Origin of the sequence: Streptosporangium sp. NPDC023615 (genome assembly GCF_040640155.1) — a bacterium.
GTDB lineage: Bacteria > Actinomycetota > Actinomycetes > Streptosporangiales > Streptosporangiaceae > Streptosporangium.
In genome coordinates, this window is the sequence record NZ_JBFABE010000044.1 from 1 (window position 1) to 57054 (window position 57054).

The following is a 57054-nucleotide window of genomic DNA, read 5'->3' on the forward strand; positions in this document are numbered from 1 at the left end:
CGCCGTCGCATCAGGAGTCGCCGCGATCTGCCGCCGGAGCAACCCGTCCACCGACACGTCGGCGGCGACCTCCGGCGCCCTTCCCACACCGGCCGGGGCGTTCCGCACGGGAAGGGCCGTTTCGGCGAGTTCGTGGAGGGTGGTGTCCGGCCCCGCACCGAGCGCCCGCTCAAGGAACAGGGCGAAGGCGGCCGCGTGCCGTTCCACGTCCGCCACGGAGGTGATCGACTCGTGTCCGGCCAGTTCCAGGCGCAGCCCGGACACCGGATCGCGGTAGACCGACAGATCCAGTTTCCCGATCTGTCCCGGGTTGACGGTCTCCACCGTCCCGGTGACCTGATCGAATCGTGCGACGTACTCGAAGAGCTTGATGTTGATGGAGGGCAGCAGGAAGTAGGACAAGTCGCTTCCCGGCCAGCTCCGGGCGATGTGGTGGTCCTCCACGGCGGAATGCGCCTTCGCCTGCTGCATCTGCCGTCCGACGGCCTTCATCAGCTCCGCGAGCGTGCGGCTCGGACCGATCGAGGCCACCACCGGCAGCACCCGCGACATCGCGTTGGGCGTCCGCAGCAGGCCGGGGGTGTCCCGCATCATGAACGGCACTCGCACCGCGATGTCGGACCGTTGCTCGGCGAACGACGTGTAGAGCCCCCACAGGGCGATCAGGGTGTCGGTCCAGTTCGCGCGGACGCTCCGCGAGAACACCCGCAGACGGTCGAACACGCCGTCGGCCGTCGGTAGCCGGACAGGCCGGTAGGAGAAGGAGAAGAGTTCGGCCGCGACGGTCGAGGAGCGCTCCTGGGCGACGTCCACGTCCAGCAGCCGGCGCCAGTACTCCACCGCGCCGGCCTCCGGCCCCACCGGGTCGTGCGGCGGCGGCAGGGCGTCCGCCAGCCTGCCGAACCAGGCCTCGGGAACGGGTTCGTCCTGGACGGCCGCCGAGTAGATCTCCGCGACGCGGCGGATGAACAGCGTGACGCTGTACCCGTCGAGCAGGATGTTGTCCGCCGTGAAGACCCATGCCCAGGTGCCGTCCGTACGCCGCAGCAACACCGAGGCCGTGGACAGCTCCACGGACAGCTCCACGGCGGTCGCGGCGGGATCGTCGAGCGAGGCGCGAACCAGGTCACGGATCGCCGCGTCGTCGTGCGGCTCGTCCACCACGGTCGTCTCGAGGCGCCTCGTCGTGTCGACGTACTGGGACGGGATGCCCTGCTCCTCGTGGAACCGGACGCGCAGGGCGTCGGTCTCCGTGAAGGCACGGCTGACCGCGGCGGTGAAGGCGGCCGTGTCCACCGGGCCGGGCAGCCAGGTGATCTCGGCCGCCCGGAACGCCGCCGGCGCGGAGAACAACCTCTGGGCGGCCCAGATGCCCCGTTGGCTGGCGGACAGGGCTACCCGCTCGTCGGCGTCCACCGGAAGGGTCCGTCCTCTCAGTTCTGTCGAACTCGTTGCAGCCGCTTGCTGACCTTGCCGACCGCCGTCTGCGGGAACTCGGCGACGACCTCCAGCGCGTCCGGCAGCTTGTACGAGGCGAGGCCTTGGTCGCGGAGGTACTTCCGGATGGAGGGCAGTTTCAGCGTGGCCGGGTCGGCCTCCGCCCGCGGGATCACGAACGCCTTGACGCGCTCGCCCAGGATGGCGTCGGGGATCCCGATGACGGACGCGTCGTGTACTCCCTCGTGCCCGAGGATGAGGTTCTCCACCTCTTCGGGGGCGACCTTCTCGCCACCCCGGTTGATCTGGTCCTTCGACCGTCCCACCACGGCCAGGTAGCCGTTCTCGCCGAGCTCGATGATGTCGCCCGTGCGGTAGAAGCCGTCGGGGGTGAAGCTGCGGGCGTTCTCCTCGGGGTTGCGGAAGTAGCCACGGATGGTGGAGGGGCCGCGGGTCAGCAGATGCCCCGGCACGCCGGGCGGCACCGGCCGGCCGCCGTCGTCCACGACGAGCAGTTCGTCGCCCGGTGAGATGGGGCGGCCCTGGCACCGCACGCTCGTCTCCTCGTCGACGTCGAACCGGTTGTAGTTGACCAGCCCCTCGGCCATGCCGAAGCCCTGTTGCAGGATGACGCCGAGCTCGGGCCGCACGCGCCGGGCCGCCTCGATGCTGAGTCTCGCCCCGCCGACGTGCAGGCTCTCCAGGCTCGACAGGTCGTAGCGGTCCTTGAGCGAGGAGTTCAGCCAGGCCAGCAGGAGCGGCGGGACGATCGACGACTGGGTGACGCGGTGCCGCTGGATGAGCGGGAACACGGTGTCGGGGCTGCCGTCGTGGGCCAGCACCACGGTTCCGCCGACGCTGAGAACGCTCAGGAAGCCCGGGGAGCGCACCGACATGCTGTGGCAGATCGGCACCGCGGTCAGCTGCACGGAGGCCTCGGTGATGCCGCAGAGCGGGATGCTCGCCCTTACGGAATGGAGGTAGGTCTCGCTGGTGTGCGGGATCATCTTGGGCCGCCCCGTCGTGCCGCCGGACAGTTGCAGCAGGGCGACGTCGCCCGGCAGGGAACGCCGCTCGTGGGGCAGCGGGTCGTGCGCCAGCAGGCGGTCGAGGTCGGCGCCGCCGCCGTCGGCGTCGAGCACCACGGTGTGCTCCAGGCTGGGCCACGTCGCCTTCAGCTCCGCCGCCAACGCGGCCAGGTCGGCGCCGTCGTGCCGTGCGACGGTGACGTAGACGCGGGCGTCGGTCACCGAGACGAAGTGCTCGATCTCGGTACGCCGGTGCGCGGCCGGCGCGAAGACGGGGATGGCGCCGATCTCCCAGAACGCGTAGACGAACGCGATGAACTCGGGAATGTTCGGCAGGTGCACGACGGCCCGGTCTCCGCGGCCGACGCCGAGGTGGCGCAGGCCCGCGGCGATCCGGAGGATCCGGTCGCCGAGCTCCGCGTAGGTGAGGCTGGTCTCACCCGCGACGATCGCCGTCTTCCCGGGGACTCGCGCGACGGTGGCGAACAACGGCTCCGGAAGCGTCTGGTCGATCCAGTACCCCGCCTCGCGATAGCGGGCGGCGGTCTCGGCGGGGTAGGGCACGAAACCGTCGAGGGGGAGCGGATCGAGATCGGCCATCAAAGCCCCCGCGACGAGACCTGGTCGACCGCGCCGGGTACCGGTTCCGCGGGGTCGTGTCCCAGCGCGACGATCCGGTTGCCGGCGTCGACGTGCACGACGCGCGGCTCGTGGGTGATCAGCTCGGTCTCGTCGGCGAGCAGGTAGGACATGATGATCACCAGGTCGCCGGGCTTCACCAGGTGCGCCGCGGCGCCGTTGATGCAGATCTGTCCCCCGCCGGCGGTCCCGGTGATGACGTAGGTCTCGATGCGGGCGCCGTTCGTGATGTCGACGACCTGGACCTTCTCGCCTTCGACGAGGCCCGCGGCCCGGACCAGATCTTCGTCGATCGTGATCGAGCCCACGTAGTGCAGATCGGCCTGCGTGACGGTGGCACGGTGGATCTTTCCACCGAGGACGGTACGGAACATGGTGTTCTCCCTGGGTCGAGAAGTCGGTCAGTTGCCGGTGCGGACCGCGTCCCGGGACGCGCCCTCCTGCTCGGCGATGAAGTCTCGAAGGGACTTGGGACGAAGGTCGGTCCAGGTCCTGTCGATCCAGGCGAGGACCTCCTGGCGGGGAGCACCGTCGGGGGCGCCGAAGACGATCGTCCAGCCACCGGGCACCGGTTTGAAGGTCGGCCAGAGGGAGTACTGCTCCTCGTGATTCACAAGGGCGTAGAAACTGCCGCTGTCATCGTCGAAGGGGTTTTGAGGCATGGTTCCTCCCTGTGGACTTCTGTGCGGAGTTCGATGGCAGCGACGAGCGAGCGACAAGACCGAGGCGTTGTCACTTGTCTTATTTAGGTAAGCCTTGCCTATCTTGTGATCGCATCCACCTCATCGTCAAGCCCCGATCTTCCCCGTGTCCGGTCGGTCACGGAGACGTGAAGTCGGCCCCGGAGCTGCTCGTGTGCCCCTGTCCGGCACGCGTCTCAGGGCAGGGGTGAGACGAAGCTCACCCTCCCTCCACCACGATGTGCCCCCGGGCCGCCGTGCGCCGGGCTCCGCGAACCGTCCGGCCGGCGCCGCGCGGACCCGCGCTCTGCCGCGCACCGGTCCTGCCCGGCCTCGAACGAGAGGTAGGAAAATCCTAAAATCAGAACAGCGTCAGACAATGGCCGTCCAGATCGAATCGCCGCGCGTTCCCGGGTTTTGACACCCGGTTCCCCCTGGGTACTGTCCGGTGTTGGAACACCGATTTCAACAGGGGGAATGATGTCTGTTTCAACCGAGCACCGCCCGCATGCCGAGCACGACCACCGGCACGGCGAGGGGTGTGGTCACGTGGCCGTCCCGCACGACGGCCACATCGACTACGTTCACGACGGTCATCGCCACGCCTCGCACGAGGGGCACTGGGACGACCACTGACGGCGGGACGTGCGATCGCGGCGTCCGGGAAATCGAGAACGACAAAGCCGGATTTAATCAACGGGCACGAAAGTGTCATGGAAATCCGGCCGACGCCTCCGTTCAGGAAATGCGCGGGGAGAACGAAACGGCCGTTCTCCCGGTGGCGGCGGGCCGATGAACTCGCCGCGGGCCCGCGGCGGCCGGCTTACGGCGAGGTGCCCGTGCCGTCCCCGGCGCCGGGGGCGTCCGGCAGGTAGCGCCGCAGGGTCGCCGCCTCCCTGGACAGCACCGCGGGGTCGTCGTCCGGGACGAATTCCAGGGACGCGTCGATCTCCCGCCCGGTCGCCGCGACCACGGCCAGGGCCCGGCGCCACAGCGCCTCCCGGTGCTCCAGCGGCCACCGTTCCCGGGGCGTCGGCCACCAGCTGAACACGTGCACCCCGTCCACCCGGTCCAGCACGGCCTCCAGCCCCGCCAGGGCCTCGTCGTCCGGCATCCCGTTCGGCGGCTGCCAGTAGGTCCGAAGGCCCGGGACGTCGTCCAGCATCGACCGGGCCGAGACGATGTCGTCGGTGAGGGTGTCGGCGTGGAACTCGGTGGCGACCGTGATGCCCGTGGCGCCCGTGACGCCGTCCGTCGTCGCCTCCGCCGCGCTGTCGACGCACCGCCTCAGGCCGTCCACGATCCGGCGGCGTCCGGCCGCCCCCACGGCCGCCGAGGCGGCGTTCCCGGCCCAGACCCTGATGCGCGGGGCGCCGAGCGCGCGCGCCGCGTCGAGGACCTGCCGCCACACCCGCCGGTCCTCCTCCGCGTCGGCGATGACGCCCACCCGGTAGTACGAGCCCAGCGCCGAGACCTCCAGGCCCGCGGCCCTGGTCGCCTCCGCCACGCGGCGCGCCTCGGCCTCGTCCCCCAGCGGGACGTGCGCGTCCTGTCCCCACTCGACGCGGTCGAGCCCGGCGTCCGCGGCCAGCCCGACGATCCGGTCCGCGCTCAGCGACCGGTAGGTGACACTGCACATCCCCGGCCGCGGGAACGGCGCCCGTCTCGTCGCGTCCGGCCTGTCGCGCCCGTCCTCCCGCTTCCCTCGTCCGTCCTCGTCGCGTCCCGCGCCCGCTGTCATCCCGTCCCGTCCCGTCGTGTCCCGCTCCGCCCCGCTCCCGCTTCGCCGCGCCCCGTCCGGCCGCGCCCCGTCCGGCCGGGCGCCGTCCGCGCGGACACCGATCACCGTATCCCGGCCGGGCGGAGCGGACCCGGTGTTCCCGCACCCGCCCGCGGAGCGACCACGCCTCGAACGCCCGCGGAGCGACCACACCCCGAACGGTGGCCGCCGGAGAGCCCGCTCGGGGACGCCGGTCCCGTGCGGGACTCGTCACGCCATGTACGGAAGCTGCTCCGGTTGCACCTGTCCCAGCAGCGGTATGCCGCTGAGGAACCGGCCCACCTCGGCAACGGCGAACTCTCCGAGGCGCCGCATCTCACGCCCCTGGGCCCCCGCCAGGTGCGGGGTGACCAGGACGTTGGGCAGGGCGAGGAGGGGGTGGCCGGACGGCAGCGGCTCGGGGTCGGTGACGTCGAGGACGGCCGAGATCCGGCCGGTGACGCAGGCCCGCGTCAGCGCCTCGGTGTCGATCAGGGACCCTCGGGCGGTGTTGACGACGGTCGCCCCGTCGGGCAGCAGGTCCAGTCTGCGGCCGTCGAGCATGTGGCGGGTCTCGGGGAGGGCGGGGGCGTGCACGGTGACCAGGTGGCTGCGGCGGCACAGGTCGTCCATGCCGACCGCCTCGGCACCGAGACGGTGGGCGTCGTCGGCGGTCAGGTACGGGTCGTAGAGCAGGACCTCGACGTCGAACTCCCGCAGCCGCCGCAGCACCAGACGGCCCACCCGGGAGGCTCCGATCACGCCCACGGTGCAGCCGTGCAGGCCGGTGCCGTCGCCCGAGAGCCAGTCGGCGGGGCCGCCCTCGACGGCGGCGGCGTACCGCCTGGCGCGGCCGAACACCTGCTTGGCACCCAGGACGAGCATGGCCATGGTGTAGTCGGCGACGGGGACGGCGTTGGCCTCCGCGGCGGTGGACACCAGGAGCCCGCGCTCGAACACGACGGGATCGACGGAGGTCTTGACGGTGCCGGCGGCGTGCACGAGGGCACGCAGCCGGGGCGCCGCCTCCAGAACGGCGGCGTCGACGCGCGGACACCCCCAGCCGGTGAGCAGGATGTCCGTCCGCGCCAGGACCGCGGCGGCGGACGGTCCTTCGAACGAGGTGAACGTCGTCGCAGGATCGATGTCGACCAGATGCCGCAGTCGGGTGACGAGGTCGGCGGGGAAGACTCCGCCGAACGCCCAGGGGGCGATGGCGAAGACCGCGACGGGTCGCCGTGGCACGGAGGGGACTCCTGTCGGTAGGTCGGCGGGAGAACCGATGTAAACGGTTCCACAAACAGGGTCACCTTACGCGCCGGACGGATCGTCCACAACGGCCTCTCGGGAGGGCAAGCATCGCCTATACATGGATGTTCACCATCACAGGAGGAAGGTGACGGACTATTGACGCGCTTATGTAAACGTTTTATGTTGATGAACATTCTGTTTCCGCTCGGTACCGCAGGAAGGGCGTTGGACGTGAGCATGACGCGGATCCGCGGTGACTCCGGTGGCACCGGCCCGCCCGTCGAGAAGGCCCGGGCCTCGTCCTCCGTCGGCGGTTCCCCCGCCGGCCGCCTGCGGCGCGTCCGGACCGACCGGGTACTGCTGGTCATCGCGGTACCGGGCCTGGCGTACTTCCTGTTCTTCCACTACGGCGCGCTGTTCGGCAACGTCCTGGCCTTCCAGGACTACATCCCCTTCCTCGGCGTCCGGGGCAGCGAGTGGGTGGGCCTGGCGCACTTCGAGCGCATGTTCGGCGACCCGGCGTTCTGGAACGCGGTCGAGAACACGCTGATCATCGCCGCGCTGCAGCTGGTGTTCTTCTTCCCCGCGCCGCTCGCCCTGGCACTGCTGCTGAACAGCCTGGTCGGCGACACCGTCCGGCGGTTCGTGCAGAGCGTGATCTACCTGCCGCACTTCCTGTCCTGGGTGATCGTCATCGCGCTCTTCCAGCAGATGCTGGGCGGCGCGGGCGTGGTGAACGGCTGGCTGTCGGACCTGGGTGCGGGCGGCGTCTCGATCATCGGCAACCCCGACGCCTACGGGCCGCTGGTGATCGCGCAGCTCATCTGGAAGGAGTGCGGCTGGGCCACGATCATCTTCCTGGCGGCACTGTCACAGGTCGACGAGCAGCAGTACGAGGCGGCGGCGCTGGACGGCGCCGGCTGGGGGCGGCGGCTGTGGCACGTCACGCTGCCCGCGATCAGGCCCGTCATCGTGCTGCTGCTGGTGCTGCGGCTGGGCGAGTTCCTGTCGATCGGGTTCGAGCAGTTCTTCCTGCAGCGCCAGTCGGTGGGACCGGAGACCGGCGAGGTGCTGGAGACGTTCGTCTACTTCACCGGCTTCGCGGGCGGGGACTTCGGTTACGCCGCCGCGGTCGGGCTGTTCAAGGGACTGATCGGCGTGGTGCTCATCTACACCGCCAACAAGGTGGCGCACCGGCTGGGCGAGCAGGGGGTGTACAAGGCATGAGGAGCGTGACGGCCCCACCGGCCTGGAAGGGCCGCCCCGGCCCGGCCGTGCGCGCCGCCAAGGCCGTGGCGCTGACCGTGGTGGTCGCGCTGGTGGTCTTCCCGCTGTGGACGGTCCTGGCCACCAGCCTGGCCAGCCCGCGGAACGTCATCGAGAACGGCGGCTGGGTGATCTGGCCGCGGGAGTTCTCCCTGGACGCCTACGCCGACATCCTGCAGGGCGGGATCATCACCCGCGCGCTGCTGGTCAGCACGGGCGTCACCCTGGTGGGCACGGCGCTGAGCCTGTCGTGCACCATCGGCCTGGCCTACACCCTGAGCAGGCCGCGGGTCTACGGCGGCAAGCCGATGCTGCTGCTGGTGCTGTTCACGTTCCTGTTCCCGCCGGGGATGGTGCCGCTGTTCCTGGTGGTGCAGGGCGCCGGCCTGTTCGACCAGTACGCCGCCCTGGTCCTGCCCTTCCTGATCAACGTGTTCAACCTGGTCGTGATGCGCGGCTTCTTCCAGGCCATCCCGCAGGAGCTGCTCGACGCCGCGCGGATGGACGGCGCCGGCGAGCTGGCGATCCTGCGCAAGGTCGTCCTCCCGCTGTCCAAGGCCGTCATCGCGGTGATCGGCCTGTTCTACGCGGTCGCGTACTGGAACCGCTTCTTCGAGGCCATCATCTACTTCAACGACCAGACCAAGTGGCCGATCGGCACCGTCCTGCGGCAGTACGTCACCGGAGGGGCCTCCCTGTCCGAGAGCGCGGGCGAGCTGGCGGCCACCTCGCCGCAGTCGGTCCAGATGGCCGTCGTCATGCTCGCGACGCTGCCCATCGTGTGCGTGTACCCGTTCCTGCAGCGTTACTTCGCCAAGGGCGTCCTGACCGGCGCCCTGAAAGCCTGACAGCGTCCTGACCGGCGCCCCGAAGGCCCGACAGGCGCCCCTGAGCGGCGCCTTGGAACCCCCCACGAGAAACACTCCTTTCGGCGCCACGCCGGGAGAGGAACCCCCGCCATGGACAACCCCATCGACCGCCGTTCCCTGCTGCGCCTGGCCGGCACCGGCGCGCTCGGCCTGGCCGCCACGCCCCTGCTGTCCGCGTGCGCGGGCCGGAGCCCGTCGGGAGGCGGGAACGTCTCCAACGCGGGCAAGAGCCTGACCCCCTGGCCGGCCTACGTGCCGTTCACCGGACCGGCTCCGGACCTTCCCGGTGACGCCTCCGGCGTGCAGCCGCTCTACCTGTCCTACCCCGAGAAGCTCGTGCGGTCGGTGAACGACACCGTCGGCGACGGCTCCGAGGTCAAGGCCATGGTCGTGTCGTTCGGCGCCCCGCCGAAGCCGGTCGGGCAGAACGAGTACTGGCAGGCGCTCGACAAGGCGCTCAACGTCGGCCTGAACGTCACCGTCGTGCCCGACCCGGAGTACGCGCAGAAGATGGCCACGCTGATGGCCTCCGGCGACGACCTGCCGGACATCATCATGTTCAACAACCTGGCGCTTCCGCACGCGGCCGAGTTCGTCCAGGCCCGCTGCGCCGACCTGTCGGAGTTCGTCGGCGGGGACGCGGTCAGGCGGTTCCCCAACCTCGCCAACATCCCCACCTACGCCTGGCAGGGCATGGGCAGGGTCGGCGGCAGGATCTACGGGGTCCCGCTGGAGCGGCCGAAGCCGGCCAACAGCCTGTTCGTCAACCGCTCGGCCATGGAGGCGGCCGGCATCCCCAAGGACTGGACGACCGAGCAGTACCTGGACGCCATGAAGGAGCTGACCGGCGACCGCAGGTGGGGCGTGGGCTGGTTCAAGACGCTGTTCGGCGGCCTGGGCGCGATCACCTACCACGCCGGCTCGCTGGGCGCGCCGAACACCTGGTCGGCCTCGGGCGGCACGTTCTCGCACACCATCACCACCCCGCAGTTCGAGCAGGCCCTGGAGGTCATGCGCAAGCTGGTCGAGGCCGGGGCGCACTACCCCGACAGCCTCACGGTCAGCTCCACCGACATGCAGAGCTTCTTCCACAACGGCACGGTCGCCTCGATCAACGACGGCTTCGGGTCGGTGAACCTGGCCACCATGACGAAGATCGACGACCGGTTCGACCTCGACCTCGGGCGGCCGTACGGGGAGAACCCCACGCCCTGGCAGAGCCCGGGCACCTTCGGCTACGTCGCCTTCAAGAAGGCCTCCCCCGAGCGGATCAGGCTGCTGCTGCGCATCTGCGACTACCTCAGCGCGCCGTTCGGGACCAGCGAGTACGAGCTGGCCAACTACGGCGTCGAGGGCCGGCACTTCACCAAGGACGCCGACGGCGTCAAGACCACCGACCTGTACACCCAGGAGAACAACACCCTCCTGCCCGTCAAGTTCCTCGGCGCGGCCCCGTCCGTCCTCTACCTGCCGGGCCACTCCGACGTGGCCAGGTCCGTGTACGAGTGGCAGAAGGCGACGCTGCCCGACAGCGTCCGCAACCCCGCCACCGGCCTGCGCTCGTCCACCGAGGCGAGCAAGGGCGCCCAACTGGGCCAGATCCTCGGGGACGGGATCACGGCGATCACCTTCGGGCGCAAGCCGCTGTCGGCGTGGAAGGACGTCGTCACCCGGTGGCGGCAGGCGGGCGGCGACCGGGTCGCCGCGGAGCTGGCCAAGGAGCACGCGGCCAACCAGTAGACCGGAGGCGCACGACGAGCCGGCGGGCCGGGACGGGCGGCCCGCCGCTCCGCCGTGTTCTCCGGGCGCGGGGCGCCGGCCGTTCGCAGGCGGGGACGCCGGCCATGCGCACGGTCACCGTCTCCCCGCCGGGCAGCTCCAGGACGACCAGGTCGCCCCGCACGCTCACGCCCGGCGCGGGCGGCGGGTCCGGCGTCACCGCCAGGTGCACGAGGCCGACGTAGAGCGCGGTGCCGCCGGGGTGGGCGTCGGCGACGGCGTACGGCGTGGCCGAGTGCGCGCCGAAGGCGTTGGTGCCGCGCGAGGTCACCACGCCGGTTCCCGTGTAACCGTGCAGGGCGAGCACGGCGCTGCTCAGCCCGTCCGGGCGGCGGGCCCGCGCCGCCCCCTCCCCCCGGCTCGTCTCCGGGGGGACCGCCGCGGCCAGGGCGTGGCCGCCGTCCCTCACCCGGTGCCCGGCCGGGGCCGTGACCCGGTGGATCCTGATCTCCGCCGGGCCGTCGACGACCGAGGCCGTCACCACGCGGACCGGGCCGTCCTCGTAGGCGGAGGCGGCGAACCGGTCGGAGACGGCCAGGGGCTCGATACGCCGCCTGAGGGAGGGCGTCCCGTCGGGGGCGACGACGGCCAGGTGGTTGTCCACGCCGTGCGCCCCCGCCCCCACCTCGGGCCCGGTGTGGCTGGTGTAGGCGAGCTTGAGGTAGTACGGGTCGGGCGGCCCGGCCGGGTCCTGGACGCGGTCGCGGTCGCTGCCGTGGTTGACGAGCCGTACGACGCCGTCGGCGCGGGTGGCGTGCAGCAGCCAGCCGGGCGCGGGCATGGACACCGCCTGGTCGGCCAGCTCGACGGGCGCGGCCTCCTCGGCGTCCGTCCAGACCGGGTGCCCGGGCGGCAGCAGCAGGCCCAGGAACGCCTTGCTCGCCCAGTACGGCGACGCCGGCCCCGAGTAGTCCTGGGCGACGGGCGGGAACGGGCCGTACCAGCCCAGCGTGAGCAGGCCGCGCCCGTCGGGCGCGCCGCGCTCGGCGAAGTGGCGCAGGACGCCGCCGGCGATGCGGCGGGTGCGGCCGGGCGACAGGGGCGAGGCGCCGGTGAGCGCTCCCAGCCACAGCGGCGCGACGGTGGCGAACCGGTAGGTCAGCGAGCGCCCCTGGTGCACCGGCCCGCCGTCGGCGGCGAAGAAGTGCTGGTAGTCGTCGAGGAAGCGGCGCAGGCGCGCCGCGTAGAGTTCCCGGCGGGCGGTGTCGCCGGCCATCCTCGCCCACAGCGACGGGTACAGGTGCATCGCCCAGCCGCAGTAGTAGTCGAAGTTCTTGCCCCTGCCGTCGGAGTACCAGCCGTCGCCGGCGTACCACTCCTCGATCCGCTCCAGCCCGCCGGTGATCTCCGCCGGGTCGTGCGGCCCGCCCGCCTCGGCCAGGAACTGCCCGACGACCACCGTGAACATCACCCAGTTGTTGTCCGGGGTGCGCCGCCCGACGCACCCGGCCAGCCAGGCCACCACCCGTTCCCGCACGGCCGGCGACAGCCGGTCGAACAGCCAGGGCCGGGTCTCGTGCAGCGCCAGCGCCACCGAGGCCGCCTCGACGAGCTGCTGGGACATGTCGGCCGGCGCGGGCCAGGCGTGGGGGTGGGCCGGATCCGTCCCGGCCGCGAGGCCGCTCGCGTAGCGCTCCAGCAGCGTGGGCGGCACCGCGCCGCCCGCCCCGGCGATCCTGAAGGCGGCGAGCAGGAACGTGCGGGCGAATCCCTCCAGCCCGTCGCTCACCGGCCCCGACCGGCTCGCGCTGCCGGGCAGGTGGAACCGGGCGAAGTCCTCCGTGGCGTACGGCACCACGGAGGCCAGCAGGCGGTCGGCGGCGGCCTCCCAGTGCGCCCGGGTCCAGCCGGTGTGGCCGGAGAGTCGTTCGTCGGGCGATGGGAGGCCGTTCTGCGACATAAAACGGATACTACAGTCCTACGTGGCTTTTATCGGCTATGTACCGGAAAAAGCAGTAAACGGTTTAACATCGACGCCTACTGGCCCGCGTAGCGGATGCTCGGGCGGGGCGGCGCGGTCATGCCGTGGCCGAGGAAGTAGTCGGGGTGGTGGGACTGCATGTAGCCCTTGAGGGTCATGGCGTTGCGGTAGGCGGGGTTGTGCGCCAGCGTGTACAGCCTGGTGCTCGTGGGCCGGTCGGTGGTGAAGATGATCAGCTGGTTGTAGCTCGCGTTGGTGTAGACGACCTCTTCGCGCCAGTCGCCGAACAGGTCGCCGACCAGGGTGGGGTTCACGCCCTGGGCCGCGCTGACCGCGCCGTACTGCGAGATGTTCAGCAGCCGGGGGACCCGGTTGGTGGGGGTGGGGCCGGCCGGGTCCCACTTCTCGAACTTGCCGTCGTTGAGCAGTTCCATGGTGAGGTCGCCGTCCCACCACAGGCCCATCTGCGGCCAGGGCCGCAGCGAGGTGTTCGGTTCGGCGAGGCGGTTGGCGGGCGCGTTGTACAGGCCGGAGAAGGACCAGACCTCCATGCCGGGGTGGCGGGGGTCGATGTCGCCGGCCATGCCACGCCCCACGTCGGCGGTGCCGGACCCGGTGTGCCGCCAGATGACGGAGCCGTCTCGGGCGTCGTAGTAGTACTCGCGCAGGCCGTTGGGGTTGTCCTGCTGCACGCCGTAGCCCTGCAGGCCCGGACGGGAGGGGTCCATCTTGGTGATGTGGAAACGGTCGCCGTGGACGATGCCCGCGGGCCCCAGCGAGTAGCGCAGGGTGCCGTCCCCGTTGAGCACGAACCCGATCTCGGCGACCTCGTCCCTGCCGTCGCCGTCGACGTCGACGATGCGGGTGTTGTGCCCGTCGGGTGCGTTCTGGTTGCCGCGCAGCCACTTCCACCGCTGGGTCAGGGCCTGGCCGTCGAACCTCCAGGCGGCCATCATGAGGTTGAAGCCCCCGTTGCCGATCCGGTTCTTCATGAACGCCACCAGGCTGGGCGTGGTGCCGTCGAGGTGACCCACGCCCAGGCGGGCGTACATCGGGCCGTCGGACAGGTAGTCGGTCGGCACCGGGGCCGTGGCCCGGGCCGCTCCGGTCCGGCCGTCGAGGACGGCCATGAACTGGCGGTTGTCGTTGCCGTCGGTGAACCTCGTCCCGTTGCCGAAGGTCACGCCGTTGGCGATGCGCACCGCGACCTCGGCCCGGCCGTCGCCGTCGAGGTCGGCGACGGTGACGCCGTCGTTGTGGCCCACGTCGATCGTGGACGACCCGCCCTCGATGTTGTTCTGGTTCGTGCTGTTGGGCCCCATGTCGACCTGCCACAGGAAGCGCCCGTCGCTGCGGTAGGCCTCGATCTTCTGGGGGGAGGTCTGCCGGTCGAGCACGTAGTCGTACTCGCCGTCGCCGTCGAGGTCACCGGCCCAGACGAACTTCACCGGGCCGCCGGCCCGCAGCGGCAGGCGGACCACCGGCTCGACGGCGTGGTCGGCCGTCAGCGTGAACGCCGCGCTCGCCGCCTGCTCGGTGCCGCCGGCCACCGGCCGTACGTGGTAGCTGTTGGAGCGCGTCAGGTCGGCCGTGGAGTCGACGTGGTTGGTGCCGCCGGTCAGGACCGCGGAGTTGAGCTTGACGTAGGAGCCGCCGGCGGTGGAACGGTAGACGTTGAAGCCGATGCCGTCGGGGTCCAGTCCCAGCAGCCGCCAGCTGACCAGGACGTTCCTGCTGCCGGAGCGCACGGCCACCACGCCGCGGCCGAGGTTCTCCATGGTACGGACGGGGGCGGCCGCCGACCCGCCGGAGGAGGCGGTGGTCGCGGACGTGGGGCCGGCGACCAGGGCCGCGGCGGCCACCGCGAGCGCCGAGGCGATGGCGGCGGGCCGGCGGACGGCTCGCCGTCGACGCGTGACATGCATGAGGGTCTCCTTCATCGTGGGGGGCGGGGGTCAGGCGGGAAGCCGGTCCCCGATCAGGGCGAGGCACTGGACGGCCGCCAGGCCGTACTGGGCGGAGGCGTTGACCGAGGCGAAGGCGGCCTCGTCGACGGGCTTGAGCACCTTCGGGCCCTCCAGGCGCACCGACGCGAACTCCAGGGTCTTCGGGTATCCGGCGTGACCGGTGTAGAACTCCTGCCACGCCCGGGCCGCGAGACCCGCGTCGCCGAGCCTGGCGGCGGCGTAGGCGGTGAGGCGGGAGTGGGCCTGGCGCAGGTTCTGGTTGCCGAACGACTGGCCGGCCTCGGCCTGCTGCTCGGCGGCGGTGGCGTTGTACAGGCGGCAGTACTGCAGCCACGCCCTGGTGAACGCCTCGTCGCCGGTCAGGGAGATGACCTCGCTGCACAGTTCGACCAGGCCGAACACCGCGCCGAGCGAGCCGACGCTGACCGCGGGCTCGGTGGGTTTGAAGGTGCCGTCGTCGAGGTCGTACAGGCCGCTGCCGCGGATGAACCCGTTGGGCATCACGGCGATGCTCCGCATGCCGTTCAGCAGTTTCTCCCGGGCGATCGGCGCGCCGCCGCGCTCCCACTCGGTCAGCCAGGCGAGTGCCAGGCCGCTCCAGTCGGTGCCGGTGCTGACGCCGAGCGCGTGCGGGTCGGGCTCGTACGGACCGGTGCGGATCTTACGGACGGGGTCCAGGACGAGGAAGGTCCTGTCGACGTCCACGAGGTCGCGCAGCAGGTCGCCGATGCGCTCGTCGGCGGTGAGGAAGTACAGGAAGCGCCGGTAGCCGGCGTTGCTGATGCGGGCCTGCTTGGCGCTGTCGGCCCAGTGCTGGACGCCGTGCCGCGTGCCCAGGTCCCGCCACTTGCCCAGGTGGTAGACGTCGACCTCGCCGGTGTGGCGGGTCATCGCCTCGGCGAAGCGGAACGCCTCGGCCCTGCCGGTGCGCAGGTAGTGGTACCACAGCCACAGGTCGGTCGACAGCTCGGAGTTGTCCCACGCGTAGCCGCCGACGTCGTAGCGCCACACGTGCCGGTCGGGGTCGTAGCTGTGCATGATGTCGCCGTAGTCCCAGAAGCCGTACCAGGAGCGCTGGTCGACCTGCTTCCTGTGGTGGTCGAACAGGAAGTCCAGGCGGTCCTCGATGAGCTTCCTGGCCGGGGTCGAGCGGTCCACCGGCGACCAGTCGCCGAACACCCCGGCCGCGTGCAGGTGCGCCGGCGGCGCGACGATCAGGGGCGGCGTCCGCACGGCCTCGGCCAGCTCCGCCACCCGCTCCGCGGCCGGGGTGGCTCCCAGCGCCCAGAACATCAGCTCCGTGGTGCGCGCGATGCCGTACGGGGTGCCGAAGGCCGGCTCGTAGTCCTCGTAGGTGATCTCCAGCCCTTCGAGCTGCTCGGCGTAGGTGTCCTGGCCGAGGCCGTCGTGGTAGAAGCGCAGGTCCATCGGCCCGGCGTCGGGCGACCACAGCCACACGGTGACCTCGGCCCGCTCGCCGGCCGCGCCGCGGACGTCGAGCCGGGTGGGGTGCAGCTGCCAGAAGTTGCGCATGCCGAAGGCGAGGCCTCCGGTGGGGCCGCCGACGTAGCCGAGCCCGCCGGCCCGGCCGCCGGAGTCGACGGGTATCCAGCCGTGGCCGGTCCTGGTGCGCTTGCGGATCTGGAAGCCGTCGGCGCTGACCTGGCTCAGCGAGTAGTCGCCGAAGGCCGGGACCAGGTGCAGCCGGGAGGAGACCCGGGTGTCCCAGGTCGCCGTCGGCGGGGTGGTCTGCCCGGCGACCTGTGCCTGGCGGACCGCCGCGCCCGGGTCGCGGCGCAGGCCGGTGATGCCGCGCACCGCCTCCGACAGCACGCCGTCGCCGTTCCCGGCGAAGCGCACGTGCCGGTCGTGGAGCTCACCGCGCATCGGCACGTCGAAGCGGATGCCGAGGCCGCCGATGAAGTCCTTCCTCTCGTCTCCGTCGAACACGAAGCTGTGCACCGCGCGGATGCCGTCGCTGCCGGCGTAGAAGTACAGGCGCACGGTGAACGGCAGCCAGGAGCGCCCGCCGCGCCGGTGTGCCCCCTCGATCCTGACCACCGCGCGGACCGGGCCCGACTGCTCGACCGTCACCTTCTCGGTACGGCCCTCGAACCTCTCCCGCCTGACCGCGCCGGTCTCGTCGTCCCCGGACTCGTCCTGGCGCAGGCAGATCAGCCGGCCGTCGCGGGCGATCTCCACCTCGCCCCGCAGGAGGGAGCGCACCAGCCGGTCGCCCCTCTTCGGGATCAGGCACCGGATGACGCCGGTGCCCACCTCGACCTGGTCGCGGCCGTCCTTGACGGTCACGGCGGCCGCCGGCGCGGCGGGCCGGCCCCCGGACAGGACGTAGTGCTCGGCCGGGGCGACGTCGGAGCCGATGGCGTGCGCGGTCCACTTCAGCGACCCGTCGGGCCAGTAGGCGGTGGCCCACGTCTGGACGGGCACCTGCTGCCCGGCGGCGCTGCGCAGCGCGAACTCCTGGCCCTTGGGCACGGCGCCCTTCGGCCACGGCACGCCCCAGGTGGCCCCCCCGGCCAGCCGGCCGGGGACGCCGCCCTCCAGCCAGTGCAGCCGGACGCCGTCGTCGAGCACGCCGGGCGCCGCCGTCCGGCCGGTGGTGGCCGCGCGTGCCGGTCCCGGGGGCAGGCCGACCTGGCCGGCGGCGGCCGCCGCCGCGCCGAGGAGAAGTCTTCGTCGGGACATCATCGCCATGGGAGCTCCACTGGGGGGTTGGCGTTCACACCGATGAAACGAGGAGGTGTTTAAACGTTTACATCGCAGATGGCAGCATGCCCCGCAGGAGCTGTCAAGAGGCCCGCACCGCCCCGGAAGGCGATTTCCCAGCACGGGCCCCACGAACATCACCGGATTCTCCGTCCGGTGACGGCCCCGCGGTCACCCGAGGGTGGCGAGTTGACAGCGGCCCAGGCAGAGGGAAGCATCACGCGTAAGCGGTTTACCGCCGTGTTTCACTTCGGTTGGAGGTTGGATGGTCCGGCGTGCGGCATCCCGCGAGGACGGGCAGCGGCCCACGACGATCCGGGACGTGGCCGCGCACGCGGGCGTGTCCGTCGCCACGGTGTCGCGGATCCTGTCAGGCACCTACCCCAGCGCGCCCGCCACCCGCGGCAAGGTGATGCGGGCGGTGCGCGAGCTGGACTACGTGGCCAACGCCAACGCGCGGGGGCTGGCCGGGGCCAGCAGCCGCAGCGTCGCCATCATCGTCAACTCCGTGATCTCGCCGCACTACGCCTACGTCGCCCAGGGCGTGCAGACCCAGGCCGCCCTGGAGGGCAAGCTCTGCATCGTCGGCACCACCGGCGGCGACCCGGAGCGCGAGTTCGCCACGGTGCAGCTGATGCGCCAGGAGCAGGCCGAATGCGTGATCCTCGTCGGCAACGTGGTGAACGACGCCGCCTACCGCGAGCGGATGGGCGAGTACGCCCGCGCGCTGGCGCTCGCCGGATCGCAGCTCGTCCTGTGCGGGCGCCCCGCACTCGGCCCCGGCGTGCCCGCCCTCGTCGTCGAGTACGACAACACCGCCGGCGCGTACGCCGTCACCAGCCACCTGCTCTCGGCGGGTCACCGGCGCATCCTGTTCCTCGGCAGGCGCGACGGCTACACGACCCAGGACAGCCGCGTCGCCGGGTACCGCGGCGCCCTGGCCGACCACCGCGTGCCCCACGACCCCCGCCTGGAGGTCGAGGGCACGATGGAACGCCACGAGGGCTACCGCATGGTCCGCGAACGGCTCGACGCCGGGCCGGCCGACTTCACCGCGATCTTCGCCTGCAACGACCTCATCGCGGCGGGCGCGCGCCAGGCCCTGCGCGAGCGCGGGCTGCGCGTCCCCGACGACATCTCCATGGTCGGTTTCGACGATCTGCCCACGGCCGCCGACATCGAGCTCACCACGGTCCACGTGCCGCACGAGGAGCTCGGCCGCACCGCCGTCCGCCTCGCCCTCGAACGCCGGCAGGACGCCTCCGGCATGACCGGGCACCTCATGCTCGGCACCCACATCATCGTCCGCGACTCGGTCCGGCCCCTCAGGGGCGCCGGCGACCCGACCCCGTAGGGTCCTCTGCCCACGGCCGCGGCGGACGGCCCCCGGCCCCTCGGCCTCCGGCCCCTCGGCCTCCGGATCCCGGAGCCCGGCCGCCGTGAGAGGCCTCCCCCGTCCGGGCGGCCGTCGAAGCGCTCACCCCGGTGGTCTCCGGGGCCCGCCCGCCGTGGTCACGGGGCCGCCCGCCCGAAGACGCGCCAGCCGTAGGCCCCGATGACGTCACCGGCCTCGCTGCCCGCCTCGATCGGGCGGCCGAGGGACGAGGGCGGCGTGAAGGGCTCCTCGGAGTGGTTGACGAGGAACAGGTGCCCGTCGCGCACGACGGCCTCGACGTGCTCGGGCAGGCCGTCCACCACCGGGCGAACGCCCGCGCCGGCGAGGATCCGCGCGACGAGCGCCCCCATGCCCTCCTCGTCGGGAACGGTGGCCAGGTAGTAGGCCGTTCCCGCACCGCTCACCCGTGAGGTGAGGGCGGGACGGCCCCGGAGCCTGCCGTCACCGAAGCGGCCGAGGACCGTCGCGTCGGTCACGTCGAGCTCCTCGGCGAACAGGCGGCCCTTCAGCGAGGTTCCTTCGAGGGACACGGTCACCGTGGTGGCGTCGTGCGTGCCGTCGACGGGAAGGGCTCCGAAATCGGTGACCCTGAGGCCCAGCGTGTCCGCCAGCCGCGTGGTGAAGCCCCCGAGGGGGAACATGTCGTGCTCGTCGACCACGTCGCTGAAGGCCGACATCAGCAGCGTCCCGCCGCCGGCGACGTAGGCGGCGAGGTTGGCCGCCGAGGCGTCGGTCAGCAGGTAGAGCTGGGGCGCGATGACGACCGCGTACCCCGACAGGTCGTCCCCGGGGTGGCGGACGTCGACACCGACGTGCCGGCGGTGCGCCGCCGCGTGCCACTGCCGCACGACCTCGAGGTGGTCGAAGCGCACCGGGTGGTCGGAGTTCTCCACCGCCCACCGGTTCTGCCAGTCGTAGACCAGCGCCACGGGGGCCTCGACGTCCGCCGACATGCGGGGGAAGGAGGCCAGGTCCCGGCCGAGCTCGACGATCTCCTTCCAGGTGCGGGTCCCGGTGCCCGCGTGCGGCACCATCGCCGAGTGGAACTTCTCCGAGCCCGAGCGGGACTGGCGCCACTGGAAGAACATCACCCCGTCGGCGCCTCGCGCGACGGCCTGCACGCTGAGCGCCGCCATCTGTCCCGGCGCCTTGGGCGCGTTGCTCGTACGCCAGTTGACCGCGTCCGGCGCCTGCTCCATGAGGACCCACGGGACGCCCGGCTTGAGGGAGCGCATGAGGTCCCGGTCGAAGGCGGCCGCCCGGAACGACTCGGCGTCGGCCGGATCGGGGTAGCTGTCGTCGGCGATCAGATCCAGGTCCGGCGCCCACGAGCGGTAGTCGATCGGCTCGAACGCGCCCAGGAAGTTCGTGGTGACGGGCTGGACGCCCCCCGCGGCGCGGATGATCGACTTCTCCATGCGGTAGAGGTCGAGCAGCGCGTCGGAGGTGAAGCGCTTGAAGTCCAGCAGGCCGGAGGGGTTGAGGCTGTAGGGCGCCAGCCGGGGCGGGACGATCTCCTCGAAGTCGCCGTAGCGCTGCGACCAGAAGGTCGTGCCCCAGGCCTCGTTCAGCGCCTCGATGCCGTCGTACCGCCCGCGCAGCCAGGCGCGGAACGCCACGGCGGCGTTGTCGGAGTAGTCGGCGTGCAGGTGGCAGCCGTACTCGTTGTTGACGTGCCACATCACGACCGCGGGATGGGAGGCGTAGCGTTCCGCGATCGCCGTGACGAGCTCGGCCGCCAGGCGCCGGTACACCGGCGACGTCGGGGCGTAGGCCTGCCGGCTGCCGGGCCAGTAGGTGGCCCCCGAGGCGTCCTTCGGCAGGATCTCCGGGTAGGCCCGGCTCGCCCACGGCGGCGGGGAGGCGGTGGCGGTGGCGAGGTTCACCCCGATGCCGCCCGCGTGCAGCTTGTCCATGACCCGGTCGAGCCAGCCGAAGTCGAACTCGCCCTCGGCGCGCTGGATGCGCGCCCACGCGAACACCCCCAGGCTGACCAGGTTCACCCCCGCCGCCCGCATCAGCCGGACGTCGTCGTCCCACACCGGCTCGGGCCACTGTTCCGGGTTGTAGTCGCCGCCGTAGTACACCTGAGGTGCTCCCCTGCCCGTGGTCGGTGCGCGTGTGCGTGCGCCGCCGGCCCCGGCGGCCCTCGCCGGACCGCCGGGCGGCGGGTACGTCGTCACCGGAATTGAAACGTTTCTACGCCCGGGACGCAAGCCCGCGGGAGGCGCACGCGAGCGCAGGGCGGACTCGGGGCGGGCTCCGGGCGGACTTGGGACGGGCTCGGGACGGACCCCGGGCGGGCCCCGGGCGGGCTCAGGGCGGGCTCAGGGCGGGCTCAGGAAATTGCGAGCCGTTCGGAATCCACAACAGTCCATTTGGTTTGTTAAGGTGGCGTCATGCCCACAACGAACCCCTCCGCCCCGGCGCGGGCCGGTCGTCGCGAGTGGCTCGCGCTCGGCGTCCTGGTCCTGGTCGTGCTGCTCCTGACGATCGACGGCACCGTCCTCTACCTGGCGGTCCCGTCGCTGACGGCCGACATCGGCCCGTCGGCCACCCAGCTGTTGTGGATCGGGGACGTCTACTCCTTCGTGCTGGCCGGCCTGCTCATCACGATGGGCAACCTGGCCGACCGGATCGGCCGCAAACGGCTGCTGCTGATCGGCAGCGGCGCGTTCGGCGTCGCCTCGGCGGCGGCCGCGTTCGCCTCGGGTCCGGAGACACTGATCGCGGCTCGGGCCCTGCTGGGCGTCGCCGGGGCGACCCTGATGCCCTCGACGCTGTCGATCGTGCGGGCCATGTTCGCCGACGCCGCGCAGCGCACCCGTGCCATCGCGATCTGGTCGGCCGGCGCCACCGCCGGCGCCGCCGTCGGCCCGCTGGTCGGCGGTGTGCTGCTGGAGAACTTCTGGTGGGGCTCGGTCTTCCTGATCAACGTGCCGATCATGCTGCTGGTCCTGGTCGCCGGGTACCTGCTGCTGCCGGAGTCACGCGGCCGCTCGGACCAGCCGATCGATCTGGTCTCCTCGGCGCTGTCGATCCTCGCGATCGTCCCGCTGGTGTACGCGATCAAGCACTGGGTGGGCAGCGGACTCGACCCGAGCGTCCCGGCCGTCGCCGCGATCGGGCTCCTGGCCGGATGGGCGTTCCTGCGCCGTCAGAGGCGGCTGAGGTTCCCGCTCCTGGACCTGTCGCTGTTCAAGGTCCCCGCCTTCGCCGGGGCGGTGATCGCGAGCACACTGTCGATCTTCGCTTTCATGGGCCTGCTGTTCTTCTTCTCCCCCTACCTGCAGCTCGTGCGCGGGTACGGCCCGCTGAAGGCCGGGCTGGCGGAGCTGCCCGCGACGATCGCCTCCATGATCGTCATCGTCTTCATCGGCGCCCTGGTCGCGAGGCTGGGCACCGGGCACGCGATCGGCGCCGGCCTGGCCACCGGCGCCCTCGGTCTTGCCGGGCTGGGGCTGACCGCCTCCCTGTCGTCGTACTGGGGGCTGGGAGCCTTCCTGGTCGTGCTCGGCCTGGGCATCGGCGTCTCCATGACGCTGTCCACCGACGCCGTGGTCAGCGCGGTGCCCAAGGAGCGGGCCGGCGCCGCCTCCTCGATCGCCGAGACCGGCTACGAACTCGGCGGCGCGCTGGGCATCGCGGTCCTGGGCTCGATCCAGGCCGCCGTCTACCACGCCGCCCTGGACCTGCCCGCCGGCCTGTCCCCGGCCGAGGCCGCCACCGTCGAGGGGTCGCTGGCCGCCGCCGTGGCCACGGTCACCGACGCCGCCGCCGTCACCGCCGCCCGGGAGGCCTTCACGACCGCCGTGCAGACCACCTCCTTCATCGCCGCCGCGATCCTCGCGGTGTCCGCCGTGCTCGCCTGGCGCATCATCCCCTCGCCCCCCGCCCGGACGGGAGAAGGACAGGACCGTGTCTGAACGTCAGAGCCGCGACAAGGAACGCACCCGCCGCGCGATCCTCGACGCCGCCGAGAAGGCCTTCACCGAACGCGGCGCCCAGGTGAGCCTGGCCGACATCGCCGCCGCCGCCGGCGTGACCAAGGGCGGCCTCATGCACCACTTCCCCAACCGCGACGCCCTGCTGCGGGGGATCTACGAACACTGCGTCGCCCGCATGTGGGAGGAGGTCCGGGCGCACATCGACCTCTCGGAGAACCGGCCGGGCAAGTTCACCCGCGGCTACGTGCGCGCGCTCACCGGCGACAGCGCGTACCTGACGAAGGCCTTCTCCCCCACCGGTCTCATCACCGTGCTCGGATGCGTGACCCCGGACGGGGATCTCGACCGACGCGACGCGCGGGCCTGGAACGCCGCCTTCGCGGCCGACGGGCTCCCCCCGGGCCGGACGCTGGCCGTCCGTTTCGCCGCGGAAGGCCTGGCCACCGCGCTCTCGAGCCCGTACCTGACCCCCGAGCAGCTCGCCGTGGCCAGAGCCGAACTGCTCGCTCTCACCGAGGTGTCCCAGTAGTGCTTTGTCAGGCCATGTCATACGACGCAGACCGGCGCCGCCTGCATGATCCGCAGACAAAGCACGGCCGTCTCCATCTCCTCACGCCGGTTGGTGGAGATGTCGCCGCTCTTGCCGTGGAAGATGATTCTCGTGGGTGATGGTGTCGGAGCTTCGTTGACCTGGGCGGGCTCAGTCGTCGAGCAGGATCCGCGTGGACCATGCGGGGACGGAGAGGGCGGCCCCTGCCTCGTGGGCGGTGCCGGCCACCGGGTCGGTGGTGGGCCGGAGAGTCGTGACGGAGGTCTCGTCCCAGCTCCAGTTGAAGAGGAACCAGGCACGTCTGCCGTCCGGAAGGGTTCCCGACGAGATCGTGACGGGCAGTGCGCGCGACGGGGCGAGCTCGTCGGCGACCGCCGCCGGTAGCGCCCAGGCGATCACTGCCGCAGACAGGGTCGGGTCCGGGACGGTTCCGACCGTGGTGATGCGACCAGCCCCGTGGGCTCGTGTCACTGCGGCGGGGAAGGCGCCGAAGCGCGGGTGGATGTATTCGGCGATCGGTTCGGCCTCCTCCGGGATGAGGCCGTCGATCCAGCAGGTGGCCGCCGCGGTCGCGGGGGAAGAAAAATCACCGCGGCCGGTGACCGGGATCGGCTCATCGATGTTGGAGAATTCCTCGTAGTGCACTCCGGCGGGCTCTCGCAGGACCGCGGGGGCGACATCGACGCGCGCGCGGGCCTCGTGGTCGCCGTAGCCGGTGCGGATGCCGACGACGAGGTGCCCGCCGGCTGCCGCATAGTCGCGCAGCAGTTCAAGCTCGCGGTCGGCCGCCACATAGAAGGCGGGTGCGATCAGCACCGGGTAACGCCTCGCCAGCTCGGCTGCGCCGAGTTCGACGGCCTGCTGGGCGTGCAGGATGCGCGCCTGCGCGCCCGCATCGATGACGCCGCGGTGGAAGGCGTCGAAGATGCGCTCGTAGGATGCCGGGTCGGGGCGGCCGGCCACGCTCAGCGGCGGGAAGAACTGGAATGCCCACCGCGTGTCGTTCGACCACAGCAATGCCACGTCACCGTCGGGCTCGAAACCGTCCAGAGCGTCGCCGATCTTCTCGAGCGCGGCACCGATGGCGGACACTTCCTGGTACACACGACCCGGCTGCAAGGAGTGCGGGAGCACACCACCCCAGTAGGTCTCCGCCCCGTAGGGAATGGTGTGCCAATGCCAGTATTCGATCATGGCGGCGCCGCGGCTGATGAGGGCGAAGGCCGCCTGCTGCAGTTGACCAGGCCACGGGGGCAGGTTGTTGGCGCTGCCGTCGATGCTCTGCGCGTTCGTCTCGGTGACCAGGAAGCGTTCCTGCCGCGAGGAGAACAGGCGGTCGGCCTGCCGGAACAAGCCGGCGACGCCCGTGGTGGTCCATTCCGTCTGCGGGGCCAGTTCCTTGGTCACATCCAGGTGGTCCTGCATGGAGTAGTAGGGGTTGCCGGCGGTCACGCTGAGCGCTGCGGAGAGCTTCAGGTCGTCGTGCGCCTTGCGCGGGTAGTTGATGCAGGTGGTCACGAACTGGTCCTCGTGCGCGTACTCACGCACGATGCCGGACTGCCACGAGATGAACTCGGTGGTCAGTTCCGACTGGTACCGCCGCCAGGCCAGGTCGTACTGCGGCAGGCTGTTGCCGTCGGGGCGCCACAGCTCGGACCAGTCGGCGATTCGGTGGGACCAGTACGTCAGGCCCCACTCCCGGTTGAGCGTGTCCACATCGCCGTACTGCACCTTCAGCCGGCGCACGAAGCGGATGAACGCCCCGCGGTTGTGAAACAGCTCCAGGCCCGGCTCGTTGTCGACCTGGTAGCCGATGACGCTCGGGTGGTCGGCGTAGCGGCCCACCACCTTGCGGATCACTCGCTCCGCGTGGAACAGGAACGCCGGATGTGAGTAGTCGACCTCTTGACGGGCCCCCCAAGGAATCGAGTTCCCTGTCGCTCGCTCGGCGGCGATCTCGGGGTAGGCCTGCTGAAGCCACGGCGGCACGGCGTAGGTGGGCGTGCCCAGGATGACCTTGATGCCGCGTTCATAGGCACTGTCCAGCACCGGTAGCAGCCACTCCAGCTCGAAGCGCCCTTCTTCCGGCTCCCAGCTCGACCAGACCGACTCACCCACCCGGATCACTGTGAACCCGGCCTGCTTCATCAGGTCCAGGTCCTGCTTGACCCGGTCGCTGAGGTGGTACTCGGCGTAGTACGCGGCGCCGAAGAGAACACCGGTCGGCCGATAGGGCGGCACAAGACTCACGCAAGGACTCCGTTGTCTGTCGAAGAGGATGCCCGGCGGCACCTCTCACTGGCGGCTGACGAGCACGCTACCTCTAGCGCCGCGGCGGCGATCGTGGCCAGCGCCTCGGGAAGGCCCGGGACGTCTCGCGTCCCGTACCCGCCGCGCTCGTCCATAAGGATCAACCTAAACGCCCCGCTGCAGGCTTGCCGGGCAACTCCTGGCCGAAGGCGTTGTTCGCCGCCGGGGCCGCCTTCGGCGCCGTGCTCGCCGTCGCCAACACCTTCATCGGGCCCTCGGCGTGACCGCCGGCAAAGGCAGGTACACCACCCCGCGACGGCCGGCCGAACGGCTGCTGCGCCCCGGAGGCGGACTCGCCGCCCTGCTGGCCGACGACCTGAAAGAGGTGCGGCCGGGAGATCGGCTCTGGGCGGCCGAGTACCTGTCCGCCCACTACAGCGCTCCCGAACATCAGCACGATTCTTACCGACACCCATTGATCGAACCCCCATGGGGGTTCGATCAATGACGAGCGCCTGCCGCTCGCGAGCGAGACGGTTCGATGCGTTCACTGCGGTGCTCTGCCGGCCCGTACCGATGGGAGCGGAGGCAAGGTGCTCGGTGGTGGTCGCCTGCCGGCGTTCGGAGTCGAACATCTCGCCGCTACCCCTGGCCGCAGGGCCGAGCGGCCAGGGGTAGCGGTCAACACCGCGGCAGCAGGCGAGAACCGGGTCGTCCGGTCAGGCCGGGTTCAGTTGCCATTGCTGGTTGGCCCCGCCGTTGGCGGCCCACTGCACGACCTGCGCCCCGTCGCTCGTCGCCGCACCGGAGACGTCCGCCACCAGTCCGCTGCCGTGGCTGACGATGGTGTAGTAGCCGTTGCCGGTGGATCGCAGATACCACCTCTGGTTGGTGCCGCCGTTGGCCGTCCACTGCTGCAGTTGCAGCCCGGCCGTGCTGCTGCCGGCGTTGACGTCGAGCATCTTTCCACTCGGGACGTACTTGAGGGTGTAGGAGCCGTCGGAGGTCGTGGCGATGGTCCAGGTGGCGGTGCCGCTCTGCTGGACCACCTTGGCGCCGTCCGCGGTGGAGTTGCCCGCGACAGCGAGCGGCTTGCCGCTGTTGCGGTTGACGATGCGGTAGTTGCCCGGTGCGGGCCCGCTTGCGCCGAGGTTGAAGTACTCCACCGCGTCGTTGAACGTCGTGGCGCCCGACTTGGTGGTCGTCAGTACCAGGTACACCCGTGAGCCGCTCGCCGGTGCGGTGAAGGTGACCGGCTGGGTGACCCGCGAGCCGAGCGGGACGGTCAGGGTCGTGCTTCCGGACGCGACGACGGCGCCGTCCGGCGCGTCGAGCCGCGCCGTCCAGGTGAAGCCCACCGAAGTGTCGGCGAAGTCGTCGTTGAAGACGGTGATGTTGCGGGTGACCGTGGCGTTCCGGGCGTAGGTGGGCACGGCCTGCGGCAGCGGGAAGGTGCCGTTCGCGTCCGAGTTGCCGGAGGCCGACCAGTACGGCAGGTCGACCGCGGCCACCGGGTTGAACGCCGCCTGCACGCGCTGGAACTGCGGGTTGCTCCAGGGGTTGGGGAGGTTGTCCGCGCCGTAGACAGGGCGACCGCCCTCCTCCGGGACGAAGTCGGTGGTCCGCACTCCGGGCACGACGCCGGCCCAGGCGGACAGCAGCGTGTACGGACGTAGGTCGGAGGCGTCCTTGCCGCGCTTGGCCAGGGTTGCGGTGGCGAACCACTCGAAGCCCTGCTTGGTGTTGCACGCCGGCCAGATGTACTCGCCCTCGCCGTCGGGCCGCCCGTTCACGGTGATCAGGCGCTCCCCGTACTTGGCGAAGCCGTCGACGTAGTGCGGGATCACCGCGAAGTTGGCGTACGTCATCCCGGGATAGCCGTTGACATTCCCGTTGACGCCCACCTCGGTGATGATCGGCCGGGTGCCGTCGGCGCCGTTCATCGCCGTGTACAGGTCCTTCTCGAACTGTTCGGAATCCTGGCCGCTCTGGTTCGGCTCGTTGGACTGACTCCAGCGGATGACCGCGGGGTGGTTGCGGTCGCGCAGGACCAGCGCGCGGGCGTGGTTGACCATGTTGTCGTGCCCGGCGATCCAATCCTGCTTGCCGGAGGAGCCGCGAATCGCGGTCTCACCGATGATCATCAGGCCCATCTCGTCGGCGACATCCAGCATGTACGGGCTGGCCGGCTCCTGGTGGATGCGCACCACGTTGAAGTTCAGCCGCTGGTAGTTGTCCACGGCCTGCGGCCAGCCGCCGTTGCCCGACGAAGGCGGAAGGAATCCGGGCAGCGTGTCGAAGGCGTCGCCCTTGCCGCCGTTGTTGACCCGGTCGTAGTCGGCACCCTGGAGGTTGTCGCCGCGGAAGTTCACGCGCACGCCGTTGAGGTAGTAGTACTCCCCGTTCTGGGTGGCCTCCCGGAACCCGAACCGGTACGTGGCGTCGCTGGTGTGCCCGTCATCGGTGGCGGCACGCACCGCCAGCCGGTGCAACTGCGCCCGGTACCCCGGCCGGTAAGGCACGTTGGGCCACCAGTACGAGGTTCTGTCGAGGTTCCACGCGATCGGCCCGACGGTCACGGTCGCGGTCGAGCGGGCCGCCACGGTGACCGTACGGCTGGGCAGTTGCGGGTAGCTGAAAGCCGTTCCGTTGTCGGACGACAGCGACCCGGTCAGCGTCACCGACCGGGAACTGCCCGACGTGTTACGCACCGACACGTCGTAGCTCAACGTCTTGTTCGCCACCGACGTACGCACGAATGTGTCGCTGACGTACACCTCCGGGTACACCCGCAGGAACGCCGACCGGAAGATCCCCTGCGGTACCGCCTCGGACCAGTCGGCGGCGTCGGGCACCAGGTACCGGCCGTTGGATGCCTTCAACGCGCCGCGGCCCTTCACATCGACGCTGATCGTATGAGTGGTGCCCGGGGCGGCGTAGGCGCTGATGTCGAACTTCGAGGGAGTGAAGGCCGTGGTCTGCGTCGCGACCACCCGGCCGTCCACCGACAGGGTCGCCTGGTGGTTCACGGCGCCGAACTCGATCCACGCCGACTGCGGCTGCCCCGAGTCCGGCACCGTCACCGTACGCGAGTACACCGCCTGGGACACATCGGTGAAACCCTGCTTGTACCAGCCACCTCCGGGCACCTTGATCGACGTCGTCGACCGGCCCGCCGGCGTGAAGCTCCACGTCCCGGCCAGATCGACCGAGGCGACCGCGGCATTGCCCGCGGTGAAGCCGTCGAGGTCTCCGGCGGCGGCGACCGACGCGGTGGACTCCGACGCGGTGGACTCCGACGCGGTGGACTCCGACGACGCTGACCGCTGTGCCGCCACAGCCGGCTGAGGCCCGATCAACGGGACCAGTAGTAAGGCCGCCATCACAGCCGGCCACCTGCTCGCCCTACGTCGAGGACGGGAGGAGGGATCGCTCCGCTTCATCGGTAATCCTTTCGGGTGAATCCCGTTCGTGAGGCACTTCCCGGGGCCGGCCGCCCCTCCGCCCGGCCGTTCGGGCCGTCGCCGTTCGTCGGCGAAAACCGACGGCTTGAGGGGGCATCCTGTCTCCTCGTACTGGGAGCGTCGTATCGGTTCGACAGCATGGCCGAACATCACAGATAAGTCCCGAACTCCCACCTGTCAATGCTCAGGGTTCCACAGAGATCGGATCGCTTCGGCCCATGGCTCCCATCAGGCCCGATGAGAGCACGCGGTCCTAGACGTCGTGTAATTTTCAGGCTGCGTGGACGCCTCGAACACGGTTCCGAGATCGAGAATCGGCATGCTCGGGACCATCCAGATCTGTGTCGAACCTTCACAGTTAAACGGATCGATTCGATGCCGCCGCCACCTCCGTGGACGCGACCGAGGTGCGGGGCGCGACCGGCTCCATCCCCGGCTGCCGGACGTTCGCCTTCGCCGACGCCACCGGCAAGCGCCGGATGACGGTACCGGTCAACGTGCAGCGCAACGACCCGAAGGTCGCGATCATGCTGCTGGCCGCCGTCGACGCGCTGGACCGCTACTTCTGCGGTGAGCCCTACCCGCCGCTCACCTCCAGCGCGACGGGCCCGGGCCGCTGGCACCCGCGGCTGATCAGCGCCACCAGCCCATGGCGTCCAGGGCCTCGCGAGGCAGGCCGCTCATCCCCTCACCGCCGTTCGGTAGGGACGGAAGAACGCGCGGAGTTCCTCCGCGTAGAGCTCGGGCACCTCGAACGGTGCGAAGTGGCCGCCGGCGGCGGGTTCGGTCACGCGCACGAGGTTCGTCGTACGTTCGAGCCACGCCCGTGGCGGCCGGAGGATGTCACCGGGGAAGAGTGAGAAGCCGGACGGGACCTCGACGCGGCGGGTGTGCTGCGCGGCCGGGATGGCGGCGTTGGCGTGGTACATGCGCATCGACGAACCGATCGTCCCGGTGAGCCAGTAGATCGTGAGATTCGTGAGGATCTCGTCCTTCGTGAAGCGCCGCTCGATGTCACCCTCGCAGTCGCTCCACGCACGGAGCTTCTCGACGATCCACGCCGCGAGCCCGGCCGGCGAGTCGTTGAGCCCGAAGGCCGGGGTCTGCGGCTTGGTGCGATGCATGGCGGCGTAGGCGCCCTCGTCCCGGCCCCAGACCATGACGCGTTCGATCCAGGCGCGTTCCTCGGGTTCCAGACCCGCCGGGTCGCCGGCGAGGACGGGCACCCCCGCGTCGGTGCGGTGGACGGCCACGACCCGCTCGGGGTGGTCGAGCGCGAGGTAGCGGCTCACGTGGCTGCCGATGTCCCCGCCCGCGGCGCCGAACCGCGGATAGCCGAGGACGCGCATGAGCTCGGCCCACAGCCCGGCGACGGCGATGGAGTCCAGGGGCGGGCCGGTGGGACGGTCGGAGTACCCGTAGCCCGGCATGTCGGGGACCACGACGTCGAACGCGTCGGCGGGGTCGGCACCGTGCGCGCCGGGGTCGGTCAGCAGCGGGATGACCTTCTGGTACCGCCAGAACGAGTCGGGCCAGCCGTGACTGAGGACGAGCGGCAGCACCGGCCCCGCCGGAGCGGCGGCCCTGGCGTGTACGAAGTGGATCCCGAGGCCGCCGACCGGGACGCGAAAGCGGGGGAGCCGGGAGAGAGCCGCCTCCTGCGCTTCCCAGTCGAAGCCGTCCGCCCAGTAGGCGACGAGCTCACGGAGGTAGGCGAGATCGGTCCCGAGCGACCATCCGGCGTCCTCCGGCGCGTCGGGCCAGCATGTCGCACGCAGCCGCGCCCGGAGGTCCTCCAGCGCCGCGGGAGTGGTCGGCGAGGTGAACAGCTCGGGGCGGGGCGTGGCATCCGACATGAGCCGCATGCTACTGAACGAAACCCGGACCACCGCTCGCGGGCTTCGATCGGTGCGCTCGGCAGGGCCTGTTCACCATCGGCTGTTTCGCCACCGACCGGCATGTCCGTCGAGCATCATGCTCAGATCGCTCCAGGTCGTCCCGCGTCCACGGTGCAGCAGCACTCTTGTCAGGTTCACCCCCGGAGCGAAACCGCTCCGGCTGTTCAACGACTTCGACAAATCGCCTGAAGTCTCCTAGGCCGTGTGTCATGAGTGGCGTTCGACACGACGGACCCACGTGTCGATCATGCTGATGATTACGGTGGTTTCGTACCGCACGGCAAGTTTGTCGTAGTGGGTCGCCACGCTGCGGTGTTGTTTGAGCGAGTCGATGCCGCACTCGACGGCGTGTCGTAGCCGGTAGGCGGCCTTGTCGAAGGCTGGTGGTCGCCCACCCCCGTCAGCCACGGGCGCGGCGGTGGGCGACCTGGTCGGCCTTGATCGGGATGACGCAGCGGATCGGCCGTTGGCTCAGGTAGGCACGGTCGGCCTCGCTGCTGTACGCCTTGTCAGCTGAGACCCGGTCCGGGCGGCTGCGCGGCCGACCACCACCAACGCGCGGGACCCGGATCCGGCCGAGCACCGCGATGAATCGCGGGCAGTCTCCGCGTTGTCCGGCAGTGAGCACCATCGGCAGACCTTGCGCCCCTGCTCGCAGGCCAGGTGCAGCTTGGTCGTCCAACCGCCCCGAGACCGGCCCAACGCGTGATCGTCCGGCTCCGCGCCACCAGCACCACCCGGCGGCTCGACTTGCAGGTGCGACTGTCGCCCGGCGCCGGCGGCGTGCTGATACGCCGGAGCGATCGTGGAATCCATACTTATGTCCCAGTCGATCAGACCCGACGTGTCAGCATGACCCTGCAACCCGGCCAGGACCCGAGTCCAGACACCCTCACGCTGCCGCCGCCGGAACAGCCCGTACACCGTGCGCCGGTGTCCGTAACAGGCCGGCACGTCCCGCCACGGCGAACCAACCCGAATTCGCCACCGAAATCCGTCGATCAGCTGTCGTCCACTCCACTTCGGTGGTCGGCCAGGCTTCTTCCTCTTGGGCGGCAGCGGTTCCAGTACCGCCCGCCGCGCGTCGGTCACATCGAACCGCCTCGTCACCGCCACGCTGAATGGCACGCCGAGCCGTACTGCAGGCGCGGTCAGTGCACGATCTTGTTCGATGGGTACCACTCCTCGCCGGCGGGCTCACCCGCGAGATTCCAGCTCCACGACACGGTCGGCGTGATGCGCAGGTAGGTGCCGGGGCCGACCAGGCCGACCCGCTCGAAGGGCTGCTCGGCGTCGCCGTACACGCGGATGCCCCGGGCGATGAACGGTTCGAGCGACACGAGGTCGTCGACCACCAGCGCCACCTTGTGGTTTCCGGAGGCGATGTTGCGGAACTTGCGGGTGTCGCGCACGGTACCGGCACCGCCGACCCACAGGAAAGTCCCGTCGAACTCGACGGCCACGGGTACGACATCGGGCTGTCCGCCCTCGCCGAGGGTGGCCAGCCGTCCGAGCGGCTGCGAGCGCAGGTACGTGATCTCTTCGTCGGTGAAAGCCATCACGGCAAACTACACCGTTCAGTTTAGTCTTGCGCAATGGGTGAGAACCGCTCCGACCGTAAGCACCGTGCCATCCTCGACGCCGCGACGGAGGTGTTCCTGCGCAACGGCTACCTGGGCACCACCGTGGAGGAGGTGGCCGCGGTCGCCGGGGTGTCGAAGCCGACCGTCTACAAGCACTTCACCGACAAGCGGCGGCTGTTCCTCGAGATCGTCGCCGCCACCGTCGACGAGGCCGGCCAGGTCGTCCAGGACGCGGTGTCCGGCCTCGCCGACACACGTGATGTCGAGGCGGACCTGCGCGAGCTGGCCCGGCGGCAGCTCGCGCTCGTGCTGCGCCCGCGCGTCGTCCAGCTCCGCCGGCTGGTGATCGGCGAGACCTCTCGCTTTCCCGAGCTTGGCCGCACCTTCTACGAACGCGGTCCCGGACGAACGATCGCGGCGCTGGCCAAGGCGTTCGCCGACCTCGACGCCCGGGGGGCGCTGCTGGCAGCCGACCCGGTCACCGCCGCGACCCAGTTCAACTGGCTCGTCATGTCCGCACCGGTCAACCAGGCCATGCTGCTCGGTGATGACCGCGCTCCCACCGCCTTGGAGCTGGACCACCACGTCGAGGGCGCGGTACGGGTCTTCCTCGCCGCGTACGGCCCGGCGGCACGCCCACGGGAATCACCTGGCTCGGCTGAAGACGTTCACCGCGTCGGATCCGGGATCGTCCGCACGGAACACCAGCGGTAGTCGCCGTAGCCGTCGAGCCGGACGAGAGACGGCCGCCCGTCCGGAGGCGCCTGTCCGCCGATCCGGAACCTGCCGTGTCCACTGTCGTCACGTCAGGCGGGCAACCATCCCCAGCCACTTATGACACACGGCCCAGGGCGGTGGCGGACGCGGGCGCGGACGCCGTGCCCGAGCGTCGTCCGCCGGCGGGCGGCGGTCAGCCGAACCGCCAGCCGAGCAGGTTCCAGTGCAGGCAGAACCACACCAGGGCCAGTATTCCGGCCAGCAGGATCACCTGGTGGCCGCGGGCCAGGACGCCGACGGAACGGTGTCTCCAGCCGATCGCGGTGGCCACGGTCGCGGCGACGGTGAGGGCGAGGAACAGCGGGGGAAGGAGCAGCAGGGCCCGGAGGGTCGCCGGCACGCCGTACAGGATGCTCGTCTCGCCGGTCAGCGTCAGCGCGAACAGGACGACGAACACCAGCCCGGCGGCGCCGGCCAGGCCGGTGAGGAGGCGGGCGGCGCGCCAGGCGCGGGGCGTCCGGGCGGGACGCCCCCGCAGTCGCCGGAGCGCGGCGGCCGACGGCAGGCCGAGTACGGCCGTCAGGGCGGTGACGGCGAACACCGAGACGACGACGAGATTGACCGGAGGGGTCTCCCACCAGGGGATGAGCTCGTAGGCGGGCCCGTCGGTGGCCGCGTACGTGACGCCGGCGCCGTTCGTGACGAACGCCAGCCGCTGGGAACCTCCCTCCTGCTGATAGAGCCCCGGGGCCAGCGGGCTCCACGTCATGCCCTTGAAGGCGAGTCTCCCGCCGCCCTCGACCCGCAGCCGGGAGGAGCCGGTGAGGGTGAGCACCTTCTCGATGGTCGACTCGACGGTGCGGGCCGGCTTGTAGAAGCCCGCCACGGGCGTGGCCGTCCTGCCCGGAGGGGCGGAGGGCGCGGCGCGGTCGCCGGGCAGGAAACGGTCGAAGAAGGCGGGGATGAGCTTGCTGACGGCATCGACGCCGCCCGTGCCGTTGGTGGAGACGAACAGGCCGACACCGGCGCCGGGCACCAGCAGCAGCGCGCTCTGGAAGCCCTCCCAGCTGCCGTCGTGCATGATCACGCGATGCCCGTTGACGGTCTGCTCCTTGAACCCGTGGGCGTACCCGTCGACGCGGGGGTCGGCGGCGAAGGACCGCCGGTGCATGAGACGGGCGGTGGGCCCGTCGAGGACGGGCCCGTTCTCCAGATGGGCGATCATGAAGCGGGCCATGTCGTCCGCGGTGGCGCTGATCGACCCGTCGGGCGGGAGGTTGTCGAAGACGAAGGGCTTGCGCCGGTACGTCCCGTCCTCGTGGTCGTAGCTGCGTGCCAGGCCCGCGGCCAGGCGGGCGGGGACCGGCTCGGAGGCCGTGCTGTGGCGCATGCCGAGCGGGTCCAGGATGTGGTCCTGGACGTACCGGTCGTAGGGCTTCCCGCTCACCTGCGACACGATGTGCCCGGCCAGCGCCGCGCCGTGGTTCGAGTAGGCCGACACCTCTCCCGGCGGGCGTATCCGCGCCGGCATGTGCTCGGCGAGGTACGTGCCCAGGGGCGGCACGTCGGCCTTGCGCCGCGAGCCCACGCCGATGGCGCTGTCCTCGAACCCGGCGGTGTGGTCCATCAGCTGCGCCAGCGTGACCGGCCGGGGGTACGTCGCGGGGACGCGGAACGTGGTGAGGTAGCGGTTCACGTCCGCGTGCAGGTCGAGCCTGCCCCGCTGCACCTGTTGCATCACCGCGGTCCAGGTGAACAGTTTGGTGATCGAGGCGATCCGCACCAGCGAGGTGCCGGGGTCGAAGGGCGTCCCGTTCTCGCGGTCGGCCAGGCCGTACCCCTTGCTGAAGAGGGTCCTCCCGGCACCCACCACCGAGACCACCGCGCCCGGCACGTGGTCGGCCCGCAGTCCTGCCGGAACGGCGGCGTCGAAGAAGTCCGCCAGCCGGCGGGGGTCCGGTACGCGCGCCGAGGCCGTCTGGCCGCTCGCCGCGGCGGGCGGCCACAGGGCCACCAGAGACAGCGCTGCGACGAGCAGCAGGCGTGGAAGGGCGAATGACCACACGGCGTGACTCCTGACGTTGTCGGGGGTCACCAACGGTGCCGCCGGCGAGGGCTCGGCCGCATCGCCGTCACGGCCATGGTCGTATCACACCGAAGTCGGAGATTCCCGGCCGGAGGCATCGACGTTCGTAGGAGGTGGTGCGCCGCCGCCCTGGTTACGCTGGGCCGATGGTGACGTACCGGGACGCGCTGCGGCGGGTCGTCCCACCCGGCCCGCACGCGATCGGCGCGGCCTCCGTGGCGTCCTGCCTGCTCCTGACCGTTGTGGCGGTCAAGGTGCCGTGGGCGCCGCTGCCGCGCGTGGTCGTCGCGGCCGCCGGGCTGGTCGCCACGGGCGCCGTGTGGTTCCGCGATCGGTGGCCGATCGCGGTCACCGCCGTCGGGGCGGGCGCGTACGCGCTGTCGGGCAACCCCGGGCCGCTGCTCATCGGCCTGTTCTCCGGTGCGGGGACGCGGCTGAACCCGCGGTTCGCGGCGCTGGCGGCGATCGGCGTGGCGGGATTCCTGGCCCAGCAGTGGGTTGACGGCGGCGGGTTCGGCACGGACGCGCTGCTCTCGGCGACGGCCGCCACCGCCGCCGTGCTGGTGGCCGGCGGGTACACCGCCACCCGCCGCGAGCTCACCGGGTCGCTGCGGGAACGCGCGGAGCGCGCCGAGGCCGAACGGCACCTGCGCGACGAACAGGCGAAGGCCGCCGAACGCGGCCGGATCGCACGGGAGATGCACGACGTGCTCGCGCACAAGGTCACCCTCATCTCGCTGCACGCCGGCGGGCTGGAGGTCAACCCCGGCGCGGAGTCGGCACGGGTCGAGCGGGAGGCGGCGCTGATCCGGGCCACCGCGCAGGAGGCCCTGGAGGAGCTGCGGAAGATCGTGGGCGTGTTGCGGGCCGGACATGACGACGGGTTTCCCGACCTGGGGCGGCTGGTGGAGTCCTGGAGGTCGGCCGGCAACGCCGTCACGCTGCACGGCGACCTGGGCACGATGCCGCCGGCGACCGCCCGGGCCGCCTATCGGCTCGTGCAGGAAGGGCTGACCAACGCGCACAGGCACGCCGCCGGAGCACCCGTCACCGTCTCCGTGACGGGGAGCCCGGAGGACGGCGTCACGATCACGGTCGTCAACGAGCGATCGCTCCGGCCCGCCGCGGGCCCTTCCGGCGGCCGGGCCGGGCTCGTGGGCCTGGAGGAACGTTTCCGGTTGATCGGCGGAACGGTGCGCAGCGCGCCCGGCGATGCGGGAGGCTGGCGTCTCGAGGGCCGCTTGCCGTGGGACGCATCCACGAGGGACACACATGATCAGGACGCTGCTGGTGGATGACGAATCGCTGATCCGCGCCGGGCTGCGGTTCATCCTCGAATCCGCGCCCGACGTGGAGATCGTGGGGGAGGCCGCGGACGGGGCCGAGGCGGTCGACGCCGTGCGCCGCCTGGGGCCGGACGTCGTCCTGATGGACATCAGGATGCCGCGGACCGACGGCCTCGCCGCCACCGAGGCCGTCCGCCGGCTCCCCCGTGCGCCCGCGGTGGTGATCCTCACCACGTTCGACGGCGATGAGCACGTCTTCACCGCCCTGGAGGCCGGGGCCTGCGGATTCCTCCTCAAGGACACCTCGCCGCACGATCTGATCGGCGCCGTACGCCTCGCGCACAGCGGTGACGCGATCCTGTCCCCGCGGGTGACCCGCCGGCTGATCCACCGGGTCACCACCGACGCGCCCGTCCGGCGTCGCCGTGACGCGCTCGCCCGGCTGGAGACCCTCACCGGCCGCGAGCGGGAGGTGCTCGTCGAGGTGGGGCGCGGCCGCTCCAACACCGAGATCGCGGCCGGTCTGCACATGAGCGAGGCGACGGTCAAGAGTCACATGTCCCACCTGTTCGACAAGCTCGCCGTCACCAACCGCGTACAGGTGGCCATCGCCGCCTACCGCGCCGGCCTGGTGGACTGAGCGTTTCCGTACGTCGATCGTCCGCCGGCGGGTGTGCCCGGCGGCGGCCGGCGGCCCCGTCGGGGCCCGCCCCGGCCGGGCTAGCGGTCGAGGAATCCCCCGACCGCCTCGGTGAAGGCTCCCGGGGCGGTGACCCAGGGGTAGTGGGCCCCGGGCAGCACGACGTCGGTCCCGCGCGGGAAGATCCCGGCCAGCTCGGCCGTGTGCGCGGGCAACGGTCCCGGATCCCGCTCTCCCGCGACCACCAGGACCGGCGCGGTGACCTTCGCCAGGCCCGCCCGGGTCTCCTCGGCGGCGGGCATGCCGGTGTTGAAGCGCTTCGCCGCCTCGGCCGAGCGTTCGGCGAACCGGGTGGCGTGCGCCTCGGCGGTCTCGTTCCAGGGACTGTAGAAGAACGGCTGCGCCCTCAGGCGCCGGCTCTCGTCGCCCGCCTCCCACGCCTTGAGGTCGGGCAGCCTGCTCTCGTACCAGCTCTCCCCGGCCCGGCGCTCGATCTGGGCGTACCACTGCTCATCGGTTATCTCGATCCCCACCGGGTGCACGGCCGGCGTGACCAGCACCAGGTGGCCTATCCGTTCGGGATACCGGGCCGCGTACAGCAACGCCAGTCCCCCGGCGGCCGAATGCCCGAGCAGGTCCATCCGCTCCAGCCCCAGACGCTCGCGCAGCGCCTCGACATCCTCGACCATGCGGCCCATCGCGTACGTGTCCGGGTCGAGTGGCGTCGCGGAATCGCCGGTTCCCCGGTTGTCCAGCAGGAGGAGCCGGCGCCGGGCCGCCAGGCCGCCGAGGTCTCCCAGGTACCGCGAGGACCGCCCCGGCCCGCCCGGCAGGCAGACCAGCGCCGGCCCCTCCCCCCGCTCATGACAGACGAGCACGGTCCCGTCGTGGGAAGCGAAACCGATCATCTCTCCATCCTCGCACCGCGGCCTCCCGTGAACCGCGCCGGGGCAGGCCACCGCCTCCGGTCGCGGCGAACCGCGCCGCTGTTCACGGGACGGGGCCCGGACTACTTCCTGCCGGCGAGGGTGTGGGCGACCAGGGCGTTGGCGTGACCGTGGCCCAGGCCGTGTTCGGTCTTGAGCCAGCCGACGAGTTCCATGTGCTTGGTCAGGGGTGAGGCGTTGATGAGGTCGATCCAGTCCTGGACGGGGCGGCCGTACTTGGCCTCGATCGAGGGGAAGTAGCTGGCCGGGTTGCCCTTGGGCGGTGTGGTCATGTTCCACGGTTCCGTTCTCTCGGTGACGGTCGGGGCGGCGTCATGTGGATGATGCCGGAGCCGGTGGTGGCGTCGGCCACCGGGTCCCGGTGATCGCCGGGAAGGGACGGCGATGCGGTGCCGAGCCGGTCGTCCGGCTCCGGCTCCGGCTCCGGCCCCGGCTCCGCGGGACGGAGGTCCGTCCCCGGAGGCGCTTTCGTCTCCGGTCCCGTCCGGCCTCGCTGACGCGTCGAACGAGCCCGGCAGGGATCGACACCACCACGCCGGAACCACCTGACCTGCGAAGACATCGTCCGAAACGCATTCCCTGTCACATCACGCGCCTGTCACATCACGCGGATGCCCTCGCCGGGACGGCCCGAGGTCCCTCAAAAAATGATCAGCCCCAGGTGAGCGGGTCGAGATGGAGGTAGAAGCGCAGGCGCTCGTGGTCCAGGGCGATGCCGTACCTCTCGGCGAACGCCATGTCCGCGGCCCGCCCCCGCTCCTCGTCTTCCCATGTCTCCCGCGCGTTGGCGAGCAGCAGCGCCAGGTCCGCGTAGCGGTCGGCCCGTCCGAGGCGGCCCAGGTCGATGAAGCCTGACACGTCCAAGGTCCGCGGATCGAGGATGATGTTGGGCAGGCACAGGTCCCCGTGGCAGACGACCGTGTCGGCGGCCTCCTGCTCCCGTCGCCGTGGCACCTGCCGGGTGAGGCGGTCCAGTAGCTCCCCGGGGGGCGTGTGCTGCTGCTCGACGGGGAGAAACTCCGGGTTGACGGCGTCGCGGGCCACGACGCCGCGCGCCACGGCGACCATGGCGTCCAGGTCCCGGCGGAACGGGCACCGCGGCACCGGCACCTCGTGCAGTCGGCGGACCGCGTCCGCGATGCGTTCCCAGGCGACCCGTAGGTTCTCAGCGGGCACCTGATCGGCAGACATGCCGGAAACGGCACTGGTCACCAGGCAGGCGCCCACGTCACCGGAATGCCAGTCGAGCACCCGGGCACCGGGTACGCCCTGATCGTTCAGCCATGCGACCCTGTCACGCTCGGCCTTCAGGCCGGCCGCGTCCGCGGCGGGCACGCACTTGGCATACCGGGTGGCGTCCGCGTCGCGAAAGACAGCGGCTCCCGACTCGCCCGCGGTGACGGGCAACCAGTCGCCACCACCCACGCCGAGCAGCGCCGGCGATATGGCCCGAGGTCCGGAATGATCACTCATGGCGGCCACTTTAACCAGCTGTCCGCCACTGGTTTCGGCTCGTCCTCGGCGGTGAGAACCGGCCTGTCGTTGACAGGGCAACACCTGACCGCACCCCAGAACACGGACCGGTTACCTCGAAGTCCCAACCTCTATCGGCTTTCCAGCCTTTAAGGAAATGTCGAATTAAAAGAGGACGAGGAAGGGAGGTGACCGGTGTGCTGGTTGTTGTCATCGATTCCGAGACGGTGGCTGCCCTGATCGCGTTCGTGGTCACGGGTGGAGAGGTAATGCGGGAGGTCAGGCAGAGGCAGGAACGGAAAACCGCCGCCGAACACGCCCGGCAAGAAACGATCACGGAGGTCATACGTCTGGCGGTCCTGGTCCACAACGACCGGTTACGGAGTCCACGCCATGGAAGCGTCGGCATCTGTTTCACGCAGGCAGGGCTGCTCCGCGATCGGGGGCGATGCGCACAGATCACCCCGAGGGGTGGAGGGACGCACCACCGAGTCCGCGCAAGAAAACGGAACCCGGGCGCGGGTGGGCGGGGTCGTTCAGCGCAGGGCCAGCCGCAGCAGCAGATCCTTCACCTCGGTGGCGGCGATCCGGTCACCGGCCACGGACGGATCGGAGCAGAGCAGCACCGGCCCGTCGAGGGGGTCGCCGGGCAGCCGGCCGTGCGAGCCCCGGACGGCGCGGGCGCCCGCGTCGAGGCCGACGACGTTCATCGTGTAGCGCATGCCGGTCTTCTTGCGCAGCAGCGCCACGGCGGCGCGGCGCTTGGCGGCGCCGGGGGCCGCCGGGTCGAAGAACAGCTCGGCGGGGTCGTAGCCGGGCTTGCGGTGAATCTCGACCAGGTTGGCGAAGTCGGGACGCCGGGCGTCGTCGAGCCAGTAGTAGTAGGTGAACCAGGAGTCGGGCTCGGAGACGAGGACCAGTTCCCCGGCGCGGGGGTGCGCGAGGCCGTTCCTGGCCTTGCCCTCCTCGTCGAGCACCTCGGCGACACCGGGCAGGCCCGCGCAGAGCTTGGCGACGGCCGGGACGTCGGCGGGGTCGGCGACGTAGACGTGGGCGACCTGGTGGTCGGCGACGGCGAACGCGCGGGAGGTCCAGGGATCGAGATACTCCATGCCGTCCTGGGTGTAGACCTCCAGCAGTCTCTCGGTGCGCAGCAGCCGGTTGACGTCGACCGGGCGGGAGACGTCGGTGATGCCGTACTCCGACAGGGCCACCACGGTGGTCCCGCGCGCGGCGGCGGCGTCCAGCAGGGGGGCCAGCACGGTGTCGAGCTCGGAGGCCGCGGCGGCCGAGCGCGGGTCGGACGGGCCGAACCTCTGCAGGTCGTAGTCCAGGTGCGGCACGTACGCCAGGGTCAGGTCGGGGTCGTGGACCTTCATGATCTGCTCGGTGGCGCGGCAGATCCAGGTGGAGGAGGCGATTCCCGCCCCGGGACCCCAGTAGGTGAACAGGGGGAAGGTGCCCAGGGAGCCGGTGAGCTCCTCGTGCAGCCCCGGCGGGTAGGTGTAGCAGTCGGGGTCCTTGCGCCCGTCGGCGCGGTAGATGGGACGGGGGGTGACCGTCCAGTCGACGTCGGCGCCCATGGCGTACCACCAGCAGACGTTGGCCACGGTGAAACCGGGCCGCTCGCGCCGGGCGGCGTCCCAGAGCTTGTCCCCGCCGACCAGCGCGTTGTGCTGGCGCCACAGGAAGACCTCGCCGAGCTCGCGGAAGTACCAGCCGTTGCCGACGACGCCGTGCTCGGCGGGCGTGACGCCGGTGAGGAAGGTCGACTGGGCCGAGCAGGTGACGGCGGGCAGCACGGTGCCGAGCTCGGCCTGGAAGCCGCCGTCGGCGACGGCGCGCAGCCTGGGCATGTGCGCCAGCAGCCTCGGGGTCAGGCCCACCACGTCCAGGACCAGCAACGATGTCATGCTCTCACTCCCAGGTCGCACATCTCGGCACGGGCGAAGTCCAGCTCGTCGGCGATGCCCGCGGCGAGCTCGCCGGGCGTCCGCGGGCGCAGCGCGACCGGCAGCACGCCCCAGGTGTAGGTCTCCACGTCGAAGTGGTCACAGAGCGGCTCGGGGCCGCCGGCCAGCTCCGCGAGGGCCTCGCGCAGCACCGGGACGGTGGTGGTGAGCGGCGCCCGCGGTGCGGCGTGCAGCGGCACATGGTAGTGGACCCGCCACGGTCCGGGCAGGTCGCGCTCGAACGCCTCGTCGAGGTCGTCGGCGGCGTCGCCGGCCGCGTTGCGGGTCTGGTGCAGGAAGCGCGGCTCGGCGTACTCGCGCAGGGGCTCCGGGTCGTCGCTCTCCAGGGCGGCGGAGACCTGCACCTTGACGACGGGCAGGCCCGCCTCGGCGTAACGGCGCAGCGCGTCGGCGGGCTTCTCCCAGGCGCACGCCAGGTGGGCGAGGTCCAGGCAGACGCCGAGCCTGCCGGTGTCGGCGCCGGACAGGGCGCGCACGGCCTGGTCGGTGGTCTCCACCACGCAGCCGGGCTCGGGCTCGAACGCCACCCGCACGAGGCGGCCGGTGGCGGACTCGACGGCGGCGAGCCCGGTGGCGAGCTCGTCGAGCCCGCGCGCGGCCCGGTCGGCCATGTCCTCGTCCCAGGGGGTGCGCCAGGCGAGCGGGAGCGTGGAGATCGATCCCCTGGCGGCGTCGTCGGGCAGGAGGGCGGCCAGTACGCGCGCCAGGTCCAGGGTGTAGGCGAGCCGTTCGGGGGTCGTCCAGTCGGGGTGGTAGACCGCGTGCTTGACCACCGGGTCCTGGAACGAGCGGTAGGGGAAGCCGTTGAGCGTGACGACCTCCAGCTCGCGCGCGTCCAGCTCGCGGCGGAACCCTGCCAGCAGCGCGGGGTCGGCGGCGAGCGCGGCGGCGACGGGCGCGGCCAGCCAGAGGCCCAGCCCCAGCGTCTCGGCGCCCAGGCGGGCGCGGATCGGCACCGCGTACGTGTCGAGCTGCTCGACGATGCCGCCGAGGTCCTCGGCCGGGTGCACGTTGGTGCAGTAGCTCAGGTGCAGCACCTGCCCGCCGGGGTGACGCAGCCGCATCACGATCCTCCGCGCTTGATGGAGCTGCCCTCGAACGTGGGCTCCCCCGCCCCGGCGACCGCGGACAGGTCCAGGCGCCCCGACTGGCCGTAGAACTCCACGGGGTTGCGCCACAGCACCCGGTCGACGTCGTCCTCGCTGAACCCGGCCTCCAGCATCGCCCTGCCGGTCTCCAGGGTGAGCAGCGGGTCGGACACGCCCCAGTCGGCGGCGGAGTTGACCAGCACCCGTTCCAGGCCGTGCTCGCGCAGGATCTCCACCATGCGCGGCGGCGACATCTTGGTCTCGGGGTAGATGGAGAAGCCCATCCAGCAGCCCGAGTCGTGCACGATCCCGGCGGTGACCTCGTTGAGGTGGTCGACGGCGACCCGTCCGGGCGCGATGCCGGAGGCGGCGACGACGTCGAGGGTGCGCCGGGTGCCCTTGGCCTTGTCGCGGTGCGGGGTGTGCACGAGCGCGGGCAGCCCGTGCTCGACGGCCATCGCGAGCTGGCGTTCGAAGGCGTCGTCCTCCTCGGGGGTCATCGAGTCGTAGCCGATCTCGCCGACCGCGACGACGCGGTCCTTGTCCAGGTAGCGGGGCAGCAGGTCGAGCACGGGCCGGCAGCGCGGGTCCCCGGCCTCCTTGGGGTTCAGCGCGATGGTGGCGTGGTGCAGGATGCCGAACTGCCCGGCGCGGTAGGGCTCCCAGCCGACCAGCGAGTCGAAGTAGTCGGTGAACGAGCCGGGGTTGGTCCGGGGCTGGCCCAGCCAGAAGGCGGGCTCCACGACGGCGAGCACCCCGGCGGCGGCCATCCTGGCGTAGTCGTCGGTGGTGCGCGACGTCATGTGGATGTGCGGGTCGAAGATCCGCATCAGGCCTCCTTCTCGCTGGTCGGACGATCGGGCGTCCCGCCGGTCAGGCGGTCGAGCAGTGCGGTCGCGTCGGCGGGGGTGGGACGGCCGGCCGCGGCGCGCTCCTCGGCGAACGCGGCCAGCATCCCGGCCAGCTCGGCGTCGGCCCGCTCCTCCAGCCGGTCCACGGCGGCCAGCGGCACGCCCATGAAGACGCACTTGAGCACCGCCTGCCGCCAGGCGGCCCGGTCGAGGTGGCGGGCGCAGGGGCCGAGCGCGGCGGCCACCAGGCGTGGGTCGTTGGTGCGGATCGCGTCGTGCAGGAGCGGCACCGCCTCGGCGCCGAGGGGCAGCAGCGGCAGCGCCTTGAGCACGGCGCGCTTCTCGTCGGCGTCGCCGTACCGGTACAGGTCGGCGACCTGGGCGGCCACCGCGTCCGGCGGGAGCGCGGCGAGCAGGACGGCCCTGGCGGCCTCGTCGGCGCTCCAGCCGGGCAGGTCCGGCAGCGGCGCCCGTCCGGCGCGCCGCCCGGCGGAGGCGAAGTGCCGCGCGAGGGTCGCGGGGTCGGCGGCGACGTCGCGCCGGGCCTCGGCCGGCCATTCCTGGCCGAGTGCCGCCAGCAGGTCGTCGGTGCGGGGAGCGGGTGGCGGGGTCATGCGTTCGTCCCTTCGGCGGCGCGCAGGAAGTCCAGGGACCGGGCGGCCACCTGCGGCGCGGCGTGCGAGTGGCGGGGCAGCTCGACCGCGACCAGGCCCCGGTAGCCGCATTCGGCCAGGGCGCGCAGCACGGGAGGGAAGTCGATCTCCCCCTGGCCGAACTCCAGGTGCTCGTGCACGCCGCGGCGCATGTCGTCGATCTGCACGTTGACCAGGTGGGGGGCGACGGCCCTGACGCAGTCGGGGACCGGGTCGGGCTCCAGGCAGCGGCAGTGGCCGATGTCCAGCGTGATGCCGAACCCGGCCGGTTCGCCGAGCTCGGCGTGGAGCTTGCGCCAGCCGGCGATCGTCTCGACGAGCATGCCGGGTTCGGGTTCGAAGCCCAGCGGCACGCCGGCGGCGGCGGCCTTGTCGGTGACGCGGGCGCAGCCGTCGACGAGCCTGGCCCAGGCCGTGGCCTCGCCGACCGTCTCCGGGCGCACGCCCGCCCAGAACGACACCGCCTCGGCTCCCAGGTCGGCGCCCACGGCCACCGCCCGGTCCAGGAAGTCCAGGCGCGCCTCCCGTTCGTCGTGCAGCAGGGTGGGTGCGTGCTTGCGCCGGGGGTCCAGCAGGTAGCGGGCGCCGGTCTCGACGACCACGCCCAGGGCGAGGTCGCGCAGCAGGTCGGAGACGGCCGCGACCCTGCGGGCCAGGCCCTCCTCGTACGGGTCCAGGTGGTCGTGGTCGAGCGTGAGGGCGACCCCCTGGTAGCCGAGGTCGGCGATGACCCGGAGCGCGTCGGCCAGCCGGTGGTTGGCGAACCCGTTGGTGCCGTAGCCGAACCTCAGCCCCCCGCCCGGCCCTCCGCCCGGGATCGCACCGGGGGTCGCGCTCGTGCCGCCGGGGCTCACGTGGGTGACACCTTCCTGGCGAGGGCGCGGCCCAGCGGGACGGCCGCCGCGATCGCGACGCCCTCGCGGGTGGCGCCGCCGCGGGCGACGAGCGCGCCCTGCAGGGCGGGCAGCGCGACGATGCCGGCGCCGACGGCGCCCCTGAGCCGGGAGGCCGACGGCTCGGCGACCGCCCGGGCCTGCGGCAGGCCGAACCCGGCGGCGTACCAGCCGGTGAGCCCGGCCCGCACGATCCGCACCACCCGCGCCGCGCGCGCGGTCCGCGGCTCGCGCGGGGCGTCGCCACGTCCCAGGGCGGTGGCGGCGGCGAGCGCGGCGGTGCCCGCGAGGGTCGCCGCGGGAAGGCCGCGGCCGGAGCCGGAGACCTCGGCGCGCGACAGCGCGGTGAGCAGGTAGGTGTGGGCGGCGACGGTGAGCGCCGGGGGCAGCGCCTTCGCGACGCTCCGCCCCGGGGTGGCGCCCAGCAGCACGTCGAGACCGCGGCAGAGCGCCATCGCCGGCGGCCCCGCCGCCGTGTTCTTGGCCACCAGGTCGTAGGACCAGACGGCGGCGGCGAGCGGGACGGCGACCGCCAGGGCCCGGCGGCCGCCGGAGAGCCCGGCCCCCGCCAGGCCGGCGAGGGTGAGTCCCACGGCGATCCCGAGCGCGGCGCCGGGCGACACGCGACCGGAGGGGATCGGCCGCTCCGGGCGTTCCACCGCGTCCAGGTGGCGGTCGGCCCAGTCGTTGGCGGCCATCCCCGCCCAGTACAGGCAGACCGAGGAGCAGGCCAGGCCGAGGGTGCGGCCGCCGAGCGCCTGCCCGGCGGCGGCCCCGGCGGCGACGTCACCGGGGACGGACAGGGCCGCGGGGGCGCGCACGAGTTCCACGAGGTCGCGCGGTGACGGCATCAGGCCCGCTCCTGTCCGCCCAGGGTGGCGGCGAACGCGCGCAGCAGGTGCCACTGGTCGGCCAGCGCGTGCGGCACCTGTCCGAGCGGGTCCTTGAAGAAGAAGGCCAGCTCGCCCAGGGGCCCGGTGCGGCCGTGGCGGTGCGCCGCCGCCGTGAGCCTGGCCAGGTCCAGGATCAGGGGCGCGGCGAGGGCGGAGTCGCAGCCGTGCCAGGTGAACTCCATGCGCATGGGCGTCCCCAGGAATCCCTCGAAGGTGACCAGGTCCCAGGCGGTCTTGAAGTCGCCGATGTCCTCCACGTACTCGATGCGGGTCTCGCCCTGCGGGGTGTAGCCGAGCGTCTCGCCCAGCACCCGCTGCTTGCTGGCGGCCTTGGCGGCGTTGGCGGCGGGGTGGGCGAGGCTGGCGCCGTCTCCCCCGCCCAGGAGGTTCATCCCCGACCAGGTGCGGACGCGCAGGTTGCGCTGGGCGAACATCGGGGCGAGCACCGACTTGACGAGCGTCTCGCCGGTCTTGCCGTCGTGGCCCGCGTACGGCAGTCCCCTCAGGGCGGCGAGCCGGTCCAGGGCGGGCAGCCTGGCGCCCGTCGAGGGGGTGAAGTCCACGTAGGGGCAGCCCGCGCGGAAGGCGGCGTACGCCGTCAGGGCGCTGGGCGGCAGCAGGTCCCGTGAGCTCGCCAGCTCGGCCTCCAGCAGCTCCAGGTCGGCGTACGCCGGATGGGGCACGGGGGCCGGTTCGGTGGTCGAGACGTTGACGACGACGACCCGCTCCAGGTCGTGCCGCGACCGGAACCCGGTGATGTCGGCGCCGATCAGCTCCGCGGTCGCGGCCTGATTCCCGGCGTTCCCGGCGAGCGGCACCTGCCGGAGGTCCTCCTCGACCCGCGCGAGCTCCTCGCGCAGGGCCTGCACCAGCCTCGCCGGCACGATCCCGGCGCCGGCCAGTGCGGCCGCCTTCTTCTCCAGCGGGGTGGCGACGATGTCGTGCCCGCCGAAGACCAGGTCTCCCAGACCCGGCAGCCCGGCGTCGCGGAACCCGGGGAGTTCCGTGACGCAGCCCGTCGGCCGGGCGAGGCCGGCGCGCACCGCCAGCGCTCCGATCACGCTCGTGACGGCGACGGACCCTCGGGCTCCTACCAGCCACACTCCCGTGCGCATCTGACCTCCTGTGGTGAGTCGGCTCCCTGGGGATGACGGTTGCCGAGCCGGAGGTCCGGCCCGCCTGTGCAATGAATCGTACTTTGCATGGATATTACGGATATATGTTTCAGGAACATATTTTTTCACCAGGGCAGTCCGGTGTAAGGAGACCCGGTCAGGAGGGTCGGCCGGCACCCTCCGATCCGGACATTGAGCCTGAAAAGACACTTAGCGAGATGCTACTTACTACACAGATGAGACTTATTAGCATCTTTGTCTGTTTTTCAGATCGGATTTCGGTCCGAGGAGGAAGGTGGGTGCCGGCGGCACGGGAGGGCGAGGCCACGCCGAGCCGAGGGAGAACGGACCGCTCATCGCTCCGCGTCGCCGAAGTCGCATGGCCGGGCTCACCGCCCCGCGGGCCGAGCTCACCGCGCGCCGGCACCCGAGGCCCGTCGCGCGACCGCCGGGCCGGCCGGACATGAGACCCGCAAGGCCCGGCGAGGCCGCCTCCCCCGGCAGACCCGGTGCGGCACCGCCGCGGAGTCCGTCACGACGAGGCGATGAGCGATCCGTCCGAACACGGCGAAGACGGGCAGGCGGCGCGGGCACCCGCGCGAGGTGATCGCGCCGCTACGGGCGGGGCAGCCGCCAGACCAGGTCGACACCGCTTTCGCCCGGGGCCAGTGGCGGCCGGGCGTCTCGACGTCCGGCCCGGCCGAAGCCGGCACGCCGGGCCACCGCACCGCTGGCGGAGTTGGCGACGTCATGGACGATCTCGACGTACGCCACCTCCGGCAGGGTGAACGCCTGCCCGGCCAGGACGGTCACGGCCAGCGTCGCCAGACCGCGACCCGTCGCGGCCGGATGCAACCAGTACCCGACCTCCCGGCCGCCGGGATCGGCGCCGGTGAACATCGAGCAACTACCGACGACCGCGCCTCCATGGACGATCGCGTAGTCGTAGGCCTCACCGCACTCCCACTGCGGCCCGCAACGCGCCAGAAAATCGGCGGTGGCCGGCCTGCTGTGCCCGGCCACCCACGGCATCCACGGGCGCAGGTGGTCCAGCGACTCCTCGATCAACCGCCACAGGACCGCGAGATCCTCCTCCGGCCGCCAGCACCGCAGCGTGACCTCTCCCTGCTCGATCACCGATCGCGGCCCCATGGTCTCAATGATCACAAGATCTCCAGGGTGCCGCAACGCGACGACCGATCACCATGGACCCCGGCGTGACCTCCGGTGACCGGGCCCGCGCCCGGACCGGGTCCGGGAAGCGTCGAGACGACCCGCGCGAGCGGTGTTCCTGCGCCGTCTCGCGGTCGTCACGCGGAGGCCGGGCCTCCTCGCGGCCGGCGTCGGCGCCGGCGCACCACGACCGACGCCGCCCCCGGCCTTCCGCCGGTCACGCCGCCGGCCGTTCCGATCACCCTCACGGGCCCTTTCGGCCGCTCGGGCGGGATCGGCCGGCGGGCTCTCCGAACCAGCGGGACAGGTGGGCCTCCAGGTCCTGCTGATCGTCGCCGATCCAGGCGACGTGCCCGTCGGGGCGTACCAGCACGCACGGGGCGTCCAGTGCCGCGGTGGGATCGGCGAGGTGATCGACCCGGTCCGACCAGTCGCCGGCGGTCAGGCGTCCGGTGCGGTCCAGCAGCAGGCCGCGGCCGTGATGGAGCAGCTCGTAGAGGCGGCCCTGTCTCACGTCGATGTCGCGCAGGCGGCGGCCGAGCAGGTCGGGGCCTTCACCGAGGTCGTAGCGGATTCCGATCGCGGTGATCTTCTCGATCAGGTGGCGGTTCACCTCGTCGAAGTCCATCAGTTCGGTGAGCAGCCTGCGCACGGCCCGCGGGCCCGGTTCGCCGGCCGACAGCTCCATCTGGGCGCGGGTGTTGTCCAGCACGTCCTCGGCGACCGGACGGCGTTCGGCCTGGTAGGTGTCGAGCAGTGTCTCCGGCGCCCAGCCGCGGATCTGCGCGGCCAGTTTCCAGCCGAGGTTGAACGCGTCCTGAACGCCCAGGTTGAGGCCCTGCCCGCCGAGGGGCGGATGGATGTGCGCGGCGTCGCCGGCCAGCAGCACCCGCCCGACCCGGTACCGTTCGGCCAGCCGGGTGGCGTCCCCGAAGCGGGACAGCCAGCGCGGGGAGTGCACGCCGAAGTCGGTTCCGGTAACGGCGCGCAAGCGTTGCCTGAAATCCTCGAGGGTGGGCGGTTCCGCGCGGTCGCCGGCTCCCCCGGCGGGGACCACGACGCTGTAGACCCCCTCGCCGAAGGGCCTGAGCCAGAACGGCCTGTGGGTCTCGCCGATCCCGGCCACCGTGGCGGCGATCTCCTCCTGCGGCACACCGACCTTCATCTCGCCCATGAGCGTGTCGTTGCGGGAGGGCTCGCCGGGGAAACCGACGCCGAGCAGTTTGCGTACCGTGCTGCGCGCGCCGTCACAGCCGATGAGATAGCGCGAACGCAGTCTCTCCCCGTCGGACAGCTCGACGGTCACGCCCTCGTCGTCCTGTTCGAGACCGGTGACCGCGTGACCGCGCCGGACCTGCGCGCCCCGTTCGATCGCGTGTTCTTCCAGCAGGCGTTCGACGACCGGCTGCGGGATGCCCAGCAGATAGGCGTACGGGGAATCCAGGCCCGTGGGCGCGGGTTTGGGAATGGCGGCGAAGAAACCGGCGGCCGGGCGCTTCCTTCCGTGCGGGAGGACGCGGTCCAGCAGTCCGCGCATCGCCATCAGCTCGAGAGTGCGGATGTGCAGGCCGACGATGCGGACGAACGACGCGGGCTCGGTCTCCTTCTCCAGGACGAGTACCCGCACATCGTGCAGCCGCAGTTCGGCGGCCAGTGTCGCACCGGTCGGCCCGCACCCGGCGATGATCACGTCGAACACGAGGGGCGCGCGATCGGCGCCGGAGGCCGTTGACCGCGGAACGCCGGGGACGCCGGGGACGCCGGGGACATCGCCCACCGTGGAGTCGCGCCCGTCCCTGTCGCTCGACGGCGGATCGGTGGTGAACTGCTCGGAGTTCATGGGTGTTGCCTTTCGGGAGTGCCCTGTTGTCGAGGCGCTCCCGGCGACACCTACGTCGATCGCCCGACCGTGACGGCAGGGGGGAGCACCCACAGCGATACAGCGTTCATGGGTCTCACCTCCTTTGGCGGTGTCACGGTCGGCCGTACGCTACAAGCCCGGGCATCACACCGTCCAGTCCTTTTCCCGGCATGTGATGACGATCCCGGCGAAGCCACCGGCGCCTCAGGGACCCTGGGAGCCGCACGCCGGGACCGGCCCCTGGCGACGCAGGCATGTCTCTGTATTGACAATCCTCGAACTCACCCCCATGGCCGCCGACCTGCACGCCGACGGCGCCCAGATCGCGGTCGCACTGACCGGTTCGGTCCTGATCGCCGCGCCGTGCGCCCCGCTGGTCGGGCGCCCGCTGGACGTCCACGGCGGCCGGGGCCTGATGACCACCGGGCCGATCATCGGCACGCTCGCCGTCCTGGCCTGGTCACGGGTGGAGACCCTGCCTCAGCTGTACGCGGTCTTCGCGGTGATCGGCATCGCGTGCGCGACGGTGCTCGTCACGCATCTCGTCCATCTGGGCCGCTCCCCCGTCCTGGCCGCCACCCTGGCCGGACTGCCGGGGATTCTGCGGCGCTACGGTGCCGGCGCCTACGCCTCGCTGTCGGGCCGCGTCGCCGCCTTCTCCGTCGCCGGCAAGGCCGTGGCCCCGCTGGGCGCGATCACATTGGCCCAGGCGACCGGGTACACGTGGGTGATGACGGCCGTCGCGGTGGCCTGCGCCGTCGCCGCGCTCGCACTGGTCGCCCACCACCGCGTATGATTTAGACAAATATCAAATCAATGGGAGTCGCCCTATGACCGCCCCCGCCGTCGCCTGTTGCGCGCCGATCGTCCGCGAGCCCCTCTCACCGGCCGACGCGGCGGAACTCGCCGCGGCGCTCAAGGCGGTCGCCGACCCCGTCCGGCTGCGCCTGCTGTCGATGATCGGCTCACACCCCGGCGGTGAGGCGTGCGTGTGCGACCTGACCGGCGCCTTCGACCTGAGCGCCCCCACCATCTCCCACCACCTCAAGACCCTGCGCGTGGCCGGTCTGATCGACAGCGAGCGTCGCGGCACGTGGGTCTACTACCGGATCGTCCCTTCGGCGCTGGCCCGGCTGAGCGCGCTGTTCACTCCGCCGGCCGAGCCCGCGAACGTGTGAACCCGGCCGGGACGACCGGCCGCTCATCGGACGTCGAGGTCGGCGATCAGGGTCTCGACGCGGACGCGGATCTCGTCGCGGATGCGCCGGACGGCGTCGAGGTCCCGGCCGGAGGGGTCGTCGAGCCTCCAGTCCTCGTAGCGTTTGCCGGGGAAGAACGGGCAGGTGTCGCCGCAGCCCATGGTGATCACCACATCGGAGTCCCGGACGGCTTCGACGGTGAGGATCTTGGGGTGCCCGGCGGTGATGTCGATGCCGGCCTCGGCCATCGCGGTCACCGCGACCGGGTTGATCGCCTCGGCGGGCTCGGATCCGGCCGAGCGGACCTCGATCCGCTCCCCCGCCAGGTGGGTGAGCCAGCCGGCGGCCATCTGGGAGCGTCCGGCGTTGTGCACGCACACGAACAACACGCTGGGCCTGTCAGGCATGATCTGATCCTTGCGGTGCGGGGGCGGCGGGGAACAGGCGACGGCCGGCCAGGCTGACGTAGACCAGGGCGACCAGGACGGGTACCTCGATGAGCGGGCCGACCACCCCGGCCAGGGCCTGGCCGGAGGTGACGCCGAAGACGCCGACCGCGACCGCGATGGCCAGCTCGAAGTTGTTGCCCGCCGCGGTGAAGGCGAGCGTGGTGGTGCGCTCGTACGTCAGGCCGATCGCCCGGCCGGCCAGGAACGAGCCGCCCCACATGAGGGCGAAGTAGGCCAGCAGCGGCAGCGCGATGCGGGCCACGTCCCCGGGCCGGGAGGTGATCGTCTCGCCCTGCAGGGCGAACAGGACGACGATGGTGAACAGCAGCCCGTACAACGCCATCGGCCCGATCCTCGGCAGGAAGCGCCGCTCGTACCACTCACGGCCCCGGGTTCGTTCGCCCAGCCTGCGCGACAGGTAGCCCGCCACCAGCGGGATGCCGAGGAAGATCAGGACGTATCGGGCGATGTCCCAGGCCGAGACCCGCAGCGCGGCGCCCTCGCCCAGGCCCAGCCAGCCGGGCAGGACCCGAAGATAGAACCAGCCGAGCGCGGCGAAGGCGACCACCTGGAAGATCGAGTTGACAGCGACCAGGACGGCGGCGGCCTCGCGGTCGCCGCGGGCCAGGTCGTTCCAGATGAGCACCATGGCGATGCATCGCGCGAGCCCGACGATGATCAGGCCCGTGCGGTACTCGGGCAGGTCGGGCAGCAGCAGCCAGGCCAGCGCGAACATCAGTGCCGGGCCGAGCACCCAGTTCAGCACCAGCGACGACACCAGCAGGCGGCGGTCGCCGGTGACGGCGCCCAGCCGGTCGTAGCGGACCCTGGCCAGCACCGGGTACATCATCAGCAGCAGGCCCAACGCGATCGGCAGCGAGATCTCACCGACCCTGACCGCCTCCAGCGCGGAGTTCAGGCCGGGCACCAGGCGCCCGAGCAGCAGTCCGGCGGCCATCGCCAGGCCGATCCACACCGGCAGGAAACGGTCGAGGGTGGACAGGGCGCCGACCACGCCGCCCTCCGCCGTGGCGACGGGGTCGGCGGCGGCGGGGGCGGGGGCGGGGGCGGGGGCGGGGGCGGGGGCGGGTGAGGACATCACGCTTCCTTCGTGGTCACGCTCAGGCGGTGACGGGGGCGCCGATCAGAGCCGAGAGGTCGGCCAGGGTCTCGGGGACCAGGCGGTAGTACACCCACGAGGCCCGGCGTTCGGAGACCAGCAGCCCGACCTCCTTGAGGACCTTCAGGTGGTGGCTGATGGCCGGCTGGGACAGCTCCAAGGCCCCGGCGACTCCATCGAACGTCCTTTGCATAGATGCCGGTCGAAGTCGACCGCCATCTATATTGACACACGTCTATCCGAGCACGGTACGAGGGCTCCTCGGGTGCCGGGCGTGCCGGGGCCGTTCCCGGGCCGGGGGTCAGGGGGGCGCGTCGCCGCGTGCGGCCTCCTGGGCGCACACCTCCTCCAGGTCGTCGAGCCGCCTCATGCCGTGCACGCCGCGGGCCGTGCGCGGGTTGGCGGCCAGCCACTCCTGGTTGCGGGCGAAGAACCACCAGTAACCCGCGGTGAACGGACAGGCGTCCTCCCCGGTCCGCCGGGTGGGCCGGTAGCGGCAGGACCCGCAGAAGTCGCTCATGCGGTTGATGTACGCGCCCCCGGCCGCGTACGGCTTGGTCGCCAGCATGCCGCCGTCGGCGTGCTGCGACATGCCGATCACGTTGGGCACCATCACCCACTCGTACCCGTCGACGAAGCAGCGGTGGAACCAGTCGGTCAGCCGCGCGGGGTCGTACCCCCGCTGGAGCGCGAAGTTCCCCAGCACCATCAGCCGGACGATGTGATGGGTGAACCCGGTGTCGCGCACCTGGGCGAGCGCCCACGACAGGCAGCGCGCCTCGACGGCGTCGGCGTCCAGCTCCTCGAACCAGGCGGGCGGCGCCACGCGGGCCGACAGCCGGTTGAGGTCGCGGTAGTCCTCACCGAAGTACCAGTACAGGTGCCAGACGTAGTCGCGCCAGCCGATGAGCTGCCGCACGTACCCCTCGACGCTCGCGAGCGGGGCCCGGCCCGCCCGGTAGGCGGCCTCGGCGGCCCGCACGCACGTCATGGGGTCGAGCAGCCCGAGGTTGATGGCGGGCGAGAGCATGCTGTGCGCCATGAACGGGTCATCGGCCAGCATCGCGTCCTGATGCGGGCCGAAGGCGGGCAGCCGGTGCCCGACGAAGCGCCGCAGCGCGCTACGGGCCTCCGCGACGGTGGCGGGGAACGTGCGGGGCCCGTCACGGCCGACGAAGGACACCTCGCCGTCGCGCTCCCACCGGTCCAGGTCGTGACGTACCCGCTCGTCGATCTCGTCCTCCTGGGCCGTCCACGGTCCCGGCACGTCCAGCCCTCCGGCGGGCGGCGGCTCGCGGTTGTCCGCGTCGAGGTTCCACCGGCCGCCGGCGGGCTCGTCGCCGTCCATGAGCACGTCCAGGCGGCGCCGGGCGTCGCGGTAGAAGTCCTCCATGAGCAGCCGGTGACCGCCCCTGCCCTCGGCCCAGGCGGTGAACTCCTCCGCGGTGCTGGTGAACCCGCGCGAGGGCAGGACGGTCACCTCGGCACGACTCCGGACGAACGCGTCGGCCGCGTGACCGGTGGGCCCGCAGACGCTGACCGGACCGCCGGCGCGGTCCAGCGCCTCGCCGAAGGTGTCGGTCCGCAGGAACAGCGCGCGCTCGCCCAGCTCGGCCGCCCGGTGCCGCAGCGCCGAGAGCGTCAGGTGCGCCTTCTGCCGGTGGTAGCGCCGCCGCCGCAGCACCGACCTGGCCTCGACCAGCAGCACCGGCTGGTCGTCGGAGTCGAGGAAGTGCTCCCCGAGTTGATCGGCGAAGAGCCATCGCCTGCCGTGTTCCCCCATACCGCCATCCTGACCGCTCGGCGCGCCGTTTCCCGCGCGCCTCGCTGGTCGGACCGCACGCGCCACGACCTGTCGCGGGGGCCGGCGCGCACGGCCGGCGCGCACGGTGGGCTCCACGGGCCCCCGCCCCCGGCGGCGGCCGGACCCGGGCGGAGGATCGAACGCACGGCCGAACGAGTGACCGAACGGGCGGGCGGGCAGGCAGGAGGACGACCGAGCGGGCGGCCCAGCGGACGCGCGGACGCGCGCCCGTACGAGGGTCGGCGGGCGACAGACGGCCCGGCCTCCTCTGTTAGGGTCGCCGTCGGCGTGAGCGCCGGCAGGGTCGTGACACGACCATGACATGGCGCGGACGGGACGGGGACACGGCCGGCCCACAGTGGACGGTGACGACCGGCGGGCGAGCTACGGGGGACGTACCAGGTGAAACTCGGCGGCGTGGCACGGGTGTTGCTGATCGAGGACGACCCTGCCGTCCGCGAGGGCCTCGAACTCGCCCTGACCCGGCACGGGTACCGGGTGCGCGCGGTGGAGTCCGGCGAGCAGGGGCTGGAACGGCTGCGCGCGGACCCGCCCGACGTCGTCGTCCTCGACCTGATGCTGCCCGGCATGGACGGATTCGAGGTCTGCCGCCGCATCCGGGCCGCCGGCCAGGTACCGATCATCATGGTGACCGCCCGCGGCGACGACATGGACGTGGTCGCCGGGCTGGAGGCGGGCGCCGACGACTACGTGGTCAAACCGGTGCAGCCCAGGGTGCTCGAGGCACGCATCGGCGCCGTGCTCCGGCGGATCGGCCGCGACCACGCGGAACAGGAGCGGCACGGGGACCTCACCATCGACCGCGCCGGGATCGTGGTCGCCAAACGCGGCGTGCCGGTGGACCTCGCCCCGACCGAGCTGCGCCTGCTGCTCGAACTCTCCGGCACGCCGGGCCGGGTGCACAGCCGCCAGCAGCTCCTGGAGTCGGTGTGGGAGCACGGGTACTTCGGCGACTCACGCCTGGTGGACGCGTGCGTGCAACGACTGCGCGCGAAGATCGAGGACGACTCGGCGGCGCCCCTCTACGTACAGACGGTGCGTGGGTTCGGGTACCGCTTCGGACCGGTGTGAGCCGCCGGTGACACCACGGCCGAGCCTGGGGCTGCGCGCCCGGCTGCTGTCCGCCTTCGCGCTGCTGTGCGTGGTCACCGCCGCGGCGGTGACCGGCGGCATCTACGTCGAGGCCCGCAACGCCATCCTGAAGCGGACCCAGGACGCCGCGGTCCTGGCGATGACCGACCGCCTGAAGGCGCTCTACCCGTTGCACGGCACGGCGCCCGGCCCGGACGAGCTCGGCGAGATCGCCGCGGCCTCGGCCGACCGGCACAGTCTCGCGGTCGCCTTCCACCGCGGGACGCACTCTCCGATCCCCCCGCTCCCGCCCCCGCGACCGGGACCCCGCGGGCCGGGCGGGCCGGGCGGGCCGGGCGGGAGGACCTGGATGTCGGATCTCACGATCATCTCACCGGAGTTGCGGCAGGCGGTGGCCGGTGGCCGCACCGCGTGGCAGCGGGTGGTGCGGCGGGGCGAGCCCGTCCTCGTCATCGGCACGCCGTTGATGATCACCGAACAGGACCGCACGACGCGGGCGTCCGGCATCGAGGTGTACACCGCCCGCAGCCTGCTCCCCGAACAGCACAGCGTCGACGCGCTCGCCGCACGCGCCTGGCTCAACGGCGGGGCGGCCCTGGCGTTCGCGGTCGTCCTGGCACTGCTGGCCACCCGCGGCGTGCTGCGCCCGGTACGCGAACTCGGCCGGGCCGCACGCCTGCTGGGCCAGGGCGAACTGCGCACCAGGATCACGGTGCGCGGTTCCGACGAGCTGGCCGACGTGGCACGCACCTTCAACGACACCGCCGCCCAGCTGGAACGGCTCGTCGAGCAGCTGCGCGAGATGGAGGCCGACGCCCGCCGGTTCGTGGCCGACGTCTCCCACGAACTGCGCACCCCCCTGGCCGCGCTCACCGCGGTCGCCGACGTCCTGGAGGAGGAGGCGGCCGAGCTGCCACAACCGGCCGGAAGGGCCGCCAGGCTCGTCAGCCAGGAGACGCTCAACCTCACCGCCCTGGTGAACGACCTCATCGAGATCAGCAGGTTCGACTCCGGTGTCGCCGCCCTCGTCCCGAACGAGGTCGACATGGCCGAACTGGTGCGCTCGACCCTGCGCGCCCGGGGCTGGCAGGAAACGGTGCGCGCCGAGATCCCCGCCGGGATCATCGCGCGGCTGGACCCGCGCCGGGTGGACGTCGTCCTCGCCAACCTGGTCGGCAACGCCCTGCGGCACGGCGAGCCACCGGTGTCGGTACGGCTCCACGCCGACCCGCACCGGATCACCCTCGAGGTCCGCGACCACGGACCGGGACTGGACGAGGCGGTGCTGCCGCACGTGTTCGACCGGTTC

At 71.8% G+C, this 57054-nt stretch carries 46 protein-coding genes and 1 pseudogene (1 of these 47 only partly in view); 14 read left to right on the forward strand and 33 right to left on the reverse strand.

Going from position 1 to position 57054, the window contains the following annotated elements:
* The 6 genes from AB0G16_RS26065 to AB0G16_RS26090 all read right to left on the reverse strand — a co-directional run.
* Window positions 1-1416, reverse strand: a 1416-nt coding sequence (locus tag AB0G16_RS26065; RefSeq protein ID WP_362810086.1) for a condensation domain-containing protein, incomplete at its 3' end; no start/stop codon positions are given.
* Window positions 1417-1433: 17 nt separating this feature from the next.
* Window positions 1434-3065: an AMP-binding protein gene (locus AB0G16_RS26070; RefSeq protein WP_362810089.1), complete on the reverse strand. Its 1632-nt coding sequence runs from the start codon at window positions 3063-3065 to the stop codon at window positions 1434-1436.
* Window positions 3065-3478, reverse strand: a complete 414-nt coding sequence (gene panD, locus AB0G16_RS26075) for an aspartate 1-decarboxylase (protein ID WP_362810092.1) — start codon at window positions 3476-3478, stop codon at window positions 3065-3067. Before panD ends, AB0G16_RS26070 begins: the two co-directional genes overlap by 1 nt.
* Before the next feature lie 27 nt (window positions 3479-3505).
* Window positions 3506-3766 (reverse strand): MbtH family protein, encoded by a 261-nt coding sequence (locus AB0G16_RS26080; RefSeq protein WP_362810094.1) that lies wholly within the window; start codon window positions 3764-3766, stop codon window positions 3506-3508.
* Between the two features lie 841 nt (window positions 3767-4607).
* Complete coding sequence (locus tag AB0G16_RS26085; RefSeq protein WP_362810097.1) at window positions 4608-5423, reverse strand: TIM barrel protein; 816 nt, start codon at window positions 5421-5423, stop codon at window positions 4608-4610.
* A 351-nt stretch (window positions 5424-5774) separates the two neighbouring features.
* Window positions 5775-6788: a hydroxyacid dehydrogenase gene (locus tag AB0G16_RS26090; protein ID WP_362810100.1), complete on the reverse strand. Its 1014-nt coding sequence runs from the start codon at window positions 6786-6788 to the stop codon at window positions 5775-5777.
* A 243-nt stretch (window positions 6789-7031) separates the two neighbouring features.
* Between AB0G16_RS26090 and AB0G16_RS26095 the strand changes: the two genes are divergently transcribed.
* From AB0G16_RS26095 to AB0G16_RS26105, 3 genes are all read left to right on the forward strand, one after another.
* Window positions 7032-8021 carry an ABC transporter permease subunit gene (locus AB0G16_RS26095; protein ID WP_362810103.1) on the forward strand — a complete coding sequence of 330 codons (990 nt, stop codon included), beginning with the start codon at window positions 7032-7034 and terminating at the stop codon, window positions 8019-8021.
* A complete protein-coding gene (locus AB0G16_RS26100) occupies window positions 8018-8908 on the forward strand; it encodes a carbohydrate ABC transporter permease (protein WP_362810106.1) in 891 nt (296 codons plus the stop codon). The genes AB0G16_RS26095 and AB0G16_RS26100 overlap by 4 nt, the downstream gene beginning before the upstream one ends.
* Window positions 8909-9019: 111 nt before the next feature.
* On the forward strand, window positions 9020-10669 hold the full coding sequence (locus AB0G16_RS26105; RefSeq protein ID WP_362810110.1) for an extracellular solute-binding protein: 1650 nt from the start codon (window positions 9020-9022) through the stop codon (window positions 10667-10669).
* Here the strand turns inward: AB0G16_RS26105 and AB0G16_RS26110 are convergent.
* The 3 genes from AB0G16_RS26110 to AB0G16_RS26120 all read right to left on the reverse strand — a co-directional run bounded on the left by AB0G16_RS26110 (window position 10596) and on the right by AB0G16_RS26120 (window position 17311).
* Window positions 10596-12608 (reverse strand): DUF2264 domain-containing protein, encoded by a 2013-nt coding sequence (locus AB0G16_RS26110; protein WP_362810113.1) that lies wholly within the window; start codon window positions 12606-12608, stop codon window positions 10596-10598. The genes AB0G16_RS26105 and AB0G16_RS26110 overlap by 74 nt on opposite strands.
* A gap of 77 nt (window positions 12609-12685) precedes the next feature.
* Window positions 12686-14554: a hypothetical protein gene (locus AB0G16_RS26115; RefSeq protein WP_362810116.1), complete on the reverse strand. Its 1869-nt coding sequence runs from the start codon at window positions 14552-14554 to the stop codon at window positions 12686-12688.
* A gap of 30 nt (window positions 14555-14584) precedes the next feature.
* Window positions 14585-17311, reverse strand: coding sequence for a Tat pathway signal sequence domain protein (locus tag AB0G16_RS26120; RefSeq protein ID WP_362810119.1), 2727 nt, complete (start codon window positions 17309-17311; stop codon window positions 14585-14587).
* A 277-nt stretch (window positions 17312-17588) separates the two neighbouring features.
* On the opposite strand from AB0G16_RS26120, the gene AB0G16_RS26125 reads away from it, so the two are divergent.
* Complete coding sequence (locus tag AB0G16_RS26125; protein ID WP_362810122.1) at window positions 17589-18677, forward strand: LacI family DNA-binding transcriptional regulator; 1089 nt, start codon at window positions 17589-17591, stop codon at window positions 18675-18677.
* A 158-nt stretch (window positions 18678-18835) separates the two neighbouring features.
* Here AB0G16_RS26125 and AB0G16_RS26130 read toward each other — a convergent pair whose 3' ends face one another.
* Window positions 18836-20806, reverse strand: a complete 1971-nt coding sequence (locus AB0G16_RS26130; RefSeq protein ID WP_362810125.1) for a beta-galactosidase — start codon at window positions 20804-20806, stop codon at window positions 18836-18838.
* 312 nt (window positions 20807-21118) lie between these two features.
* Here AB0G16_RS26130 and AB0G16_RS26135 point away from each other — a divergent pair, with 312 nt between their 5' ends.
* Window positions 21119-22645, forward strand: coding sequence for an MFS transporter (locus AB0G16_RS26135; RefSeq protein WP_362810127.1), 1527 nt, complete (start codon window positions 21119-21121; stop codon window positions 22643-22645).
* Complete coding sequence (locus tag AB0G16_RS26140; RefSeq protein WP_362810130.1) at window positions 22638-23195, forward strand: TetR family transcriptional regulator; 558 nt, start codon at window positions 22638-22640, stop codon at window positions 23193-23195. The genes AB0G16_RS26135 and AB0G16_RS26140 overlap by 8 nt, the downstream gene beginning before the upstream one ends.
* Window positions 23196-23366: 171 nt before the next feature.
* Here AB0G16_RS26140 and AB0G16_RS26145 read toward each other — a convergent pair whose 3' ends face one another.
* Window positions 23367-25466, reverse strand: coding sequence for a beta-galactosidase (locus tag AB0G16_RS26145; RefSeq protein ID WP_362810132.1), 2100 nt, complete (start codon window positions 25464-25466; stop codon window positions 23367-23369).
* Between the two features lie 280 nt (window positions 25467-25746).
* Here AB0G16_RS26145 and AB0G16_RS26150 point away from each other — a divergent pair, with 280 nt between their 5' ends.
* Window positions 25747-25974 carry a hypothetical protein gene (locus AB0G16_RS26150; protein WP_362810134.1) on the forward strand — a complete coding sequence of 76 codons (228 nt, stop codon included), beginning with the start codon at window positions 25747-25749 and terminating at the stop codon, window positions 25972-25974.
* Window positions 25975-26185: 211 nt separating this feature from the next.
* Here AB0G16_RS26150 and AB0G16_RS26155 read toward each other — a convergent pair whose 3' ends face one another.
* From AB0G16_RS26155 to AB0G16_RS26175, 5 genes and pseudogenes are all read right to left on the reverse strand, one after another.
* On the reverse strand, window positions 26186-28804 hold the full coding sequence (locus AB0G16_RS26155; RefSeq protein WP_362810136.1) for an RICIN domain-containing protein: 2619 nt from the start codon (window positions 28802-28804) through the stop codon (window positions 26186-26188).
* 806 nt (window positions 28805-29610) lie between these two features.
* Window positions 29611-30786, reverse strand: a complete 1176-nt coding sequence (locus AB0G16_RS26160) for an epoxide hydrolase family protein (RefSeq protein ID WP_362810138.1) — start codon at window positions 30784-30786, stop codon at window positions 29611-29613.
* Between the two features lie 442 nt (window positions 30787-31228).
* A complete protein-coding gene (locus tag AB0G16_RS26165; protein WP_362810219.1) occupies window positions 31229-31459 on the reverse strand; it encodes a hypothetical protein in 231 nt (76 codons plus the stop codon).
* 254 nt (window positions 31460-31713) lie between these two features.
* Window positions 31714-32010, reverse strand: a pseudogene (locus AB0G16_RS26170) (transposase); the annotation flags it as partial.
* Window positions 31980-32387, reverse strand: coding sequence for a PPOX class F420-dependent oxidoreductase (locus tag AB0G16_RS26175; RefSeq protein ID WP_362810140.1), 408 nt, complete (start codon window positions 32385-32387; stop codon window positions 31980-31982). The gene AB0G16_RS26175 and the pseudogene AB0G16_RS26170, both read right to left, overlap by 31 nt.
* 36 nt (window positions 32388-32423) lie before the next feature.
* Here AB0G16_RS26175 and AB0G16_RS26180 point away from each other — a divergent pair, with 36 nt between their 5' ends.
* On the forward strand, window positions 32424-33125 hold the full coding sequence (locus AB0G16_RS26180) for a TetR/AcrR family transcriptional regulator (protein WP_362810142.1): 702 nt from the start codon (window positions 32424-32426) through the stop codon (window positions 33123-33125).
* A 196-nt stretch (window positions 33126-33321) separates the two neighbouring features.
* On the opposite strand, the gene AB0G16_RS26185 is transcribed toward AB0G16_RS26180, so the two are convergent.
* Complete coding sequence (locus AB0G16_RS26185; RefSeq protein ID WP_362810144.1) at window positions 33322-35193, reverse strand: serine hydrolase domain-containing protein; 1872 nt, start codon at window positions 35191-35193, stop codon at window positions 33322-33324.
* 167 nt (window positions 35194-35360) lie between these two features.
* Between AB0G16_RS26185 and AB0G16_RS26190 the strand changes: the two genes are divergently transcribed.
* On the forward strand, window positions 35361-36512 hold the full coding sequence (locus AB0G16_RS26190; RefSeq protein ID WP_362810146.1) for a histidine kinase: 1152 nt from the start codon (window positions 35361-35363) through the stop codon (window positions 36510-36512).
* Window positions 36487-37140 (forward strand): response regulator transcription factor, encoded by a 654-nt coding sequence (locus AB0G16_RS26195; RefSeq protein ID WP_362810148.1) that lies wholly within the window; start codon window positions 36487-36489, stop codon window positions 37138-37140. The genes AB0G16_RS26190 and AB0G16_RS26195 overlap by 26 nt, the downstream gene beginning before the upstream one ends.
* Before the next feature lie 80 nt (window positions 37141-37220).
* Here AB0G16_RS26195 and AB0G16_RS26200 read toward each other — a convergent pair whose 3' ends face one another.
* The 12 genes from AB0G16_RS26200 to rox all read right to left on the reverse strand — a co-directional run bounded on the left by AB0G16_RS26200 (window position 37221) and on the right by rox (window position 49898).
* On the reverse strand, window positions 37221-38048 hold the full coding sequence (locus AB0G16_RS26200) for an alpha/beta hydrolase (RefSeq protein WP_362810150.1): 828 nt from the start codon (window positions 38046-38048) through the stop codon (window positions 37221-37223).
* A gap of 101 nt (window positions 38049-38149) precedes the next feature.
* On the reverse strand, window positions 38150-38359 hold the full coding sequence (locus AB0G16_RS26205; RefSeq protein ID WP_362810152.1) for a DUF4287 domain-containing protein: 210 nt from the start codon (window positions 38357-38359) through the stop codon (window positions 38150-38152).
* Between the two features lie 379 nt (window positions 38360-38738).
* On the reverse strand, window positions 38739-39560 hold the full coding sequence (locus AB0G16_RS26210; RefSeq protein ID WP_362810154.1) for an APH(3'') family aminoglycoside O-phosphotransferase: 822 nt from the start codon (window positions 39558-39560) through the stop codon (window positions 38739-38741).
* Between the two features lie 536 nt (window positions 39561-40096).
* Window positions 40097-41473, reverse strand: a complete 1377-nt coding sequence (locus tag AB0G16_RS26215; RefSeq protein WP_362810157.1) for a nucleotide pyrophosphatase/phosphodiesterase family protein — start codon at window positions 41471-41473, stop codon at window positions 40097-40099.
* Window positions 41470-42597 (reverse strand): metabolite traffic protein EboE, encoded by a 1128-nt coding sequence (gene eboE / locus AB0G16_RS26220; protein WP_362810159.1) that lies wholly within the window; start codon window positions 42595-42597, stop codon window positions 41470-41472. Before eboE ends, AB0G16_RS26215 begins: the two co-directional genes overlap by 4 nt.
* A complete protein-coding gene (locus AB0G16_RS26225; RefSeq protein ID WP_362810161.1) occupies window positions 42597-43451 on the reverse strand; it encodes a TatD family hydrolase in 855 nt (284 codons plus the stop codon). The genes eboE and AB0G16_RS26225 overlap by 1 nt, the downstream gene beginning before the upstream one ends.
* A complete protein-coding gene (locus tag AB0G16_RS26230) occupies window positions 43451-44086 on the reverse strand; it encodes an EboA domain-containing protein (protein WP_362810163.1) in 636 nt (211 codons plus the stop codon). The genes AB0G16_RS26225 and AB0G16_RS26230 overlap by 1 nt, the downstream gene beginning before the upstream one ends.
* Window positions 44083-44979, reverse strand: coding sequence for a sugar phosphate isomerase/epimerase family protein (locus tag AB0G16_RS26235; protein ID WP_362810165.1), 897 nt, complete (start codon window positions 44977-44979; stop codon window positions 44083-44085). The genes AB0G16_RS26230 and AB0G16_RS26235 overlap by 4 nt, the downstream gene beginning before the upstream one ends.
* Complete coding sequence (locus AB0G16_RS26240; protein WP_362810167.1) at window positions 44976-45869, reverse strand: SCO3242 family prenyltransferase; 894 nt, start codon at window positions 45867-45869, stop codon at window positions 44976-44978. Before AB0G16_RS26240 ends, AB0G16_RS26235 begins: the two co-directional genes overlap by 4 nt.
* Complete coding sequence (locus tag AB0G16_RS26245; RefSeq protein ID WP_362810169.1) at window positions 45869-47026, reverse strand: inositol-3-phosphate synthase; 1158 nt, start codon at window positions 47024-47026, stop codon at window positions 45869-45871. Before AB0G16_RS26245 ends, AB0G16_RS26240 begins: the two co-directional genes overlap by 1 nt.
* Window positions 47027-47641: 615 nt before the next feature.
* Entirely contained in the window at window positions 47642-48178 is a 537-nt protein-coding gene (locus AB0G16_RS26250; RefSeq protein WP_362810171.1) for a GNAT family N-acetyltransferase, read from the reverse strand.
* A 265-nt stretch (window positions 48179-48443) separates the two neighbouring features.
* On the reverse strand, window positions 48444-49898 hold the full coding sequence (gene rox, locus AB0G16_RS26255) for a rifampin monooxygenase (RefSeq protein WP_362810217.1): 1455 nt from the start codon (window positions 49896-49898) through the stop codon (window positions 48444-48446).
* Between the two features lie 427 nt (window positions 49899-50325).
* On the opposite strand from rox, the gene AB0G16_RS26260 reads away from it, so the two are divergent.
* Both AB0G16_RS26260 and AB0G16_RS26265 read left to right on the forward strand, forming a co-directional pair.
* A complete protein-coding gene (locus tag AB0G16_RS26260; RefSeq protein ID WP_362810173.1) occupies window positions 50326-50856 on the forward strand; it encodes a hypothetical protein in 531 nt (176 codons plus the stop codon).
* A gap of 34 nt (window positions 50857-50890) precedes the next feature.
* Window positions 50891-51238, forward strand: coding sequence for a metalloregulator ArsR/SmtB family transcription factor (locus AB0G16_RS26265; RefSeq protein ID WP_362810175.1), 348 nt, complete (start codon window positions 50891-50893; stop codon window positions 51236-51238).
* A 23-nt stretch (window positions 51239-51261) separates the two neighbouring features.
* On the opposite strand, the gene AB0G16_RS26270 is transcribed toward AB0G16_RS26265, so the two are convergent.
* From AB0G16_RS26270 to AB0G16_RS26285, 4 genes are all read right to left on the reverse strand, one after another.
* Window positions 51262-51666: an arsenate reductase ArsC gene (locus AB0G16_RS26270; RefSeq protein ID WP_362810178.1), complete on the reverse strand. Its 405-nt coding sequence runs from the start codon at window positions 51664-51666 to the stop codon at window positions 51262-51264.
* A complete protein-coding gene (gene arsB, locus AB0G16_RS26275; RefSeq protein ID WP_362810181.1) occupies window positions 51659-52807 on the reverse strand; it encodes an ACR3 family arsenite efflux transporter in 1149 nt (382 codons plus the stop codon). Before arsB ends, AB0G16_RS26270 begins: the two co-directional genes overlap by 8 nt.
* 22 nt (window positions 52808-52829) lie before the next feature.
* Window positions 52830-53021, reverse strand: coding sequence for a metalloregulator ArsR/SmtB family transcription factor (locus AB0G16_RS26280; protein ID WP_362810184.1), 192 nt, complete (start codon window positions 53019-53021; stop codon window positions 52830-52832).
* Between the two features lie 108 nt (window positions 53022-53129).
* Complete coding sequence (locus AB0G16_RS26285) at window positions 53130-54611, reverse strand: cryptochrome/photolyase family protein (RefSeq protein ID WP_362810187.1); 1482 nt, start codon at window positions 54609-54611, stop codon at window positions 53130-53132.
* 438 nt (window positions 54612-55049) lie between these two features.
* Here AB0G16_RS26285 and AB0G16_RS26290 point away from each other — a divergent pair, with 438 nt between their 5' ends.
* Together AB0G16_RS26290 and AB0G16_RS26295 are read left to right on the forward strand one after the other, a co-directional pair.
* Window positions 55050-55724, forward strand: coding sequence for a response regulator transcription factor (locus AB0G16_RS26290; RefSeq protein ID WP_362810190.1), 675 nt, complete (start codon window positions 55050-55052; stop codon window positions 55722-55724).
* A 7-nt stretch (window positions 55725-55731) separates the two neighbouring features.
* Window positions 55732-57054, forward strand: the 5' portion of a protein-coding gene (locus AB0G16_RS26295; protein WP_362810193.1) for a HAMP domain-containing sensor histidine kinase. Its footprint extends 180 nt past the window's final position; the window shows 1323 of its 1503 coding nt (coding positions 1-1323); it begins with the start codon at window positions 55732-55734; its stop codon lies beyond the right edge, outside the window.

What these genes read in the sequence shown, in the direction of transcription:
- AB0G16_RS26070 (WP_362810089.1), bottom strand. Translation starts at nt 3,065, where the DNA reads ATGGCCGATCTCGATCCGCTCCCCCTCGACGGTTTCGTGCCCTACCCC.
- panD (WP_362810092.1), bottom strand. Translation starts at nt 3,478, where the DNA reads ATGTTCCGTACCGTCCTCGGTGGAAAGATCCACCGTGCCACCGTCACG.
- AB0G16_RS26080 (WP_362810094.1), bottom strand. Translation starts at nt 3,766, where the DNA reads ATGCCTCAAAACCCCTTCGACGATGACAGCGGCAGTTTCTACGCCCTT.
- AB0G16_RS26085 (WP_362810097.1), bottom strand. Translation starts at nt 5,423, where the DNA reads ATGTGCAGTGTCACCTACCGGTCGCTGAGCGCGGACCGGATCGTCGGG.
- AB0G16_RS26095 (WP_362810103.1), top strand. Translation starts at nt 7,032, where the DNA reads ATGACGCGGATCCGCGGTGACTCCGGTGGCACCGGCCCGCCCGTCGAG.
- AB0G16_RS26100 (WP_362810106.1), top strand. Translation starts at nt 8,018, where the DNA reads ATGAGGAGCGTGACGGCCCCACCGGCCTGGAAGGGCCGCCCCGGCCCG.
- AB0G16_RS26105 (WP_362810110.1), top strand. Translation starts at nt 9,020, where the DNA reads ATGGACAACCCCATCGACCGCCGTTCCCTGCTGCGCCTGGCCGGCACC.
- AB0G16_RS26110 (WP_362810113.1), bottom strand. Translation starts at nt 12,608, where the DNA reads ATGTCGCAGAACGGCCTCCCATCGCCCGACGAACGACTCTCCGGCCAC.
- AB0G16_RS26115 (WP_362810116.1), bottom strand. Translation starts at nt 14,554, where the DNA reads ATGCATGTCACGCGTCGACGGCGAGCCGTCCGCCGGCCCGCCGCCATC.
- AB0G16_RS26120 (WP_362810119.1), bottom strand. Translation starts at nt 17,311, where the DNA reads ATGGCGATGATGTCCCGACGAAGACTTCTCCTCGGCGCGGCGGCGGCC.
- AB0G16_RS26125 (WP_362810122.1), top strand. Translation starts at nt 17,589, where the DNA reads ATGGTCCGGCGTGCGGCATCCCGCGAGGACGGGCAGCGGCCCACGACG.
- AB0G16_RS26135 (WP_362810127.1), top strand. Translation starts at nt 21,119, where the DNA reads ATGCCCACAACGAACCCCTCCGCCCCGGCGCGGGCCGGTCGTCGCGAG.
- AB0G16_RS26160 (WP_362810138.1), bottom strand. Translation starts at nt 30,786, where the DNA reads ATGTCGGATGCCACGCCCCGCCCCGAGCTGTTCACCTCGCCGACCACT.
- AB0G16_RS26165 (WP_362810219.1), bottom strand. Translation starts at nt 31,459, where the DNA reads ATGGTGCTCACTGCCGGACAACGCGGAGACTGCCCGCGATTCATCGCG.
- AB0G16_RS26175 (WP_362810140.1), bottom strand. Translation starts at nt 32,387, where the DNA reads ATGGCTTTCACCGACGAAGAGATCACGTACCTGCGCTCGCAGCCGCTC.
- AB0G16_RS26180 (WP_362810142.1), top strand. Translation starts at nt 32,424, where the DNA reads ATGGGTGAGAACCGCTCCGACCGTAAGCACCGTGCCATCCTCGACGCC.
- AB0G16_RS26190 (WP_362810146.1), top strand. Translation starts at nt 35,361, where the DNA reads ATGGTGACGTACCGGGACGCGCTGCGGCGGGTCGTCCCACCCGGCCCG.
- AB0G16_RS26195 (WP_362810148.1), top strand. Translation starts at nt 36,487, where the DNA reads ATGATCAGGACGCTGCTGGTGGATGACGAATCGCTGATCCGCGCCGGG.
- AB0G16_RS26200 (WP_362810150.1), bottom strand. Translation starts at nt 38,048, where the DNA reads ATGATCGGTTTCGCTTCCCACGACGGGACCGTGCTCGTCTGTCATGAG.
- AB0G16_RS26205 (WP_362810152.1), bottom strand. Translation starts at nt 38,359, where the DNA reads ATGACCACACCGCCCAAGGGCAACCCGGCCAGCTACTTCCCCTCGATC.
- AB0G16_RS26210 (WP_362810154.1), bottom strand. Translation starts at nt 39,560, where the DNA reads ATGAGTGATCATTCCGGACCTCGGGCCATATCGCCGGCGCTGCTCGGC.
- AB0G16_RS26215 (WP_362810157.1), bottom strand. Translation starts at nt 41,473, where the DNA reads ATGACATCGTTGCTGGTCCTGGACGTGGTGGGCCTGACCCCGAGGCTG.
- eboE (WP_362810159.1), bottom strand. Translation starts at nt 42,597, where the DNA reads ATGCGGCTGCGTCACCCCGGCGGGCAGGTGCTGCACCTGAGCTACTGC.
- AB0G16_RS26225 (WP_362810161.1), bottom strand. Translation starts at nt 43,451, where the DNA reads ATGCGGATCTTCGACCCGCACATCCACATGACGTCGCGCACCACCGAC.
- AB0G16_RS26230 (WP_362810163.1), bottom strand. Translation starts at nt 44,086, where the DNA reads ATGACCCCGCCACCCGCTCCCCGCACCGACGACCTGCTGGCGGCACTC.
- AB0G16_RS26240 (WP_362810167.1), bottom strand. Translation starts at nt 45,869, where the DNA reads ATGCCGTCACCGCGCGACCTCGTGGAACTCGTGCGCGCCCCCGCGGCC.
- AB0G16_RS26245 (WP_362810169.1), bottom strand. Translation starts at nt 47,026, where the DNA reads ATGCGCACGGGAGTGTGGCTGGTAGGAGCCCGAGGGTCCGTCGCCGTC.
- AB0G16_RS26250 (WP_362810171.1), bottom strand. Translation starts at nt 48,178, where the DNA reads ATGGGGCCGCGATCGGTGATCGAGCAGGGAGAGGTCACGCTGCGGTGC.
- AB0G16_RS26265 (WP_362810175.1), top strand. Translation starts at nt 50,891, where the DNA reads ATGACCGCCCCCGCCGTCGCCTGTTGCGCGCCGATCGTCCGCGAGCCC.
- AB0G16_RS26270 (WP_362810178.1), bottom strand. Translation starts at nt 51,666, where the DNA reads ATGCCTGACAGGCCCAGCGTGTTGTTCGTGTGCGTGCACAACGCCGGA.
- arsB (WP_362810181.1), bottom strand. Translation starts at nt 52,807, where the DNA reads ATGTCCTCACCCGCCCCCGCCCCCGCCCCCGCCCCCGCCCCCGCCCCC.
- AB0G16_RS26280 (WP_362810184.1), bottom strand. Translation starts at nt 53,021, where the DNA reads ATGCAAAGGACGTTCGATGGAGTCGCCGGGGCCTTGGAGCTGTCCCAG.
- AB0G16_RS26285 (WP_362810187.1), bottom strand. Translation starts at nt 54,611, where the DNA reads ATGGGGGAACACGGCAGGCGATGGCTCTTCGCCGATCAACTCGGGGAG.